The 50,717-nt window shown below is 68.1% G+C and carries 59 protein-coding genes (1 of these 59 only partly in view); 25 read left to right on the top strand and 34 right to left on the bottom strand.

The window, feature by feature from the left end; all coding sequences use genetic code 11:
* Nucleotides 1-32 precede the first annotated feature (32 nt).
* The 6 genes from ACMX37_RS16365 to ACMX37_RS16340 form a co-directional block, all read right to left on the bottom strand.
* Nucleotides 33-995, bottom strand: coding sequence for a ParB/RepB/Spo0J family partition protein (locus ACMX37_RS16365; RefSeq protein ID WP_483146936.1), 963 nt, complete (start codon nucleotides 993-995; stop codon nucleotides 33-35).
* Nucleotides 992-1,768: a ParA family protein gene (locus ACMX37_RS16360; RefSeq protein WP_483146935.1), complete on the bottom strand. Its 777-nt coding sequence runs from the start codon at nucleotides 1,766-1,768 to the stop codon at nucleotides 992-994. The genes ACMX37_RS16365 and ACMX37_RS16360 overlap by 4 nt, the downstream gene beginning before the upstream one ends.
* Before the next feature lie 58 nt (nucleotides 1,769-1,826).
* The gene (gene rsmG, locus ACMX37_RS16355) at nucleotides 1,827-2,453 is read right to left on the bottom strand and encodes a 16S rRNA (guanine(527)-N(7))-methyltransferase RsmG (protein ID WP_483146934.1); all 627 of its coding nucleotides are present in this window, start codon (nucleotides 2,451-2,453) and stop codon (nucleotides 1,827-1,829) included.
* Nucleotides 2,450-4,300, bottom strand: coding sequence for a tRNA uridine-5-carboxymethylaminomethyl(34) synthesis enzyme MnmG (mnmG, locus tag ACMX37_RS16350; protein WP_483146933.1), 1,851 nt, complete (start codon nucleotides 4,298-4,300; stop codon nucleotides 2,450-2,452). Before mnmG ends, rsmG begins: the two co-directional genes overlap by 4 nt.
* Nucleotides 4,301-4,394: 94 nt before the next feature.
* Nucleotides 4,395-5,681, bottom strand: a complete 1,287-nt coding sequence (mnmE, locus tag ACMX37_RS16345; RefSeq protein ID WP_483146932.1) for a tRNA uridine-5-carboxymethylaminomethyl(34) synthesis GTPase MnmE — start codon at nucleotides 5,679-5,681, stop codon at nucleotides 4,395-4,397.
* 4 nt (nucleotides 5,682-5,685) lie between these two features.
* Nucleotides 5,686-5,952, bottom strand: coding sequence for a DUF6489 family protein (locus ACMX37_RS16340; RefSeq protein WP_483146931.1), 267 nt, complete (start codon nucleotides 5,950-5,952; stop codon nucleotides 5,686-5,688).
* A gap of 99 nt (nucleotides 5,953-6,051) precedes the next feature.
* Between ACMX37_RS16340 and ACMX37_RS16335 the strand changes: the two genes are divergently transcribed.
* The gene (locus tag ACMX37_RS16335) at nucleotides 6,052-6,750 is read left to right on the top strand and encodes a dienelactone hydrolase family protein (RefSeq protein ID WP_483146930.1); all 699 of its coding nucleotides are present in this window, start codon (nucleotides 6,052-6,054) and stop codon (nucleotides 6,748-6,750) included.
* The gene (locus ACMX37_RS16330) at nucleotides 6,747-7,154 is read left to right on the top strand and encodes a nuclear transport factor 2 family protein (RefSeq protein ID WP_483146929.1); all 408 of its coding nucleotides are present in this window, start codon (nucleotides 6,747-6,749) and stop codon (nucleotides 7,152-7,154) included. Before ACMX37_RS16335 ends, ACMX37_RS16330 begins: the two co-directional genes overlap by 4 nt.
* On the opposite strand, the gene ACMX37_RS16325 is transcribed toward ACMX37_RS16330, so the two are convergent.
* The 5 genes from ACMX37_RS16325 to hemE form a co-directional block, all read right to left on the bottom strand.
* Nucleotides 7,102-7,563, bottom strand: coding sequence for a BLUF domain-containing protein (locus ACMX37_RS16325; protein ID WP_483146928.1), 462 nt, complete (start codon nucleotides 7,561-7,563; stop codon nucleotides 7,102-7,104). The genes ACMX37_RS16330 and ACMX37_RS16325 overlap by 53 nt on opposite strands.
* Nucleotides 7,564-7,653: 90 nt before the next feature.
* A complete protein-coding gene (locus tag ACMX37_RS16320) occupies nucleotides 7,654-8,046 on the bottom strand; it encodes a BLUF domain-containing protein (protein ID WP_483146927.1) in 393 nt (130 codons plus the stop codon).
* Between the two features lie 67 nt (nucleotides 8,047-8,113).
* Nucleotides 8,114-9,379 (bottom strand): transcription termination factor Rho, encoded by a 1,266-nt coding sequence (rho, locus tag ACMX37_RS16315; protein ID WP_088912869.1) that lies wholly within the window; start codon nucleotides 9,377-9,379, stop codon nucleotides 8,114-8,116.
* A 202-nt stretch (nucleotides 9,380-9,581) separates the two neighbouring features.
* Nucleotides 9,582-10,025, bottom strand: a complete 444-nt coding sequence (locus ACMX37_RS16310) for a CopD family protein (protein WP_483146926.1) — start codon at nucleotides 10,023-10,025, stop codon at nucleotides 9,582-9,584.
* 4 nt (nucleotides 10,026-10,029) lie between these two features.
* Nucleotides 10,030-11,046 carry a uroporphyrinogen decarboxylase gene (gene hemE, locus ACMX37_RS16305; RefSeq protein ID WP_483146925.1) on the bottom strand — a complete coding sequence of 339 codons (1,017 nt, stop codon included), beginning with the start codon at nucleotides 11,044-11,046 and terminating at the stop codon, nucleotides 10,030-10,032.
* A 335-nt stretch (nucleotides 11,047-11,381) separates the two neighbouring features.
* Here hemE and ACMX37_RS16300 point away from each other — a divergent pair, with 335 nt between their 5' ends.
* From ACMX37_RS16300 to ACMX37_RS16255, 10 genes are all read left to right on the top strand, one after another.
* Nucleotides 11,382-12,227: a pyruvate, water dikinase regulatory protein gene (locus tag ACMX37_RS16300; RefSeq protein WP_483146924.1), complete on the top strand. Its 846-nt coding sequence runs from the start codon at nucleotides 11,382-11,384 to the stop codon at nucleotides 12,225-12,227.
* Nucleotides 12,224-12,817: a Maf family nucleotide pyrophosphatase gene (locus tag ACMX37_RS16295; RefSeq protein ID WP_483146923.1), complete on the top strand. Its 594-nt coding sequence runs from the start codon at nucleotides 12,224-12,226 to the stop codon at nucleotides 12,815-12,817. Before ACMX37_RS16300 ends, ACMX37_RS16295 begins: the two co-directional genes overlap by 4 nt.
* The gene (locus ACMX37_RS16290; RefSeq protein ID WP_483146922.1) at nucleotides 12,814-13,674 is read left to right on the top strand and encodes a shikimate dehydrogenase family protein; all 861 of its coding nucleotides are present in this window, start codon (nucleotides 12,814-12,816) and stop codon (nucleotides 13,672-13,674) included. Before ACMX37_RS16295 ends, ACMX37_RS16290 begins: the two co-directional genes overlap by 4 nt.
* Complete coding sequence (gene coaE, locus ACMX37_RS16285) at nucleotides 13,671-14,255, top strand: dephospho-CoA kinase (RefSeq protein WP_483146921.1); 585 nt, start codon at nucleotides 13,671-13,673, stop codon at nucleotides 14,253-14,255. Before ACMX37_RS16290 ends, coaE begins: the two co-directional genes overlap by 4 nt.
* Nucleotides 14,256-14,304: 49 nt before the next feature.
* Nucleotides 14,305-15,009, top strand: coding sequence for a DNA polymerase III subunit epsilon (gene dnaQ, locus ACMX37_RS16280; protein WP_483146920.1), 705 nt, complete (start codon nucleotides 14,305-14,307; stop codon nucleotides 15,007-15,009).
* 75 nt (nucleotides 15,010-15,084) lie between these two features.
* Nucleotides 15,085-15,651: a ribosome hibernation-promoting factor, HPF/YfiA family gene (gene hpf, locus ACMX37_RS16275; RefSeq protein ID WP_483146919.1), complete on the top strand. Its 567-nt coding sequence runs from the start codon at nucleotides 15,085-15,087 to the stop codon at nucleotides 15,649-15,651.
* A 172-nt stretch (nucleotides 15,652-15,823) separates the two neighbouring features.
* Entirely contained in the window at nucleotides 15,824-16,285 is a 462-nt protein-coding gene (locus tag ACMX37_RS16270) for a PTS sugar transporter subunit IIA (protein WP_483146918.1), read from the top strand.
* 18 nt (nucleotides 16,286-16,303) lie between these two features.
* Nucleotides 16,304-16,792: a PaaI family thioesterase gene (locus ACMX37_RS16265; protein WP_483146917.1), complete on the top strand. Its 489-nt coding sequence runs from the start codon at nucleotides 16,304-16,306 to the stop codon at nucleotides 16,790-16,792.
* A gap of 3 nt (nucleotides 16,793-16,795) precedes the next feature.
* On the top strand, nucleotides 16,796-17,137 hold the full coding sequence (locus ACMX37_RS16260) for a DUF1491 family protein (RefSeq protein ID WP_483146916.1): 342 nt from the start codon (nucleotides 16,796-16,798) through the stop codon (nucleotides 17,135-17,137).
* Nucleotides 17,138-17,330: 193 nt separating this feature from the next.
* Entirely contained in the window at nucleotides 17,331-17,978 is a 648-nt protein-coding gene (locus ACMX37_RS16255) for a cell wall hydrolase (RefSeq protein WP_483146915.1), read from the top strand.
* A 122-nt stretch (nucleotides 17,979-18,100) separates the two neighbouring features.
* Here the strand turns inward: ACMX37_RS16255 and xth are convergent, their stop codons facing one another.
* The 3 genes from xth to ACMX37_RS16240 all read right to left on the bottom strand — a co-directional run bounded on the left by xth (nucleotide 18,101) and on the right by ACMX37_RS16240 (nucleotide 19,806).
* Complete coding sequence (gene xth, locus ACMX37_RS16250; protein ID WP_483146914.1) at nucleotides 18,101-18,895, bottom strand: exodeoxyribonuclease III; 795 nt, start codon at nucleotides 18,893-18,895, stop codon at nucleotides 18,101-18,103.
* A 108-nt stretch (nucleotides 18,896-19,003) separates the two neighbouring features.
* Nucleotides 19,004-19,336, bottom strand: a complete 333-nt coding sequence (locus ACMX37_RS16245; RefSeq protein WP_483146913.1) for a HesB/IscA family protein — start codon at nucleotides 19,334-19,336, stop codon at nucleotides 19,004-19,006.
* Nucleotides 19,337-19,374: 38 nt separating this feature from the next.
* Nucleotides 19,375-19,806, bottom strand: a complete 432-nt coding sequence (locus ACMX37_RS16240) for a CBS domain-containing protein (RefSeq protein ID WP_483146912.1) — start codon at nucleotides 19,804-19,806, stop codon at nucleotides 19,375-19,377.
* Between the two features lie 162 nt (nucleotides 19,807-19,968).
* Here ACMX37_RS16240 and ACMX37_RS16235 point away from each other — a divergent pair, with 162 nt between their 5' ends.
* A complete protein-coding gene (locus tag ACMX37_RS16235) occupies nucleotides 19,969-20,280 on the top strand; it encodes a hypothetical protein (protein ID WP_088912885.1) in 312 nt (103 codons plus the stop codon).
* Here the strand turns inward: ACMX37_RS16235 and ACMX37_RS16230 are convergent.
* From ACMX37_RS16230 to ACMX37_RS16210, 5 genes are read right to left on the bottom strand one after another with little or no spacing between them, the layout of a single operon-like run.
* Nucleotides 20,277-20,690, bottom strand: a complete 414-nt coding sequence (locus ACMX37_RS16230) for a (2Fe-2S) ferredoxin domain-containing protein (protein ID WP_483146911.1) — start codon at nucleotides 20,688-20,690, stop codon at nucleotides 20,277-20,279. The genes ACMX37_RS16235 and ACMX37_RS16230 overlap by 4 nt on opposite strands.
* Nucleotides 20,687-22,843 carry a S9 family peptidase gene (locus tag ACMX37_RS16225; protein ID WP_483146910.1) on the bottom strand — a complete coding sequence of 719 codons (2,157 nt, stop codon included), beginning with the start codon at nucleotides 22,841-22,843 and terminating at the stop codon, nucleotides 20,687-20,689. Before ACMX37_RS16225 ends, ACMX37_RS16230 begins: the two co-directional genes overlap by 4 nt.
* A gap of 40 nt (nucleotides 22,844-22,883) precedes the next feature.
* Nucleotides 22,884-23,372 carry a DUF2497 domain-containing protein gene (locus ACMX37_RS16220; RefSeq protein ID WP_483146909.1) on the bottom strand — a complete coding sequence of 163 codons (489 nt, stop codon included), beginning with the start codon at nucleotides 23,370-23,372 and terminating at the stop codon, nucleotides 22,884-22,886.
* 50 nt (nucleotides 23,373-23,422) lie between these two features.
* On the bottom strand, nucleotides 23,423-24,895 hold the full coding sequence (locus ACMX37_RS16215) for a TolC family outer membrane protein (RefSeq protein WP_483148430.1): 1,473 nt from the start codon (nucleotides 24,893-24,895) through the stop codon (nucleotides 23,423-23,425).
* Nucleotides 24,895-25,488, bottom strand: a complete 594-nt coding sequence (locus ACMX37_RS16210) for a protein-L-isoaspartate O-methyltransferase family protein (protein ID WP_483146908.1) — start codon at nucleotides 25,486-25,488, stop codon at nucleotides 24,895-24,897. The genes ACMX37_RS16215 and ACMX37_RS16210 overlap by 1 nt, the downstream gene beginning before the upstream one ends.
* Before the next feature lie 224 nt (nucleotides 25,489-25,712).
* Here ACMX37_RS16210 and fumC point away from each other — a divergent pair, with 224 nt between their 5' ends.
* The 3 genes from fumC to ACMX37_RS16195 all read left to right on the top strand — a co-directional run bounded on the left by fumC (nucleotide 25,713) and on the right by ACMX37_RS16195 (nucleotide 29,273).
* Nucleotides 25,713-27,119, top strand: a complete 1,407-nt coding sequence (gene fumC, locus ACMX37_RS16205; RefSeq protein ID WP_483148429.1) for a class II fumarate hydratase — start codon at nucleotides 25,713-25,715, stop codon at nucleotides 27,117-27,119.
* A gap of 119 nt (nucleotides 27,120-27,238) precedes the next feature.
* Nucleotides 27,239-28,525 (top strand): sensor histidine kinase, encoded by a 1,287-nt coding sequence (locus ACMX37_RS16200; RefSeq protein ID WP_483146907.1) that lies wholly within the window; start codon nucleotides 27,239-27,241, stop codon nucleotides 28,523-28,525.
* On the top strand, nucleotides 28,518-29,273 hold the full coding sequence (locus ACMX37_RS16195; protein ID WP_483146906.1) for a LytR/AlgR family response regulator transcription factor: 756 nt from the start codon (nucleotides 28,518-28,520) through the stop codon (nucleotides 29,271-29,273). Before ACMX37_RS16200 ends, ACMX37_RS16195 begins: the two co-directional genes overlap by 8 nt.
* Nucleotides 29,274-29,413: 140 nt before the next feature.
* Here ACMX37_RS16195 and ACMX37_RS16190 read toward each other — a convergent pair whose 3' ends face one another.
* Both ACMX37_RS16190 and ACMX37_RS16185 read right to left on the bottom strand, forming a co-directional pair.
* Nucleotides 29,414-29,743 (bottom strand): UrcA family protein, encoded by a 330-nt coding sequence (locus tag ACMX37_RS16190; RefSeq protein WP_483146905.1) that lies wholly within the window; start codon nucleotides 29,741-29,743, stop codon nucleotides 29,414-29,416.
* Between the two features lie 265 nt (nucleotides 29,744-30,008).
* Nucleotides 30,009-30,332: a UrcA family protein gene (locus ACMX37_RS16185; protein ID WP_483146904.1), complete on the bottom strand. Its 324-nt coding sequence runs from the start codon at nucleotides 30,330-30,332 to the stop codon at nucleotides 30,009-30,011.
* Nucleotides 30,333-30,560: 228 nt separating this feature from the next.
* Here ACMX37_RS16185 and ACMX37_RS16180 point away from each other — a divergent pair, with 228 nt between their 5' ends.
* The 3 genes from ACMX37_RS16180 (at nucleotide 30,561) to ACMX37_RS16170 (ending at nucleotide 31,973) form a co-directional block, all read left to right on the top strand.
* Nucleotides 30,561-30,833: a hypothetical protein gene (locus tag ACMX37_RS16180; RefSeq protein ID WP_483146903.1), complete on the top strand. Its 273-nt coding sequence runs from the start codon at nucleotides 30,561-30,563 to the stop codon at nucleotides 30,831-30,833.
* Between the two features lie 7 nt (nucleotides 30,834-30,840).
* Nucleotides 30,841-31,608, top strand: coding sequence for a metallophosphoesterase family protein (locus ACMX37_RS16175; protein WP_483146902.1), 768 nt, complete (start codon nucleotides 30,841-30,843; stop codon nucleotides 31,606-31,608).
* 167 nt (nucleotides 31,609-31,775) lie between these two features.
* Nucleotides 31,776-31,973, top strand: a complete 198-nt coding sequence (locus tag ACMX37_RS16170; protein WP_483146901.1) for a hypothetical protein — start codon at nucleotides 31,776-31,778, stop codon at nucleotides 31,971-31,973.
* A gap of 85 nt (nucleotides 31,974-32,058) precedes the next feature.
* On the opposite strand, the gene rpsI is transcribed toward ACMX37_RS16170, so the two are convergent.
* The 4 genes from rpsI to ACMX37_RS16150 all read right to left on the bottom strand — a co-directional run bounded on the left by rpsI (nucleotide 32,059) and on the right by ACMX37_RS16150 (nucleotide 34,602).
* Nucleotides 32,059-32,574: a 30S ribosomal protein S9 gene (gene rpsI, locus ACMX37_RS16165; RefSeq protein ID WP_483146900.1), complete on the bottom strand. Its 516-nt coding sequence runs from the start codon at nucleotides 32,572-32,574 to the stop codon at nucleotides 32,059-32,061.
* On the bottom strand, nucleotides 32,574-33,053 hold the full coding sequence (gene rplM / locus ACMX37_RS16160) for a 50S ribosomal protein L13 (RefSeq protein WP_088912897.1): 480 nt from the start codon (nucleotides 33,051-33,053) through the stop codon (nucleotides 32,574-32,576). Before rplM ends, rpsI begins: the two co-directional genes overlap by 1 nt.
* A gap of 158 nt (nucleotides 33,054-33,211) precedes the next feature.
* Nucleotides 33,212-33,529 (bottom strand): divalent-cation tolerance protein CutA, encoded by a 318-nt coding sequence (cutA, locus tag ACMX37_RS16155; protein ID WP_483146899.1) that lies wholly within the window; start codon nucleotides 33,527-33,529, stop codon nucleotides 33,212-33,214.
* Nucleotides 33,526-34,602: a COX15/CtaA family protein gene (locus ACMX37_RS16150; protein WP_483146898.1), complete on the bottom strand. Its 1,077-nt coding sequence runs from the start codon at nucleotides 34,600-34,602 to the stop codon at nucleotides 33,526-33,528. The genes cutA and ACMX37_RS16150 overlap by 4 nt, the downstream gene beginning before the upstream one ends.
* A gap of 121 nt (nucleotides 34,603-34,723) precedes the next feature.
* Between ACMX37_RS16150 and ACMX37_RS16145 the strand changes: the two genes are divergently transcribed.
* The 4 genes from ACMX37_RS16145 (at nucleotide 34,724) to ACMX37_RS16130 (ending at nucleotide 37,061) form a co-directional block, all read left to right on the top strand.
* A complete protein-coding gene (locus ACMX37_RS16145) occupies nucleotides 34,724-35,113 on the top strand; it encodes a MerC domain-containing protein (RefSeq protein WP_483146897.1) in 390 nt (129 codons plus the stop codon).
* 58 nt (nucleotides 35,114-35,171) lie between these two features.
* On the top strand, nucleotides 35,172-36,152 hold the full coding sequence (gene thiS / locus ACMX37_RS16140; protein ID WP_483146896.1) for a sulfur carrier protein ThiS: 981 nt from the start codon (nucleotides 35,172-35,174) through the stop codon (nucleotides 36,150-36,152).
* A 67-nt stretch (nucleotides 36,153-36,219) separates the two neighbouring features.
* Entirely contained in the window at nucleotides 36,220-36,732 is a 513-nt protein-coding gene (locus ACMX37_RS16135; protein ID WP_483146895.1) for a hypothetical protein, read from the top strand.
* Between the two features lie 80 nt (nucleotides 36,733-36,812).
* Nucleotides 36,813-37,061, top strand: a complete 249-nt coding sequence (locus ACMX37_RS16130) for a ribbon-helix-helix domain-containing protein (RefSeq protein ID WP_483146894.1) — start codon at nucleotides 36,813-36,815, stop codon at nucleotides 37,059-37,061.
* 91 nt (nucleotides 37,062-37,152) lie between these two features.
* On the opposite strand, the gene murA is transcribed toward ACMX37_RS16130, so the two are convergent.
* Nucleotides 37,153-38,433: a UDP-N-acetylglucosamine 1-carboxyvinyltransferase gene (gene murA / locus ACMX37_RS16125; protein ID WP_483146893.1), complete on the bottom strand. Its 1,281-nt coding sequence runs from the start codon at nucleotides 38,431-38,433 to the stop codon at nucleotides 37,153-37,155.
* A gap of 156 nt (nucleotides 38,434-38,589) precedes the next feature.
* Between murA and ACMX37_RS16120 the strand changes: the two genes are divergently transcribed.
* Entirely contained in the window at nucleotides 38,590-39,468 is an 879-nt protein-coding gene (locus ACMX37_RS16120) for a UTP--glucose-1-phosphate uridylyltransferase (RefSeq protein WP_483146892.1), read from the top strand.
* A 41-nt stretch (nucleotides 39,469-39,509) separates the two neighbouring features.
* Here the strand turns inward: ACMX37_RS16120 and ACMX37_RS16115 are convergent, their stop codons facing one another.
* The 8 genes from ACMX37_RS16115 to glnE form a co-directional block, all read right to left on the bottom strand.
* On the bottom strand, nucleotides 39,510-41,318 hold the full coding sequence (locus ACMX37_RS16115) for a flotillin family protein (protein ID WP_483146891.1): 1,809 nt from the start codon (nucleotides 41,316-41,318) through the stop codon (nucleotides 39,510-39,512).
* A gap of 12 nt (nucleotides 41,319-41,330) precedes the next feature.
* Nucleotides 41,331-41,954: an OB-fold-containig protein gene (locus ACMX37_RS16110; protein WP_483146890.1), complete on the bottom strand. Its 624-nt coding sequence runs from the start codon at nucleotides 41,952-41,954 to the stop codon at nucleotides 41,331-41,333.
* A gap of 116 nt (nucleotides 41,955-42,070) precedes the next feature.
* Entirely contained in the window at nucleotides 42,071-43,363 is a 1,293-nt protein-coding gene (locus ACMX37_RS16105; protein WP_483146889.1) for a cytochrome P450, read from the bottom strand.
* Complete coding sequence (locus ACMX37_RS16100; RefSeq protein WP_483148428.1) at nucleotides 43,360-44,901, bottom strand: acyl-CoA synthetase; 1,542 nt, start codon at nucleotides 44,899-44,901, stop codon at nucleotides 43,360-43,362. Before ACMX37_RS16100 ends, ACMX37_RS16105 begins: the two co-directional genes overlap by 4 nt.
* A gap of 317 nt (nucleotides 44,902-45,218) precedes the next feature.
* Nucleotides 45,219-45,938: a M23 family metallopeptidase gene (locus tag ACMX37_RS16095; RefSeq protein WP_483146888.1), complete on the bottom strand. Its 720-nt coding sequence runs from the start codon at nucleotides 45,936-45,938 to the stop codon at nucleotides 45,219-45,221.
* 130 nt (nucleotides 45,939-46,068) lie between these two features.
* On the bottom strand, nucleotides 46,069-46,860 hold the full coding sequence (locus ACMX37_RS16090; RefSeq protein WP_483146887.1) for a ferritin-like domain-containing protein: 792 nt from the start codon (nucleotides 46,858-46,860) through the stop codon (nucleotides 46,069-46,071).
* A gap of 7 nt (nucleotides 46,861-46,867) precedes the next feature.
* Nucleotides 46,868-47,341 carry a peroxiredoxin gene (locus ACMX37_RS16085; RefSeq protein ID WP_483146886.1) on the bottom strand — a complete coding sequence of 158 codons (474 nt, stop codon included), beginning with the start codon at nucleotides 47,339-47,341 and terminating at the stop codon, nucleotides 46,868-46,870.
* Nucleotides 47,338-50,094 carry a bifunctional [glutamate--ammonia ligase]-adenylyl-L-tyrosine phosphorylase/[glutamate--ammonia-ligase] adenylyltransferase gene (glnE, locus tag ACMX37_RS16080; RefSeq protein ID WP_483146885.1) on the bottom strand — a complete coding sequence of 919 codons (2,757 nt, stop codon included), beginning with the start codon at nucleotides 50,092-50,094 and terminating at the stop codon, nucleotides 47,338-47,340. The genes ACMX37_RS16085 and glnE overlap by 4 nt, the downstream gene beginning before the upstream one ends.
* 106 nt (nucleotides 50,095-50,200) lie before the next feature.
* On the opposite strand from glnE, the gene ACMX37_RS16075 reads away from it, so the two are divergent.
* Nucleotides 50,201-50,717, top strand: partial view of a M28 family metallopeptidase gene (locus ACMX37_RS16075; protein WP_483146884.1) — the beginning only. The gene runs 1,187 nt beyond the window's last position; the window shows 517 of its 1,704 coding nt (coding positions 1-517); its start codon is at nucleotides 50,201-50,203; its stop codon lies beyond the right edge, outside the window.

Below are 50,717 nucleotides of genomic sequence, written 5' to 3'. Positions count from 1 at the left end.
AAAAAGCACGGCTCATCCCCACCTGGCCCCGCTCAGATCTCGCCGCCGGTGAGGCGCTGGCAGACCAGATCGAGCTGGTCGAGCGTGGTGTAGCGGATGGTGATCGTCCCCTTGCGCGGATCGACCTCGGGCTTGATCCGCACGCTCAGCCCGAGGAACTCCTCGAGATGCTGCTGGACCGCGAGAATATCCGCGTTTTCAGAGGTTTGATAGGCAGGCTGAGCCGGCTCGGGCCGCGCGCGCGGCTTCTTCGTGAGCGTCTCGATGTCGCGCACCGAAAGCCCTTCGGCAACGGCAAGCTCGGCGAGGTGGAGCGCATCGTCCCGCCCGATCAGCGCGCGGGCGTGGCCAATCGACAGCTTGCCCTCCTGGATCAGGTCGAGCACCGGATCGGGCAGCGTCACCAGCCGCATCATGTTGGCGACATGGCTGCGCGACTTTTCGACCATCTTGGCGATGTCGACCTGGATCATGCCCTCGTCTTCCGAGAGGCGGTGATAGGCGCGCGCTTCCTCGACCGGGTTCAAGTCCTCGCGCTGCAGGTTCTCGATCAGAGCGAGGGCCATGACCTCGCGCTCGGAAAGGTTGCGCACCAGCGCCGGAATCTCGTGCAGCCGCGCCTTCTGCGCCGCGCGCCAGCGGCGTTCGCCGGCGACCAGCTGGAAGCCCTCGCCGCCCGGGTGCGGGCGGACGATGATCGGCTGGATCACGCCCCGCGTCGCAATCGAGGCCGCGAGTTCGTCGAGCGCGCCCTCGTCGAAATGCTTGCGGGGGTTGCCGGGCAGCGGCTTGATGCTCGCGATCGCCAGCATCCGCAGCGGCGAGGATCCTGCGGCAGGTGCCTCGGCCGGCGCATCCTCGCGGCGCACCAGCGGCTCCTCGCGCCGCGTCTCCCCGAGCAGCGCCCCGAGCCCCTTGCCCAGCCGCCGCGGCTTGTCCGCAGACGCACGGAGATTGGCGGCCATTTCAGCGGTTTGCGCGGTATCTTCAGTCATGCGGCCTGTCTTTCTGCGGGAAATCGCCCGATCAGCTCGCGCGCCAGCGACATGTAGGCGCGGCTGCCGGTGCAGTGCTGATCGTAGATCAGCGCCGGGAGCCCGTGGCTCGGTGCCTCGGAAAGGCGGACGTTGCGCGGGATGACCGTCTCGAACACGAGATTGCCGAGGCAGTCGCGCACATCGTCCGACACCTGGTCTGTCAGCCGGTTGCGGCGGTCATACATGGTCAACGCCACGCCGATGATCCCCAGATCGGGATTGAACCGCTGCTGCACCTGGTCGACCGTCTGGAGCAGCTGCGAAAGCCCCTCGAGCGCGAAGAACTCGCATTGCAGCGGCACCAGCAGCGTATCGGCCGCACACAATGCGTTCAGCGTCAGCAGGCCGAGCGACGGCGGGCAATCGATGAAGCAGATGTCGTGGCCGGTATGTGCGGCCAGCGCCTTGTCCAGCCGGTGGGTGCGCCCTTCGACCGCCACAAGCTCGACCTCCGCACCGGACAGGTCGACGGTTGCGGGAATGATGTCGAGGCGCGGGATCGCGGTCGGCAGGATCGCGCTGGCGAGCGGAACCTCGTCGACCAGCAGATCATAGCTGGAAACGTCGCGTGACGCGGAATGCACCCCCAGACCGGTCGAGGCATTGCCCTGCGGATCGAGGTCGATCAGCAGCGTGCGCCACCCCGTCGCGGCCATGGCCGTGGCGATGTTGATCGCGGTGGTGGTCTTGCCCACCCCGCCCTTCTGGTTGGCGATCGCGATGGTCAGCATGGCGTGTCCCGTCCTTCCCGCACGCCGATTCAAGGTGAACTGGCGCGTGTTTCGCGTGTCAGGCCTTCACGATGATCCCGGCCTCGGGATCGGTCAAGGAATGTTTCACGTGAAACATTGCCCGAATCGAAGGCTTCAGTGTCTCCAACTCCTGCGCCGCCGAGCGCCCCTTGGGCAACACGTAGACGGTCCGCCTTGTGGAGAAGGGTGCGGATAGGTCGAGAAGTCTGGTGAGTGGAGCGAAGGCGCGTGCCGAAATGGCGCGGGCCTCAAACGGCGTCACGCGCTCGAGACGCTGGCCTTCGACCCGGCACTTCCGCAGATCGAGCGCAGCGATGGCGCGGTTCAGGAACTCGACCCGCCGCGCGCGGGATTCGACCAGGACCACCGGCATGTTCGGGCACAGCGCGGCAATCACCAGACCAGGGAAGCCCGGCCCGCTCCCGAGGTCGAGCCAGGGCCCGCCCCCATTAGCGCCCAATGTTTCACGTGAAACATTTTCCAGCAGCTGAGCCGAATCCGCCAAATGGCGCTGCCACAGCTGCGGCTCCGTTGCCTTGGCAACGAGGTTCTGCCGCTGGTTCTCCTCCAGCACGAGCGCGGCGAAGGTCTCGAGCCGCGCCATGCCCGCCGCGTCGGTCAGCCCCGCCACATAGGCGCGGGCCTCGGCTTCGTTGGTGATCATGCCGCCAGCCTGCGCCGGGCATGGACGAGCAAGGCGGAGAGCGCCGCCGGCGTCACCCCGGGGACCCGGCCTGCCGCCGCCAGCGTGCCGGGGGCGGCCCGGGTGAGTCGTTCGACCATCTCGGTCGAAAGCCCCGGCACCTCGCCATAGGGGAAGTCCGCCGGGAGCGGCAGCGCCTCGCTCGCCCGCAGGTCCCGCAGTTCGGCATCCTGCCGGGCGAGATAGGGTGCATAGGCGGCATCCTCCGCCATCTCCTCGGCGAGCAGCGGATCGAGCGCGGTCGTATCGGCGAGCCACGGTGCGAGTGCCTCGGGCGTGACACCATCGTAACGCAGCCACTCGGCAATGGTCTTCTCCCCATGATCGCGCCGCACCGGAAGGCCCAGATCGGCAAGCGCGCGGGCGTGGATGCGCTCGGAATGTTTCACGTGAAACACTGCCCGCAGCTCCTCGCGCCGTTCCCACCAGGTGCGGCGCTCCGCACCGACACAGCCGGCCTCGATTCCCAGGCCCGTGAGGCGGGTCGCCGCATTGTTCGCCCGCAGCCGGAGGCGGTATTCGGCGCGCGCCGTGAGCATCCGGTAGGGCTCGGTCACGCCCTGCAAGGTCAGGTCGTCGACCATCACCGCGATATAGGAATTGGCCCGGTCGAGCCGGGGTGCCTGCTTGCCGAGCGCCGCCGCGGCCGCCTCGAGCCCCGCGACAAGGCCCTGCGCTGCGGCTTCCTCGTAACCGGTCGTCCCGTTGATCTGACCGGCGCAATAGAGCCCTGGGATCGCGCGGACTTGCAAGTCGGGCGTGAGCGCGCGCGGATCGATGTGGTCATACTCGACCGCGTAGCCCGGCTGCACGATCACCGCGCGGCCGCAGCCCGGCATGGTGCGGACCACCTCCTCCTGCACATCGACCGGCAGGGAGGTGCTGATCCCGTTGGGATAGACGAGGTGCGTGTCCAGCCCCTCGGGTTCGAGGAACACCTGATGTCCCTCGCGATCGCCGAAGCGGTGGATCTTGTCCTCGATCGAAGGGCAATAGCGCGGCCCGGCCGCCGCAATCGCGCCCGAGAACAGCGGCGAGCGGTGGAGATTGGCGCGGATCGCGTCGTGCCCTGCCTGCGTGGTGCGGGTGATGGCGCAGAACACCTGCGGGTTGATGCGGGACGGGGTGAGCGGGGACATGGTCCACGCCTCGCCGTCCGAGGGCTGCTCCTCTAGCACCGCCCAGTCGATGGTTCGCCCGTCGAGCCGCGGCGGCGTCCCGGTCTTGAGCCGCGCCATCGGCAGCTCGGCGCCGCGCAGCTGCTGCGCCAAACGGTGCGCGGCGTTCTCGCCGATGCGCCCGCCCTCGAACCGCTCCTCGCCCCGGAACAGGATTCCGCCGAGGAAGGTGCCGGTGCAGAGCACCACGCGCTGCGCTTCAAGAGTGGTGCCGTCGGCGAGTTCGAGTCCGGCGACTGCCCCGCTCTTCAGCACCAGCGCCGCGGCCTCCCCCTGGACCAACGTGAGCCCCGCCTGCGCCGTTACCGTCGCCTGCACCGCCGCCTTGAAGCGCACCCTGTCGGCCTGAACCCGCGGACCCCAAACCGCGCTGCCCTTGGAGCGGTTGAGCATCCGGTAATGGATCGCCCCCGCATCCGCCGCCCGGCCGATCACGCCGTCGAGCGCATCGACCTCGCGCACCAGATGTCCCTTGCCGAGGCCCCCGATCGCAGGATTGCAGCTCATTGCGCCGATGGCCGAGAGATCGAAGCTCACCAGCGCCGTGCGCGCGCCCATGCGAGCCGCCGCGCAGGCAGCCTCCACCCCGGCGTGACCGCCGCCGATGACAAGGACGTCGAAGCTTTGCATGGGGCGCAGATAGGGCGCGGGGCGCGGATCGTCAAAGCGGATTTGGTGAGCGGAGGTGCCCGCAATGTTTCACGTGAAACATTGGACTGCGGGCTCACTTCCCGATGCAGAAACGTCCGAACAGCGTGTCGAGCATGTCCTCGGTCGTCGCCTGCCCTATCAGGCGGTCGAACGCGAGGCGGGCGCGGCGCAGTTCCTCCGCCACGAGCAGGGGGTCCGACAGGCGCGCCGCGGCTTCCAGCGCCTCGGCGGCTTCGGCGAGCCGCGCGTGCTGGCGGGCGTTGAGGGCCGCCTCACCGGGCTTGGGCAAGGCATCTCGTGCCGCTTCCACCAATGCCGTCTTGAGCGCCGCCACGCCCTCGCCCGTTCTGGCCGAGAGAGTGAAGCGGCCGCCCTGCTTGCTGGAAAAGCCCTCGCGGTCGGACTGCGCCGCAATCTCCCATGCGTCCTGCGGTCCCGCACCTTCGGGGCCCAGCCACAGGACCGTATCGGCGCGCGCCAGCTCGGCCTCGGCGCGGGCGATGCCGATGGCTTCGATCGCGTCCGCCTCGGCCCCATCACGCAGGCCCGCCGTGTCGACGAAAGTGAAGGGCACCCCGGCAATCGCCACGCTCCGCTCGATCACGTCGCGCGTGGTGCCGGCGATCGGCGAGGTGATCGCCGCCTCGCTCTCGACCAGTGCATTGAACAGCGTGGACTTGCCTGCATTGGGAGGCCCGGCGAGCACCACGCGGTAGCCCTCCCCCAACCGCTCGGAACGCGGGCGGGCGAGCCATGCGGCCAGCTCCCCGGCCAGCGCGGCAATGTTCCACGTGAAACATTCGGGAAGATCGGCGGCATCCTCCTCGTCGGAGAAATCGAGCACGCCCTCGACCTCGGCAGACAGGTCGAGCACCTTCTCACGCCAGCTTTCGACCTGACGCGAGAGCGCCCCGCCCGCATTGGCCAGTGCGGCCGCGCGCTGAAGTTCGGTTTCGGCGGAAAGCAGATCGCCCAATCCCTCTGCCTCGGCGAGATCGATCCGGCCATTGGCGAAGGCGCGCCGGGTGAACTCCCCCGGCTCCGCACGACGCACCCCGCGAAGCGAAGCGAGCGCCCGCTCCACCGCTGCAATGACGGCGCGGCCCCCATGGCAGTGGAACTCGGCCAGATCCTCGCCGGTCGCGGTCGCCGGACCGGGAAACCACAGCACCAGCGCCTCGTCGAGCGGCGCGCCCTCGGCATCACGCAAACGGGCGAGAGAGGCGCGGCGCGGCGTTGGCACCCGCCCGGCAAGCACCTCCAGCGCTGTCCGCGCCTGGGGACCGGAGACGCGGATCACCCCCACGCCCGCCGGCGGCGCGCCGCTCGAAAGCGCGAAGATCGTCGGCGCGTCGCTCACGGTGTCAGTCGGAGGAGGAGGTCTTCGATCCCGAGGAACCCGAGGCGGCTTTCATCCCGCTTTCGACGAAGCTCTGGAACAGCTTAAGCCCCACCTGCCCCATCGGCGCCAGCGCGCTGGCATATTGCTGGAGCTGGTCGGGGTTGGAGACGCCCTGCATCGCCTTGGCGAGGTTCTCGACATAGACATTGTTAGCCGGGCTCACATCGGGCAGGCCCATGAAGCTGCGCGCCTCTTCCGGGGTGCAGTCGATTTCGATGGTGATCTTCATGGGGCATCCCCTCCTCTCGTCGTGCGTCCTTCATTTGGGCTTGGCACGCGCGCAAGGCAAGAGATAGACCTTCGGGACACCCTGCAGGAGAGAGACCCCATGAGCCTCAACGAAACCATCCCGACCCTCGAAGGGGACGCCAGCTTTGGCGCCTATGTGGCGCGGCCCGAAGGCACGCCGCGGGGCGCGATCATCGTCATCCAGGAGATCTTCGGGGTGAACCCCGGCATCCGCCAGAAGTGCGACAAGCTTGCCGCCGAAGGCTACCTCGCGGTGGCGCCCGACCTGTTCTGGCGCCTCGAGCCGGGGATCGAGCTCGATCCGGACGTTGAACCGGAATTCCAGCGCGCGCTCGGCCTGTTCGGGGAGTTCGACCAGGATGCGGGCATCCGCGACATCGAAGCGACCATCCACCACATCCGCCGCACGCTCGGTGTCGCGAAGGTCGGCTGCGTCGGCTACTGCCTCGGCGGGCGGCTCGCTTACATGACCGCGGCACGCACCGACATCGACGCGAGCGTGGGCTACTACGGCGTCGGGATCGACGGACTGCTGCACGAGAAGCACGCCCTCGCCCACCCGCTGATGCTCCACATCCCCACGGCCGACGGCTTTGTTCCACGTGAAACACAGGAGGCGATGCACGCGGGCCTCGACGATCACCCCAAGGTGACGCTCCACGACTACGAGGGCCTCGACCACGGCTTTGCCACCGAACACGGCAAGCGCCGCAACGAGGAAGCCGCGAACCTCGCCGACAGCCGCACCGCCGCCTTCTTCGCGGAACACCTCGGATGAGCGGCGGGGCAGCGCACCAGGGCCTCGCCCGCTGGCACGCCTATATGGAGGGCGGGAGCGATCCCGCCGTCCTCGCCGATCTGCTTGCCGAGGATGCGGTGTTCCATTCCCCTGTCGTCCACACGCCGCAGGCCGGCAAGCCGGTGGTCATGGCCTATCTCGTCGCTGCCAGCCACGTGCTGGGGAATGACGCCTTCCGCTATGTCCGCGAGCTCGTCGACGGGGACGAGATGATGCTCGAATTCGTCACCGAACTCGACGGGATCACCATCAACGGGGTCGATATCATCCGCTTCAACGAGGATGGAAAGATCAGAGATTTCAAAGTGATGGTGAGGCCGTTGAAGGCCATCAACAAGGTCTGGGAGATGATGGGGGCACAGCTCGCGGCCGCGAAGGGATGACTTGCGCGGCGCTGGCGGCGAAGGCCTCCAAGAAGAAGTCGCGCACCACCTCCTCCACCTCTGCCGACACCGCGCCCTCGCCGCGCGCTTCGAAGAAGGCCATGGCATCCCCGATCTTCCGATCGTCGAAATATCGCATCGGCCAGCCGGGAAAGGTCGGCTCGGCAATCGAGCGTTCCTCGATCACCGCGACATCGCTGTGGCGCACATCCCGGCGGATGCTTTCGAACACGGCAAGCAGCTTCCATGTCGGCCCTTCGAGAACCTGGAGCAGCCTCCGGTCTGCACGCAGCAGCACGCCGGTAAGCCGGCGCGCCTGATTGGCACCCCGCGCCTGATGCAGCAGGTGGAACATCGCAGCCCGATCGAGGTCGGGCGCCGCGATGCTGGTGTAGATGATGCGCCGCATGACGCGATCTCCCGTGATGTTCGGGATAGGCGTCTATCTCATCGCGCCTGCCAGCGGATTGTCGCGACCTAAGGGATTACCCCTGAGGGGCTAGTTCAGCACCGCGAAATTGACGATCATCTTGTGCACCTCAGGGTCGAGCCCTTCGGGCAGATCGCGCTCGAGCATGTCGCGCCGGGCATCGATGCTCTCGGCGATCATCACCCGCTTCATCGCCCAGTCCGGGCACGCGCGCTCGCCGATCCCGCGGCGGTCGAGCACCGAGACGCCGCTGTGCCGCGGATCGGCGGTGATCGTCTCCATCAGCGCCGCGACCTCGCTGTCCTCGCCCTCGAGCAGCTGGAGGAAGTTGCGGCCGTTGAACAGCAGCAGCCCGGTGATGCCCCGCGCCGGATTGTTGCGCGCGCTCGCGGCGAGGATCGCGTCGACTTCCTCGCGCGGCAGGGTCGGCGCGGTGCTGATGTAGAGATACTGGCTGAGCACGAACGTCTTTCCCCGTCCCTGAAGATCCGTCCGCCGGGCCGACCCCTTGGCCCGGGCAGCGGACAAACTATTGATTCATCGTAGCGAAGAAATCCTCGTTGGTCTTGGAATCCTTCATCTTGTCGAGCAGGAATTCCATCGCATCTACGGTGCCCATCTGCATCAGGATGCGGCGCAGGACCCACATCTTGGAGAGGTTGTCCTTCTGGACAAGCAGCTCCTCCTTGCGGGTGCCGGACTTGCCGACATCGAGCGCCGGGAAGATGCGCTTGTCGGAAACCTTGCGGTCGAGCACGATTTCCGAGTTGCCGGTGCCCTTGAACTCCTCGAAGATGACTTCGTCCATGCGGCTGCCGGTGTCGATCAGCGCGGTGGCGATGATCGAAAGCGAACCGCCTTCCTCGATGTTGCGCGCCGCGCCGAAGAAGCGCTTGGGGCGCTGGAGGGCGTTGGCGTCGACACCGCCGGTCAGCACCTTGCCGGAGGAGGGCACCACGGTGTTGTAGGCGCGGCCGAGGCGGGTGATCGAGTCGAGCAGGATGACCACGTCATGCTTGTGCTCGACGAGGCGCTTGGCCTTCTCGATCACCATTTCGGCGACCTGGACGTGGCGGTTGGCAGGCTCGTCAAAGGTCGAGGAGATCACCTCGCCCTTCACGCTGCGCTGCATGTCGGTGACTTCCTCGGGGCGTTCATCGACCAGCAGGACGATCAGGAACACCTCGGGGTGATTGTCGGTGATCGCCTTGGCGATGTTCTGGAGCAGCACCGTCTTACCCGTGCGCGGCGGGGCGACGATCAGCGCGCGCTGGCCCTTGCCCTGCGGCGCGATGATGTCGATCACCCGCGCGCTCTTGTCCTTCACGGTCGGATCGAGCGTGTCGAGATTGAGCTTCTGGTCCGGATAGAGCGGGGTCAGGTTGTCGAAATTGGTGCGCAGGCGCACCGCATCGGGATCGTCGAAGTTCACCTTGGCAAGGCTGGTCAGCGCAAAGTAACGCTCGCCATCGCGCGGCGCGCGGATCTCGCCTTCCACCGTGTCCCCGGTGCGCAGGCCCCAGCGGCGGACCTGGTTGGGCGAGACATAGATGTCGTCCGGCCCGGCGAGATAGTTCGCCTCGGGGCTGCGCAGGAAGCCGAAGCCGTCCTGCAGCACCTCGATGGTGCCGATGCCCATGATCTTCTCTTCGTATTCCTCGTCCTCGGCGAGTTCGCGCAGGATCGAGAAGAGCAGATCCTGCCGGCGCATGGTCGAGGCGCCCTCGACGCCGAGTTCTTCCGCCATCGCGACCAGTTCGGCCGGGGTCTTTCGCTTGAGGTCCTTCAAATGCATTTTGTCTGTATTCCGAAAGTCTTGGGGTGGCCGGCTGGTCAGTACCGCCGGTGGAAGGCGGCGCCCCGGACTGGAAAGGGGCTGGGCTTGGAGAAAGCAGACCTTGGCGGAGCGGATTGGCGCTCCGGTTACCGGATGGGTGATCGGGAAATAGGAGCGCGCGCCTCCGAGGTCAATCGGCGATTGCGCCGCGGTGGCGGGCTCAGAAGGGCTTGAGGTAGACTAGCACCACGATCAGCACCAGCAGCAGGCCGGGCACCTCGCCGATCATGCGGAGCTGCTTTTCCGAAAGCGGCCGCTCGCCCCGTGCCATCTTCTTCGTCTGGGCCACAAGCCAGCCGTGATAGCCGGTCATCGCCAGCACCAGCGTCAGCTTGGCGTGGAGCCAGCCCTCGCTGAACCAGCCGCCCGACCATGCCATGCTCAGCCCCAGCACCCAGACGATGATGAGGCTCGGCGTCAGGATGATGCTGCGCAGCTTGCCCATCCGGGTCGCCCACTTGGCCTCGCCCGGCGAGCCCGGCGCGTGATCGAGCATGTAGATGCACTGGCGCGGCAGCATGAACAGGCCCGCCAGCCAGAACACCATGAAGATCACGTGCCCCGACTTGAGGAACAGGTAGATCGAAGAGAGCAGTTCCTGCATCGGCTCAGCCCCTCAGCGCCGCGAGAAGATCCTCGACATGCTGGATCGGCGTGAACTGGCCGATCCCGTGGCCGAGATTGAAGACATGCGGACGATCCTCGAAGGCGGCGATGATCGTGCGCACACGCTCGGGCAGCGCCGGACCGCCGGCCTCGACCAGCAGCGGGTCGAGATTGCCCTGCACCGGCATCCCGGCAGGAAGGCTGGCATGGGCCCAGGCGGGATCGAGCGTCTCGTCGAGACCCACGGCGTCGACCCCCGTCTCGCGCGCATAGGCGGGCAGTTTCGCGCCCGCACCCTTGGGAAAGCCGATCACGGGGGTATCCGGATGGCTCTCCTTGAGCTTCGCGGTGATCGCCGCGTTGGGCGCGATCACCCACTTCTCGAACTGGTCGGGGGCGAGGCTTCCGGCCCAGCTGTCGAACAGCTGCACGGCTTCCGCGCCCGCATCGATCTGGCCGCGCAGATAGGTGACGGACACGTCCACGATCGCATCGATGATCGCCTGGAGATGCGCCGGATCGCGATAGGCGAGGAGGCGCGCCGGCCCCTGGTCTTTGGAGCCCTCGCCCGCGATCATGTAGGTCGCGACCGTCCAGGGGCTCCCCGCAAAGCCCAGCATGGTCACCGCCGGCCCGATCTGTTGGCGGGTCAGGCGCACGGTCTCGTAGACCGGCTCGAACCGCTCGAAGGCGGGGGTAAAGGACTCCAGCCCGACCTCGAGCAGCGTCGGCGAAAGGTGCGGGCCTTCACCGGCGGCGAAGGTCAGCCCCTGCCCCATCGCATGCGGCACGATCAGGATGTCGGAGAACAGGATCGCCCCGTCGAACCCGAAGCGCCGGATCGGTTGCACCGTGATCTCGGCCGCGGCTTCGCTGTCGTAGACCAGTTCGAGGAAGCCGCCCTTCTCCGCCCGCAGCTCACGATATTCGGGAAGATAGCGCCCCGCCTGGCGCATGAGCCACACGGGGGCGACAGGCTGGCGGACACCTTTGAGTGTATCGAGAAGCGGACCGGGCATGGCGTTCCTTAGAGCAAATCAATTCAAGTTATAAAAGGAATGATGGAGTCTGTTGGCCCTGTGGAAAGCGGGAATTACCGGCCTCTGCCCGGTTTGCCCGAAATGCCCCAGTGGATTCAGCCCCCATCGAATCCGCACGGATTGGACGTCAAGCGAGCTTTATCCCCACTCTTCCCAGCCTGTCGACAAAACTTGTCCCGTGTGCGCAAATCGCCGCGCGAAAAAGCCGAGAGCGGGCAGGAAAATCCCTCCCCCGCTTGTCCGCCAGCCCCTCCCGTGGTTTATGCGGCGATCTGTCCACAGGCGCCGCCAGCGGCGCAAGCCAGCGGCGAATCATGAACCGATTGAACCTGCATCTTGTATCGGATTCGACCGGCGAGACGCTGGAGATGATCGCCAAGGCGGCGCTCGCGCAGTTCGACAATCCGACGGTGAACCGCCATTTCTGGCCAATGGTGCGCTCGCTCCAGCATCTCGACCGGATCGTCCCCGATCTCGCCGCGCATCCCGGGCTGGTGCTCTACACGCTGGTGAACCCCGAAACGAGAAAGCGGCTCGAGGAGCATTGCCGCCACCTCGGCCTGCCCGCGGTGCCGGTGCTCGACCAGGTGACCGCTGCGCTCGAGGCGCAATTGGGGCAGGAGGCGCATGGCCGCCCGGGCCGCCAGCACATGATGGACGAGACCTATTTCAAGCGCGTCGACGCCATCCAGTACACCATCGCCCATGACGATGGCCTCGCCCACGAGGAATGGGAGCAGGCCGATATCGTGCTGGTCGGGGTCTCGCGCTCGTCCAAGACGCCGACCTCGATCTATCTCGCCAACCGCGGCTACAAGGTGGCGAACATCCCGCTGGTGGTCGAGAGCCCGCCGCCCAAGGCGCTGTTCGGCCTCAGGCATCCGCTGGTGGTGGGGCTGACGACGAGCCCCGAGCGACTGATTCAAATCAGGCGCAACCGGTTGTTATCGCTCAATGAAGCAACCGAGACCGCCTATGTCGACAACGACCGCGTCAAGGCCGAACTGCAATTCGCGCGGCGGATGTTCGGGGACAATGGCTGGCCGGTGATCGACGTCACCCGCCGCTCGATCGAGGAGACCGCGGCGGCGATCATCCGGCTCGCGCAGGAGCGCGACCGGCGGCCGGCGGGCGAGAGCGGCGAAGGCAAGCCGATATGACTAACCCCCTGATTCTCGCCAGCAAATCCGCCTCGCGCCGGGCGATGCTTGATGCTGCCGGCGTGGCTTACGAAAGCATTCCCGCCGATATCGACGAGCGGGCGGTGGAGGCGGACCTCGCGGGTGCCTCCCCTGCCGAAGTGGCCGAGGCGCTGAGCGTGGCCAAGGCCGCGGCGGTGGCGGCTCTGCACCCGCAAGCCCTTGTTATCGGCTCGGATTCCCTCGTGGTCTGCGCCGGTCGCCGCTTCGACAAGCCGCGCAGCCGCGAGGAGGCGGGGGAGCACCTGCGGTTCTTCTCGGGCAAGGTGATGGAGCTCCACTCCGCCGCCGCGCTGGTGCAGGATGGGGGGTGCCTGTGGAGCCATGCCAGCTGCGCACGCCTGCATGTCCGCGCGCTGTCCGAGGAATTCATCGAACATTATCTGAGACTTGAATGGCCCGCCATCGGCCATACCGTAGGGGCTTTCCGGATCGAGGGGCCGGGAGTGCAGCTGTTCGAGAGCATCGAGGGTGACCAGTTCACCGTCCTCGGGATGCCGCTGCTGCCCTTGCTTGGAGCCCTGCGCGAGGAAGGGGTGTTGCTCGCGTGACCAAGCCCTATGCCGAGGTGATCGGCGATCCCATCGCCCAGTCCAAGTCCCCGAAAATCCACAATTTCTGGCTCGGAAAGCTCGGGATCGAGGCCGACTACCGCGCCTGCCACGTCATCCCCGACCAGCTCCCCGCCTACCTCGCCGCTCGCCGGGAAGATCCCGACTGGCGCGGGTGCAATGTCACCATGCCGCACAAGCAGGCGATCATGCCGCTGCTCGACCGCATCGACCCGCCTGCGGACTCCATCGGGGCGGTGAACACCGTGGTACGACATGGCAACGACATCGCGATGACCGGCACCAATACCGACGCGGCGGGCTTCCTCGAGCCGCTGGCGGGCGAACTCGCCAAGACCCACTATTTCCGCATGGCCCGCATCATCGGCACCGGCGGCGCGGCCCGCGCGATCATCGCCGCGTTGGCGGGGCACGGCTTCACGCTGGTGGTCGCGGCGCGCGATCCGGGCAAGGCGCGCGCCCTGCTCGACGAGCTCGCACCCGGCGGCGAGCACCACACGCCTCCCCTCGCCCACTTCGCCGGCCCGACCGACTTCGCCTTCGACGACCGCGAGGGCTGCCTCGATCTCGTGGTCAACGCCTCTAGCCTCGGCATGGCCGGGCAGCCGCCCCTGCCCTTCGACTGGAGCCATGCCCCGCCGAGGAGCATCGCCTACGACATCGTCACGGCCCCGCTCGACACGCCCTTCCTGCAAGGCGCCCGCGCGCGGGGGCATCGCACCATCGACGGGCTCGCCATGCTGATCGGCCAGGCGGCGGTCGCCTTCGAGAGATTCTTCGGCCAGCCCGCTCCGCGGGAACATGACGCCGAACTGCGCGAGTTGCTCACCACATGACCCGCCCCAAGATCATCGGCCTCACCGGTTCCATCGGCATGGGCAAATCGACCGTCGCCGCCATGTTCGCCGAGGCCGGAATCCCGGTGTTCGACGCCGACGCCGAGGTGCGCGCGATGCAGGGGCCGGCCGGCGAGCTCGTCCCGGCGATCGAACAGGCCTTCCCGGGATCGACCGGCCCCGAGGGCGTCGACCGCGACCGGCTGGGGCATCAGGTCTTTGCCGACAAGGCCGCGCTCGCGCGGCTCGAGGCGATCGTCCACCCTGCCGTCGCCGCGAAGCGCGCCGCCTTCCTCGAACAGCACGCCGACAAGCGCGCGGTGGTGTTCGACATCCCGCTGCTGTTCGAGCGCGGCGGGCATTCTACGGTCGACACGATCGTGGTCGTCTCCGCCCCCGAGGCCGTCCAGCGCGCCCGTGTTCTCGCCCGCCCGGGCATGACGGAGCAGAAATTCGAGCACATCTTCGGCCTCCAGCTCCACGATTCCGAGAAGCGCGAACGCGCCGATCACGTCATCGACACCGGCACCAGCCTCGCGGAAACCCGCGCCCAGGTGGCCGCGCTGATTGCGTCACTTTGATTGCAGCGAGCGCTTGCATGTCGCCCGGGATGGGAGGATAGTCCTGCAAATGCGTGAGGTCATCTTCGACACCGAAACCACCGGGCTCGACCCCAAGACCGGGGACCGCATGGTGGAAATCGGCTGCATCGAGATGATCGACCGGGTCGAGACCGGCCGCACCTTCCACGCCTATTTCAACCCTGATCGCGACATGCCGGTGGAAGCCGAGCGGGTCCACGGCCTCAGCGCCGCGTTCCTCGCCACCAAACCGCGCTTTGCCGAACTGGCGGACGAACTGCTGGAATTCCTCGGCGATGCCCCGCTGGTGGCGCACAATGCCGGGTTCGACTTCGGCTTTCTCAACAACGAGCTGGAACTGGCGGGCCGCGCGGCCATCGGCATGGAGCGGATGGTCGACACCGTCGCCATCGCCCGCAGGAAGCACCCCGGCGCCAAGCTCAGCCTCGATGCGCTGTGCACCCGCTACGGGATCGACCGGAGCCACCGCGTCAAGCACGGCGCGCTGCTCGATGCCGAACTGCTCGCGCAGGTCTATGTCGAGCTGACCGGCGGGCGGCAGATCGGCCTCGGCCTCGCCCCCGGGGACGCCGCCCCCGCCCATGTCGCGACAAGCGTCACCAACGTGCCCTGGTACCGTCCGTCCACGGACCGGCCCCGGCGCGAACCCCGCCCCCATGTTGCCAGCCCGGAGGAGCTGGAACGACACCGTGCATTCATTGCCGGGATCACGGATGCGATCTGGGCCAGCTGAAGTCCGCTCAAGCGCAACGATCGCACCGTCACACCACCACTGGGATCCTCATCACCGACGGGAGGAACACGCTTCATGGATATTCGGATTTCCGGCCACCAGATGGACACCGGCGCCGCCTTGCAGGAACATGCGAGCGAGCGGCTCGGCGCGATCGTCGACAAGTATTTCGACCGCGCGCTTTCCAGCCAGGTGACCTTCGGCAAGGCGCCCGCGGGGGCCTTCACCTGCGACATCGTCACCCACGTGATGCAGGGCCTGATCCTCAAGGCGCAGGGGACCGCGCATGATGCGCACGTCGCCTTCGACGACGCGGTCGGCAAGATCGAGAAGCAGCTCCGCCGCTACAAGCGCCGCCTGACCGACCGCCACGAGCAGGCCGATCACGCCCGCGGCGAGGAGGAGGCCGCCTACACCATCTTCGCCGTCGAGGAGGACGAGGAGGAGGAAGTCGTCGCCGATGCCCCGCTGGTGATCGCCGAGACCCGCGTCGACATCCCCACCGCCAGCGTCGCCGACGCGGTGATGATGCTCGACCTCAGGAACACCGGCGCCCTGTTTTTCAAAAACGCTGGCACCGGACGGCATAATATGGTCTACAGGCGCGCCGATGGCTCGATCGGTTGGGTCGAGCCGAGATAGGGCTTGAAGAGCCGCCTGCCGTTACGGCAAGGCCCCTCTTCGCAAAGGCCCAGGCGGCGGCAGCAGGAGGGGCTCCGCCCCGGCCCGGCGGTGCCTTTCGGGGGCGCGACCGGTCCGGACTTTCGCCACCGTGCCGATGGGGGGCGCGTTTTCTTCCGGGATTGTTGGGACAATGGACGTCAACCTCGCTCTTTCACCTCAGGCCATCGCCTTCGCCCGGCTCGATTCGAAGCCGAAGGTGCTGGCGCGCACGGCGCAGCTGCTCGCCCACGCCTACGGGCTGGACGAGAACGAGGTGCTCGAGAATCTCGAGGCGCGCGAAGCGCTGGGGAGCACGGGCTTCGGGCGCGGGGTGGCGATTCCGCACTGCCGCTCGAAGGACATCCGCCGCCCCTCGATGGCGCTGATCCGGCTCGAGACGCCGATCGATTTCGCCGCCGCCGATGCGCGGCCCGTGACGCTGGTGTGCGGGCTGGTCTCGCCCGAGAACGCCGGGGCGACGCACCTCCACGCCCTCGCCGCGATCTCGCGCCTGACGCGTGACGAGACGATGCTCCAGATGCTCGCCGACGCGCCCGATACCGAGGCGGCCTATGCGCTGCTGACCAACCAGTTCCTGCGCGACGCAGCCTGATCCTTCCGACGCGTGACGATGGCCCACGGTGACGGACTTCCTCCGGCAAGCGGTGCCGAGCAGCATTACCGGGCTCTGGAGCGGCTCTATGCCTCGGCGCCGGTCAACACCAAGTTCGCGAGCGCGCTGCACATCCCGTGCGAGGGCCGCTCGCGGCTGACCTTCACCGTCACACCCGAGGATTACCACGCCGCCGGCGCGGCGCACGGGACGATCTATTTCAAGATGCTCGACGATGCGGCCTTCTATGCCGCCAACACGCTGGCGACCGACCGCTTCCTTCTGACCACCAGCTTCAACCTTCACTTCACCAAGCCGGTTCGCGCCGGGCAGGTGACCGCCGAGGGGCGCTGGGTCAGCGGGCGCCGCCGCGTCTTCGTCGCCGAGGCGCGGCTGGTGGACGAGGAGGGCGAGGAGATCGGGCGCGGCACCGGCACCTTCATGCGCAGCCGCATCGCGCTCTCCAGCCTGCCCGGGTATGCCGCGGCGGGCCCTTCGGGGCTCTAGCGGATGCAGGACCGCCTGCCCGCGCACCTCGAGGCAAGCGCGATTCTCCGCCTCGCCGAGGCGCAGGGCGGCTTCGCCACGGTGCTTGCCAAGGGCGAGCGGGATGCGGGGACAATCCTCCTGGTAACCCTCTATCGCGGTGCGGGCGCGGTGCTTTACGAAAGGATGCCGCAGCTCGACGGATCGCGCAAGTTTCTTGCTGCGAAGCGGGAGAACCCTGATAACCCGCAGGAATTCCCCGAATATCTGGCCCGCCGCCGCCATCAGGACAGCGATATGTGGCTGATCGAGGTTGATATCGCGGATGCGGAACGGTTCGTCGCAGGGCTCGACGAATTGCGTTGACGTAAACGGCAGGTGCCGCCAGAGGCCCGCTCCAATTCCTCGCGCAGGCTGGCAGGACGGCAATCCGGCCGTATCGACCAGCACGCAGACGGGGAGCGGCCGGCAGGCTTCTTCGAACCCCCCTATCCCGTAACGGTCCGGATCAGGTTCCCGCCTGCGCCTGTGCGCGCTCACCGCCCGATTTGTAGTATTGATGCGTCGCAAGACCACCACCTTCGTCGCGATCGCCGCTGTGGCTGTCGCAACCACGTTGTTCCCGGGCGGCCGCAATGCCGCCGCCCTCGCCGAGGCCGCCACCGGAGTGCCTGTCGCTCCCGCAGAGGCCCTCGAACTGGTCCCCGAGCCGGTCATCTTCGTCTCCGAGGAAGTGGTGCAGCCGCTGCCCTCCGAAGCGCCCGCCGAGACCCCTGTCCTCACCGAAGCCGGATCGCTCCACGAGCTGGTCGGCATGATCGACACCGACGCGCCGATGGACAGCGAGATGCGCTGTCTCGCGGGTGCGGTCTATTTCGAGGCGCGCGGTGAGCCGCTGGCGGGCCAGCTGGCGGTGGCGCAGGTCATCATCAACCGCACCGAGGATGGCCGCTTCCCGCGCTCCTATTGCGGGGTCGTCGCCCAGCCGGGTCAGTTCTCCTTCATGCGCGGAAGCCGGATGCCGGCCGTGCGCGAAGGCTCGCCCGCATGGGAGCGCGCCGTCGCGGTCGCGCAGATCGCGCACCGGGGTCTGTGGGAGTCCGGGGCGGAAGGTGCCGTGTTCTTCCACGCCCGCTACGTGAAGCCGGGCTGGAGCCGCACCAAGACGCGGCTGGCGCAGATCGACACGCATATCTTTTACAGATAATCCTCGCGGCGCCTTTGTTGCCCTACCGCGTCGCTACTTGAGGGCGGGGTACGGCGCGTAGCGCCGCAAGCCCGAACGGGCGCCCGCAGCCGATCGCCCGCAAGGGCGAGACTCGGCGAGGATCAAGCCTTCAGGCGCACCCAGACCGGCGTGTGGTCGCTCGCCTTCTCGCGGCCGCGATAGCTCTTGTCGATGCCGCAGGCCTCGAGCCGGTCGGCGCATTCGGGCGAGAGCAGGATGTGGTCGATCCTGAAGCCGTGATCGCGCTGCCACGCGCCCGCCTGATAGTCCCAGTAGGTCCACACCCCTCCGCGCGGGTTGTGGGTGCGGATCGCATCGACCCACCCGTCCGCCAGCAGCCGCGCATAGGAGGCGCGGCTTTCGGGCTGCATCAGCGCGTCGCTTGCCATCGCCTTCACCGACCACACATCGTCGTCATGCGGGATGACGTTGAAATCCCCGAGCACCACCGCCGGAATCTCCGCCGCCCAAATCTCCGCCATCCGTTCCCGCAGCCGCGCCATCCACGCGAGCTTGTAGGTGAACTTCGGCCCCGGATGGGGGTTGCCGTTGGGCAGGTAGAGACAGGCGATGCGGATGCCCGATACATCCGCCTCCAGATAACGCGCCTGCTCCTCGTCTCCCTCGTTGGGGCCGGGAATGCCGAGCCCGCGCTGCAGCTCGGTCAGCGTGTGGCCCGCGCGGCTATCGGCCAGGATCGCGACCCCGTTGAAGGCCTTCTGCCCGTGGGTGAGGACCGCATAGCCCAGCGCCTCGATCTCGGCCGCGGGGAAGCCTTCGTCCTGCGACTTGATCTCCTGCAGGCAGGCGACCGCCGGGCGGGTTTCCTCGAGCCACTCGAGAAGGCGCGGCAGGCGCGCCTTGATGCCGTTGATGTTGTAGGTGGCGATTTTCATCTTTTTTCCGTTCGGGCTGAGCTTGTCGAAGCCCTGCCCTTCTTCTTCGGGCCAACGCTAGAAGAAAGGACGGCCCTTCGACAAGCTCAGGGCGAACGGAGGTTCGCGTTAGATCCCGAAGCTCGCCCCGCAGCCGCAGCCTGCGGCGGCCTGCGGATTTTCGACCTTGAAGGCCGCGCCGCCCAGCGATTCCACGAAATCCACCGTGCTCCCGGCGATGAGATCGAGGCTGACCGGATCGACCACCAGCCTCACTCCGTCGGTCTCCGAGACGCTGTCGTCGGCTTCCGGCCCCTCGGCGAGGTCGAACTTGTACTGGAAGCCCGAACAGCCCCCGCCCTCGACCGCAAGGCGCAGGATCGCGGGGCGCGACTGCTTCTGCGCGATCAGGGCGACCCGCCTGGCGGCGGCAGGGGTGAGGATCAGGGGTTCGGCGCTCATGCCTGCAATCTAGGGTGCGCGCCGCCCCGACTCAAGGGTCACACCGCCTGGATGTAGTTGCGCAGCGCCTCGGCCTCGTGCTGCACCTCGTCCATCTTGTGCTTCACGAGATCGCCGATCGAGATGAAGGCGACCAGCGCGCCATTGTCGACCACCGGGAAGTGGCGGAAACGGCGGCGTGTCATCATGCCCAGCGCCTCGTCGATGGTGGTCGAGGGTTCGACCGTCACCGCGGGCGAGGTCATGATCTCCTCCACCGGCACATCGAGGCATTCCCTGCCCCGGTCCGCGAGGCGGTAGATCACGTCGCGTTCGGAGACGATCCCGACCACGCGGCCATCGCGCATCACCGGCAGGGCGCCGATGCGGCGGGTGGCGAGGGTCTCTACGACCTCGGATACCGGGGTGTGGCAATCGCAGGCGATGATGTCGGATGCGGCGCGGCGGGCGATGATCTGGGCAATGTTCATGACGACTCCCTCACTCTCCACTTGTGGAGGTGACACGTTTGCGGCGGAAAGGCGAATCTGCCCGTCGCAACATGCGTTTCGGCGGCGGCGTGCGCCGCACGCAGCGTCCCTTGCGGCTTTCGCGCGTTGCAATGCGGCCACGCGCGCGCCATGTCGGGAGGCATGACCCGCAAATCCCCGCTCGAGGATCCCGTGAACGCCGCCCATGCCTGGGCGCGCTATCGCCAGATCATGAAATGGCTGCTCGCCGCGACGGTGCTGACCGTGGGCATCGCGATGGGCCTGCTGTTCGCCTTCAACGGGGCGATCTCGGTCCACTTCTACATCGCGGTGGCGCTGGGCATCAGCCTGACGATGCTGCTCGGTGGCGGGCTGATGGGGCTGGTGTTCCTCTCAAACGGCACCGGCCACGACGAATCCGTCGACAACCAGATGCCGGGCCGCGACGAGTTCTGGAGCCCGAAGGAGGACTAGTCCTTCGGCATGAGCCGGTAATCCTCCACCGGCACCCCCCCGATCAGGTGTTCCTGGATGATCCGTTCGAGCACCTTCGGGCTGCACGAGTGGTACCAAATCCCGTCAGGCCACACGACCGCGACCGGCCCTGCGGCGCAGATCTGGAGACAATCGGCCTTGGTGCGCTGCACCCCGCCGCCGGGTCCGCGCTTGCTCTCCGCGCCGCGCTGCGGGCCGACCAGCCCCAGTTCCTTGAGCCGCCCCTTGAGGTAGCTCCACGCCTCCTCGCCCTCCTTCCTCGAACAGCACTTCTGCTTTTCCGAGAGGGCGCAGAGCATGATGTGGCGGGTGATCGCGGTGCCCTGCGCCGGATCGCCGAAATGCTTGCCGAGCGAATGGCGCGCGGATTCGAGTTCCTGCCGGCTCAATTTCCGCCGTCCCGCTTCAGCCAGCGATCGAGCCAGGCGAACACCGTCTGGTGCCACTGCAGCGAGTTCTTCGCGCCCAGCACCCAGTGGTTTTCGTCGGGGAAGACCAGCAATTGCGACGGGATGCCGCGCTCCTGAAGGGCGGTGAAGCTCATCAGCCCCTGCGTGTAGGGCACGCGGAAATCCTGCTGGCCAGTGACGACCAGCATCGGCGTCTTCCACTTGGCGACGTGGTTCGCCGGGTTCCACTTCTCGTAGGTATCGCGCGCCTCTTCGTAGGAGCCGCCGAAATCCCAGCGCGGGAACCACAGTTCCTCGGTCGAATAATACATCGAGCGCATGTCGAAGATGCCGTCGTGCTGGACGATACACTTGAAGCGCTCGGGCCAGTTGCCGGCGATCCAGTTGACCATGTAGCCGCCGTAGCTCGCCCCCATCGCGCAGGCGCGGCTGCCGTCGATCTGGGTGTCGAGCTTCAATGCGGCCTCGAGGCCCTTCTGGAGATCCTCCAGCGGCCCCCCGCCCCAGTCCTTGTTGATCGCGTCGGTGAAGGCCTGCCCGTATCCGGTGCTGCCGTGGAAATCGACCGAGATCACGGCATAGCCCTGGCTGGCGGTGACGCGCGGGTTCCAGCGGTTCGACCAGGCGTCGTTGAAGCTCCCCTGCGGCCCGCCGTGAATGTAGAGGATCGCCGGGATCGGCCCGGTCTGGTCGGCAAGGCGGGTGATCTGGCCCCACACCGTGTCCCCGTTCGCGCCGGTGAAGCTGAAGCGGCGGGTGACGATGTTGGCCATCTGCCCCATGCGGGTGGTGGCGACATCGGTGAGCGGGCGGGCCTGCCCCATGCCGTCCGACAGGAACAGCTCCGCCGGCGCGCCGAGCGAATCGCGGGTGAACAGCGCCCCGCCCTTCGGCAGCGGCACGAGATTGGCGATATGCGCCTCGTTCCCCGCCATCAGATTGAGTTCGGTGACCTTGCCCGTGGCGATGTCGATGCGGAAGGCGGGGGTGTCGAGCACCTTCTGCGCCGTGGCGATCAGGTGCTTGCCGTCGGGCGCCCAGGCGAGGCTGGCGAAGGAGAGGTCGGTGTCCTTCGTCAGGTTGCGGGTTTCGCCGGTATGGAAGTCTATCAAACGGATCGAGAGCCGGTCGGCTTCGTAGGTCGGCCGGTCCATCGCCAGCCAGGCGAGATAGCGGCCATCGGGCGAGATTGCCGGGGTGGTGTCGGTCGCGGTGTTGTCGGCCGTCAGATTGCGCGGGGGTGCGCCGAGCAGGTCCGAGACATAGATGTCGAGATTCGTGGATCCCGGCTCCGCGCCGTCGGCCTTGCGCGCGGTGAAGTAGAGCTGCTCGGCATCGGGCGAGAAGGCGATCTCCTCGCCGCCGCCGAAAGGCATCGTCGGGGTGTCGGCTACGAGGCCGGTGGCGGGGTCATCGCCGTCGACCGGCACGCCGTCGCCCACCACTCTGCCGTCCGCGAGGCCGAAAACGAAGATGCGGTTGTGGAGCCCCGGGGTGGCCCAGCGGTCCCAGTGGCGCACGAAGCCGTCCGAACCGTCATAGAGCCGGCCGCTGCCGGGGCCGGGGAGATAGCGTGCCGTGGCATCGGCGCAGCCGAAGGTCCGGCATTCGCGCGGGACTTCGCCCCACACGGCGATGGCATCGCCGGTCGACGCGAGTTTGAACCCGGCTATGTCGGCATGGGGGAAACCGGCGACCAGTTGCGGTGCACCGGCGGCGCCGTCCTTGCCGAGCGTGACGCGCCACACCCGCCCGCGCGCCTCCGCGCCCGCGCCGTCAGGGTGCTCGCTGCTGAGGAAATAGAGCGCCCCGTCGGCGCCGAAGGCAAGGCCCGAAGCACGGATCGCGATCGCGAGCGGCACCGGCGCCGCGCCGGGCCTGGCGAGGTCGATCAGGTAATGGGCCGGGCTGCGCTTCAGCGTCTCCGCGTCGGTGACGGTCACGGAATAGACCGCCAGCGTCCCCTCGGCATTGACCGCGGGCGCACCGAGGCGGGGCAGGGTGACGAGATCCTCGGCGCTCATCGGCGCGGCGGTCACGCCGGGAATGGCGGAAGGGGCTTGCGCCGACAGCGGTGCGGCGGCGAGCAGGGCGGCGGCGATCACGGCGCCGGAAACGGGAAGAATGCGCATGACGGCGGGATTACTCCCCCCGTCCCGCCATTGCCAGACCTTAGCGGCGCTTGCCGACGATCCGCGCGATTTCGGCCTGCACGAGGTTTTCGACCATCGCCGGCAGGTTCGCCTCCAGCCATTCGGCCAGCATCGGGCGCAGCAGCTCGCGGGTCAGGCCCTCGAGCGAGGTTTCGCCCTGGCGCACGATCTGCGGACGCGCGGGCGGTTCGGCCAGCATCGCGAGCGCGGCGAGGTTCTCCTGCATCGCATCGCGCACCTGCGCGGCGATCAGCGGGGTTTCATCGGCGGCGGCGAGCGGCACGGCAGAGGGTTCCTCGGCCACTTCGAGATCGGCGAGGTCGAGCACCTCTTCCTCGTCGCGGACCTTGTGGGTGCGGGCGAGCGGGGCGGGCGGGGCGTTGTCGTCCTCCGACACGAGCATCCGCCGGCGCCGCGCTTCGAGCGCGCCGGCGCGGTTGTCGCGCGCGATCACCTTCTTGATCGATTCGAGGATTTCCTCGACCGAAGCTTCGCCGTCCTGCGCCATAACCTGCCTCGTACCCTCTACCCCGGCCTCGTCCCGAATCGGGACCGGATTCACTCGCCGGGGAGCAATTGCGGGCCGATCATTGCGTCGGCGGGGGGAATGTCAACGGTTCGGGTCGATTTCGGTTCGGGTTCGGGATCGCGGTCCCAGTCCCACATCTTGCTGCTGACCCGGTCGGCATTGACCTGCGGATCGTAGAGCGGCCCGCCGGTGTCGAGATTGAGATCGCGCGCTTCGGCCCGGCCCATCAGCGCCAGCAGGTTGAAGCCGGCGACATAGGCATTGCGCCGCGCGGTCACCAGCTGGGCGCGGGCGTTGAGCAGTTCCTGCTCGCCATTGAGCACGTCGAGCACCTGGCGGTTGCCGATCGAGTTCTCGGCCCGCAGCCCCTCGAGGCTGAGCTCGGCAGCTTCGACCGCCGCCTGCGCGCTCTTGATCACGGCATTGGCGGCCTGCCAGTTCGACCAGGTCGAACGGGTCTCGGCGATGATCTGGCGTTCGGCGGCGATCACGTCCTCGAGCGCGGCGCTCTCGCGCGCGCCGGCCTGGCGCTGGCGGGCAGCGGGAAGGCCGCCCTGGAACAGCGGAATCGTGACGCGCACGCCGGCATTGGCGGTCTTTTCGCTCTGGGCGAAATTGGCCGAGATCGGGCCGCCGAGCGTGCCGAAGAAGTCGCTGTAGTCGCCGTTGACGAAGACGCCCACGGTCGGCAGCCGTCCGGCGCCTGCGGCCTTGGTGTCGAACCCGGCGGCCTCGGCGCGCTGCTTGGCGGCATCGAGGTTGGGGTTGTTCTCCAGCGCGCTGACGATCGCCTCGCCCACGGTCGCCGGAAGCCCGGGGAGCGGCGGCGGCGCGTCGAGCTCGCCCGGGGCCTGGCCGACGAGGCGGATATAGGTCTCGCGCGCGGCGATGAGGTTCGCCTGTGCCGTCTGAAGGTCGCCCTCCGCCACCGCGAGGCGCGAGCGCGACTGGGCGACATCAGTGATGGTCAGGTCGCCGATCTGGAAGCGGTCGCTGGTCGCCTCGAGATTGGTGCGCAGCACCGCGACGTTGTTGGTCGCGAGCGCCACCAGCGCCTCGGTGCGCAGCACGTCCATGTAGGCCGCGACCACGTTGGCGAAGAGCGTGCTTTCGGTGTTGCGCAGGTCGGCCTGCCCCGCCTCGACCCGCTCCTTGGCGGCGGCGATGGCGTTGCGCACCGCACCGCCCGAGTAGACCGGCACCAGCATCTGCACGTTGACGCCGAGGTTACGCTCTGGCGCGGTGAAGGCGTTGGCCGATTGCTGGATGAACTCGATATGGGTGGCCTGCACCGCGAGCGAGGGAAGGCCCTGCGCGCGCTGGATCGGCACGTTCTCGTCCGTGGCGCGCTGGTTGGCGCGCGCGGCCTCGAGCGTGGGGTTGGTGTTGTAGGCACCCACGAGCGCCTCGCGCAGGTTGTCGGCCGCGGCGGGCGCGGCCGGCGCCAGCAGCGCGAGCAGGCTCGCCGTGCCGGCCAGCCGCAGCGAGGCGGTGTTGAAGATCACGCGAAGGTCCAGCCCTTCGGCGCGTCGAAGGCGTGGAGCACGGGGATGCCGAGATCCTCGACCGGCTGGAGATTGACCGTTCCGGCGATCTTGCGACCGCTCGCGAGGCGGGTGACCTGGCGCAGGAGCAGACCGGTGACGATGTCGCCGCCCTCGGCAAGCTGTGCGGCGAGGTTGTCGGGCAGACGTTCGATCGCCCCGTCGATCACGATCAGCGAATAGGAGCCCGACCCGGTGCCGGCAACGGCCTCGGCGGCGTCGATCTCGGTCAGTTCGGCGACGAGCGGGCGCAGCAGGGCGGCGAGATAGCCGGTGCCGCCGCTCACCACGAGAACCCGCGAATCCGGGGACGGGGCGGCCTCGGCCAGCAGCTTGCCGTAGAACAGCGGCGCGGCGAGGTGGCCCTGGGCGCCGAGCGACACGGCGCGGTCGATATAGGCCAGCGCGGCCTTGTCGGCGGGCAGGAAGTCCTCGCGCGGGACGGCGAGCATGCGGGCCAGCACATATTCCTCGTTGACGCCGCTGGTGCGCAGCTGGCTGTCGATCATCGCGCGGCGGGCGACATGGGTGTCGGGAAGGGTCGTCGTCATGGTGGTCATGTTCTCTTGGTGATACTGTATTAGGAACGCAATACAGTCCGTCAACCCTCTCCTTAAACGCGTGGGGCACCGGTTCCAAGGCCTTTGGGCGAGTGTGCGCGACCGGAGCCGCCGCGATTTTACGCCTTTGACCAAACCGCGCGCCGGTGCTTAGGGGAGCGCCAAACCCTGTGGGGCTGAATTCGACTTAGAGAGGGATGGCTTCGATGAGTGACATGGCGACGAATGGCGGTGACGTGCGGATCGAGACCGATTCGCTGGGCGAGGTGGCGGTTCCCGCCCATGTCCACTGGGGCGCGCAGACGCAGCGCAGCATCGTCAACTTCCCGATCGGCGGGGAGAAGATGCCTCCGGCGCTGGTCCGCGCGCTGGGCGTGCAGAAGCTTTCGGCGGCGAAGGCCAACATGAAGTTGGGCGTGCTCGATGCCGGGATCGGCGAGGCGATCGTCAAGGCCGCGCGCGAGGTGATCGACGGGACGCTCGCCGACCAGTTCCCGCTGGTGGTGTGGCAGACCGGGAGCGGCACCCAGTCGAACATGAACGCCAACGAGGTGATCGCGAGCCGCGCGAACGAGATCCTCACCGGCAAGAAGGGCGGCAAGTCGCCCGTCCACCCCAACGACCACTGCAACATGGGCCAGTCGTCGAACGACACCTTCCCGACCGCGATGCACATCGCCGCGGCGGTCGAGGCGCTCGACAACCTGCTGCCTGCCCTGAAGAAGCTCCACGGCGCGCTGGATGCGAAGGCGAAGGAGTTCGCCGACATCGTCAAGATCGGCCGCACCCACCTGCAGGACGCGACCCCGATGACGCTGGGGCAGGAGTTCTCGGGCTATGCCGCGCAGGTCGCCTACGGGATCAAGCGCGTCGAGGCCGCGCTGCCCCGCGTGCTCGAACTGGCACAGGGCGGAACCGCCGTGGGTACGGGGATCAACGCCAAGGTCGGGTTCGATGTCGCCTTCGCGGCGGAAGTCGCCGCCGAGACCGGCCATGCCTTCGTGACCGCACCCAACAAGTTCGAGGCGCTCGCCGCGCATGATGCGATGGTGGAGATTTCGGGCGCGCTGAACGTGCTCGCCGTCAGCCTGATGAAGATCGCCAACGACATCCGCCTGCTCGGCTCCGGCCCTCGTAGCGGCCTCGGCGAATTGTCGCTGCCCGCCAACGAGCCGGGCTCCTCGATCATGCCGGGCAAAGTCAACCCGACCCAGTGCGAGGCGATGACCATGGTCTGCGCGCAGGTGATGGGCAACCACATGGCGGTGACCGTCGCCGGATCGCACGGGCATCTCGAACTGAACGTGTTCAAGCCGGTGATCATCTACAACGTGCTGCAGTCGATGAAGCTGATCGGCGATGCCTCCCACGCTTTCACCGACAATTGCGTCGTCGGGATCGAGGCCAACACCACCCGCATCACCCAGCTTCTCAACGAGAGCCTGATGCTGGTGACGGCACTGAACCCCCACATCGGCTACGACAATGCGGCGAAGATCGCCAAGAAGGCCCATGCGGAGGGCACCACGCTCAAGGCTGCCGCACTCGAACTGGGCCTGCTCACCGAGGAGCAGTTCGCGGCCTGGGTCGTGCCCTCGGACATGATCCGCCCGCGGGATTAAGTGCCGTTGGTCGAGCCTGAATATCCGTTCAGCATTCGACCAAGACCCGTTACCGCCCGACGACATGCGCCCCGCCCGGTAGCCATTGCCGCGGCGGGGCGTTATCGCTTGCCGGCATAATGACGACAACCCTGACAAGCGAAGACGCCCTCGGCGAGCCTGCCGCCACCGTGTCATTCCGCACCGTGCTGTTCTCGATGGTGGTGCTGTGGGCGACCTATTACGTCCTCACCACGGTGCGCAGCCTGGTGATGGATCTGGGCATGCAGTTCGAGCTCGGCTGGCGGCGCCTGCTGGTGACGGCGATCGGCGTGCTGCTGACGCTGGTGCTCTGGCTGCTGCTGCGCCTGTTCGACAACCGCCCGCTGTGGCTCAAGATTTCCGCCGCGATCGCGCTCGCCATGCCGATTGCGCTGGCCATCGGGCAGGTCAATTACCTCGTCTTCAAGGAAACCGAGTTCGCCCAGCGCCAGGCCTACGCCGAGCGTTACAACCTCAACCTGCGGCGAGACGAGAGCGGCAACCTGCTGATCGACGTGCCGGTGCGCCGCCCTGCGCCCGCCCAGCCGGGTGCCGGAGCGCAGGCACCTGCCGACGGCGAGGTGGTCGATTCGCAGAGCGTGCTGATCGAGGAGGCCGAGACCTATTCCGATTTCTGGCGCAAGCTGCTCGACATCGCGCTCGGACGCTACTTCCTGCTGCTCGCCTGGGCCTCGACCTATTTCGCCCTGCTCGCCGGGGTGCAAGCGCGCGCGGCGCAGCGGCGCGAGGAACAGTTCCGCTCCGCCGCCAAGGCCGCCGAGCTGCGCTCGCTGCGCTATCAGGTGAACCCGCATTTCCTGTTCAACACCCTGAATTCGCTTTCGGCGCTGGTGATGACGGGCAAGGCCGCGACCGCCGAGAAGATGATCCAGACGATCAGCCGCTTCTACCGCCACTCGCTCGCCACCGAGCCGACCGCCGACGTCAGCTTGCGCGACGAGTTCGACCTCCAGAAGCTCTATCTCGATATCGAGGCGGTGCGCTTTCCCACGCGGCTGGTCTGCGTCTTCGACCTGCCGGCCGACCTCGAGGAGGCGCGCGTGCCGGGGATGATCCTGCAGCCGCTGGTCGAGAATTCGGTCAAATATGCCGTCTCCCCCGTCTCGCGCCCCGTGACGATCACGTTGGCGGCGCGCGAGGAATTCGATAGGCTGGTGATCACCGTCGGTGACGATGGTCCGGGCGTCCCGCAGGGCACAACCCACGGCTTCGGCATCGGCCTCGCCAATGTCCGCGACCGGCTGGAGGCGCGCTTCGGCCCCGACATCGGCTTTTCCTCTGCCCCCGTTCCGGGGGGCTATTGCACCGAGATCCGCATCCCCTTGTCGCGACCCCTGAGCCAGCAGACGAGCCGCCATGACTGACACGCACACCGAAACCTCCGAACTGCGCACCCTGATCGTCGACGACGAACCGCTCGCGGTCGAGCGTGTGCAGGTGATCTGCGCCGAGATCCCCGCCGTGCGCGTGGTCGGCACCGCCAGCGACGGCGCCGCCGCGCTGCGCCTCGCCGAAAAGCTCCAGCCCGATCTGGTGCTGCTCGACATGACCATGCCCGAACTCGACGGCCTCGGCGTGGCGCGCCACTTCGCCGAACAGCCGCAGTCCCCGGTGGTGATCTTCGTCACCGCGCATGACCACTTCGCGGTCGAGGCCTTCGATCTGGAAGCGGTCGATTACGTGCTGAAGCCCGTCTCCGCCGACCGGCTGGAGCGCGCTATCGAGCGCGCCGTGGCCCGCCGTGGCCAGCGCCGCAACAAGGCGAGCCGGTATCTCGACGAATTGTGGGTCCCGCATCGCTCGGAGCTGCTGCGCATCGCGGTGAGCGAGGTCCACCAGATCGATGCCGAGCGCGACTATGTGCGCCTCCATGTCGGCGGGGCCGACAGCGGGCGCTCCTACCTCCTGCTCCAGACCATCGCGGGGCTGGAGGAACGGCTCGATCCTGAACAGTTCATCCGCATCCACCGCTCGACGATCCTGCGCCGCGACCACATCCGCGGTCTGCGCCACGACGGCCTCGGCGTGTGGTCGGCGGAGCTGGTGAACGGCGAGGCCCTGCGCATCGGTCGTACCTACCTCGCCCGCGTCAAGGCGATGGCAGGACGGTAAATTTCCCTCCGTGCCACCGGCGCTGGCGCAGCCGCCAGCGCGGCACAGCAAAAAGGCCCGAACCCCGGGCAACCGGTGGGGTTCGGGCCGAGGCACCTGCGCCGGCGCGGGGTTGCCGGCGCGAGGATGCGCGCGCGACCTTAGCCGCCGCGCTGCGCGTCGCTCAGCAAGGCGGCGACCTGCCGGTCGGCGCTGGCACGGGCCTTGGCGAGACAGGCGCGGGCATCGCGGGTCATGCCGCGGTGACCGGTCTCTGTCTCGCTGGCGCGGCAGACCTCCCGCACGGCCTTGGCCACGCGCGCGCGCATCTTGCGTTCGCCTTCGGGCGTGCCGAGGTCGAGATCGGCCGTCGTCACGGACGCCGAACTGACCGCGATCCGCTTGACCCGGCCCGTCTCGGCCTGGGCCGGCATGGCGGCCATCGCCGACAATCCGGCAGCGAGGATGAGTGTCGCAAGGGGTTTCTTCATCTCTCCGTTTCCTCTGCTTTTTGAATGTCTTCGACCGGTCGGGGAACACGATCGAAGGTGCAGTCGGTCTGCCAAGCCCAACCTTGACCCAGCCTTAATTGCGAATGACTCGCAATAAGTGCATAGCTGCATAGCTTTGGAGATGAGGAGTGCGGATGGGGTGTGGTCGAACCCCACGCAAAAAACGGCCCGAACCCCAGGGACTGGAAGGGTTCGGGCCGTAACGCCTGCGCCGCGAGGTTGGCGCAGGAAAGAAGCGCGCGGTTCAGCCGCCGCGTTGCTCGTTCGAGATCAGGGTGGCGACCTGCCGCGCGGCGTCGGAGCGCGCCTTGGCGAGGCACGCCTTCGCATCCTGCGTCATGACGCGGGAGCCGGTGGCGAGGCTGGTCGTCCGGCACACCGTGCGCACCGCCTTGGCGATACGGTTGTCGAGCGTGCGCTGGCCGGCGGCGGTGCCGAGGTTGAGGTCCTCGGTCGGGACCGCAATCGTCATGCGCTGGACCTCGCCGGCAAAGGCGGGGCTGACGGCGGTGCCTGCCAGGCCGAGCGCGGCCAGCCCGAGGGTGACATTCTTCGCAAGGGTTTTCATCACGTTATCCTCCATCTCGCAGGGTCTTGAGATCGGCGGGGGTCCGATCCGGGGGGGAGCCAAGCGCCCTGCTGAAACCCCTGATACGCCCCTGCCCAGGCCCCCGCATCCGGCCTTCGATCAACCCGCGGCTGCGCTTCGACCGGTGGGGGGGCTTCAGGACCAATGGCGCGAAAGGGGCGACAAATGGCGGTTTCCAATCGACCGGCGCAGCGCCATACTGCGCTCATGGGTCTCGCCACCGCGATCATCTTCCTGCTGGGAATCGCTAACTTCGCCATCAACCGAGCGGTGTTCGAGCGCGGACACCCGATGTTCGCCCGCCTGCCGAGCGCAAGCCAGACGCTCGGCCGCCGCGCCGCCCTGATCAGCGAGTTCGCGGTGCTGTTCTTCGCGCTGCTGCTCTCCACGCAAGGGTGGCCGGGCTATGCCTGGGCCTACGGGGTCTACACCTTCGTCAACGGCGCTGCGGCGTGGCTTATCCTGACCGGGCGGGTATAGGGGCTCCATGCCGACCCGCCTGTTCCACATCAGCGATGTCCACTTCGGCGTCGAGGACCGCGCCGCGCTCGACAGCGTGGTCGCGGCGATCGCCGCCGAGCGCCCCGATGCGATCGTCTGCACCGGCGACCTGACCCAGCGCGCGAAGCATTCCGAATATGCCGCCGCGCGCGAATGGTTCGCCTCCCTCGGGGTGCCGGTGGTGCTCGAACCGGGCAATCACGACATGCCCTATTACAACCCGTGGGAGCGTTTCACCGATCCGTTCCGCCGCTTCGAGGCCCTGCGCGCGGCGGTGAGCGGCGGGTTCGAATCGCCCGATGTCGTGCTGGTCCCGCTGCGCACGACGGTGCGGGCGCAGACGCGCTTTCCGTGGTCTGACGGCGTGGTGAAGCCGGTCGCGCTGCGCCAGACCGTGGATGCGATTGCGGCGCTGAAGGAAGCCGGCGATCCGCGCACGATCATCGTCATCGCGCACCACCCGCTGCTCGGTGACGAGGGCAAGCCCGGCAATCCCACCATCGGCGGCGATGCCGCCTTCGCGCAGATCGCGGCGGCGGGGGCCGATGCGGTGATCTCGGGCCATGTGCATGTCCCCTTCGACCAGCTGCGCACCAGCGGCGGACACGCGATGCGGATGATCGGCACGGGGACGCTCTCGACCCGGCTCAGGCACGAGGCTCCGGCGAGCTGGCGGGTGATCGACTGCGCGCCCGGCGGGTCGATCGAAACCGCGCTGCGCCTGGCCGGGACAGGCGCGCTCCCGGTAACCTGACGGGGGCGGTGCTTAACCTTTCCTCTATCGTCCGGATTAAGGTTTTGTTGGTGAAATCACCCGCGGGGCGCGGACCCGGAAAGGCGCGGCACAGCGGGCCTTCCCTGCCCTGCCCCGCTCAACCGCTCGCCGCCGGCAAGGCGGCCGACCCTCATGGGGACATGGCAATGGACTTGATCAAGGCCCTGACGTTCGGCGCGATCCTTTCCGCCGCCATCGCGCTGGTGATCGGCTCGCAGGGGACCAGCGCGGGGCCGCTGGCGATCCATCTTGTCGATGTGGCCGATGTCCGGTTCTACTGGTCGTGGCCCGTGTTCTTCTCGGGCACCGGCCTGTCCTTCGGAATGCTGCTGCTGCAACGCTGAGCTCCTGCGGCGTTGCCCAACAAGAAGGGCGGCTCCCTTGCGGGGGCCGCCCTCGATGTTTCCGGGTACCGAAACCGGAGAGTGCTTAGCGCTTCGAGAACTGGAAGCTGCGGCGGGCCTTGGCCTTGCCGTACTTCTTGCGCTCGACCACGCGGCTGTCACGGGTGAGGAAGCCTTCGGCCTTCACCGCGCTGCGCAGTTCGGGCTCATACTTGCTGAGCGCCTGTGCGATGCCGTGCTTCACGGCGCCCGCCTGACCCGACAGGCCGCCGCCGCGCACGGTGGCGACGACATCGTACTGGCCGGTGCGGTCGGTGACGGTGAAGGGCTGGTTGATCACCAGACGCAGGGTCGGACGCGCGAAATAGGTTTCCTGATCGCGGCCGTTGATGGTGATCTTGCCGGTGCCGGGCTTGACCCACACGCGGGCGACCGCGTCCTTGCGGCGGCCGGTGGCGTAGGCGCGGCCCTGGGCATCGATCTCGCGTTCGCGCAGCGGGGCGGCGACACGGGCGATTTCGGCAGCGTCGCCCTGGGGCACGCCGGCGGCGATGTCCTTGAGATCGGCGAGATCCGAGACGGTCGTGGTTTCGTCAGCCATTATGCGGCCACCTTGTTCTTGCGGTTCATGGAAGCGACGTCGAGCACCTGCGGCTGCTGGCCGTTGTGCGGATGCTCGGTGCCGGCATAGAGGTGCAGCGCCTTCATCTGCTGGCGGCCGAGGGGGCCGCGCGGGATCATGCGCTCGACAGCCTTCTCGAGCACGCGCTCGGGGAAACGCCCGCCCAGCACCTTGGCCGGGGTGGTTTCCTTGATGCCGCCGGGGTGGCCGGTGTGCTTGTAATAGACCTTGTCGCCCATCTTGTTGCCGGTGAACTTCACCTTCTCGACGTTGATGACGATAACGTGATCGCCGCAGTCGACGTGCGGGGTGTAGCTCGGCTTGTGCTTGCCGCGCAGGATGTTGGCGACGATCGCGGCGAGGCGGCCGACGACGAGGCCGTCGGCGTCGATGATGTGCCAGTTCTTTTCGACCTCGGCCGGTTTGATCGACCGGGTCTGCTTGCTGAGCGCCTTCATGGCATGTGTCCTTGGTTCGAAACTGTGCTTCGCGGAGAATGTCCGGAAGAATCACCCGCCCTGGCCGTGGCCGGGGGAGCGAAGTGGGGCGCAAATGTCGTCAGGGGGTGTGAAAGTCAAGCAAAAGCGCCGTTCTGCGATACGGTAAAATAATACCGCTACCCCGGAACGCTCCCCGCCAGCCATGCCAGCGTCGCCGGATGCGCGGCGTCGGCGCGCCAGCCGATGATCGCCGGTGTATCGTAGGGGTGCAGCTCGCCGAGACGCTCGACGACGTCATCGAGCCGTTCGGCGGTGGTCTTGAACAGCACACCGACCTCGCTGCCGGTGGCGCGGGCGCCCTCCCAGACGAAGCGGCTCTCGATGGCAGGCAGGATGTTGGCGCAGGCGATCAGGCTTTCGTCGAGCAGCGCGTCGGCGGCGGCGCGGGCGCTCTCCGCGTCGGGGAAAGGGCACCACACCAGCGCGGCGGTCATGCCGCAGCCCTGCGCGCGAGGCCGTCCGAATGCATCGCCCACACCGTCGCCGCGACGGTCAGCGCGCCGACCAGCTGGTGCGCGGCAGCGACCCAGAGGGAGACCTCGCTCATCACCGTGGCGATGCCGAGCAGCACCATCGTGCCGAAGGCCGAATGCACCGCAAGGCTGGCGAAGCGGTCGGCCTTGCGCACGCGCCGCGCCAGCCACACCAGCGCCGCGACCGCGACCCAGGCCCACCAGCGGTGCATGAACTGGATCAGGAAGGGGTCGTGCGTCAGCGTCCACAGTACCCCGCCCGACCAGTCCACCTGCGGCACCAGCCGCCCGTTCATCAGCGGCCAGTCATAGGCGGCATGGCCCGCATTGAGCCCCGCGACCCAGGCGCCCAGCAGCAGCTGGACGAACAGCACCCCGCCCGCCAGCGCCGCACCCGCCGTCAGCGGCGCGGGCCGCGCGGCGGGGTTGCGGGCGAGCAGCCTGAGATCGCGCGCGGTCCAGACAAGGCCCGCCAGCAGGAACAGCGCCGTCAGCAGGTGGGCCGCGAGGCGGAAATGGCTCACGTCGGTGAGATCGGTCTCGCCGACGCCCGAGGACACCATGTACCACCCGAGCGCCCCCTGCCCGCAGATCAGCGCGAACATCGCCGCCAGCCGCCAGCCGTAACCGGCGGGAATCGCGCGGCGCACCGCGAAGACGATCAGCGGCAGCAGGAAGGCCAGCCCGATCAGCCGCCCGAGGATGCGGTGGAACCACTCCCAGAAGAAGATGAACTTGAAGGCGGCAAGGTCCATGCCCGCCGGGCCGCTCTCGATGCGGTATTCGGCGGTGAGGCGGTATTTGGCGAACTCTGCCTCCCATGCCGCTTCCGTAAGCGGGGGGAGGATGCCGCTGACGACGTTCCACTCGGTGATCGAAAGCCCGCTCTCGGTCAGCCGGGTGATCCCGCCGACGAGGACGATCAGCACCACCAGCCCCGCCACGACTTCGAGCCAGCGCGCGATCGCCAGCGGCCGGGTGCGGCTGCCGGGCGCGGGCCGGAACAGGTTCGACACGGAGGCGGAGGTGGCCATGACGGCCCGCTCTTTGTCCCTCCGCCGCCCGCTGCGCAAGTCCGTTTGCCGCAAACCGCCGTGCCATTGGCGCAAGTGTGCCTTGCACTATGTAACAACATTACATATGTGCGGAGGCGACATGACCCCCGATGCCCTGCCCCCCGCGAGTCGGAGCTCGCTGCGCCGCCGACTCGATACGCTCGGGATCGCGCTTGCGGGGCTGTGCGCGCTGCACTGTCTGGCGACGCTGCTGCTGATCTCCGCACTCGGGTTCGGTGGGCATTTCCTGTTCGATGAGAACATCCACCGCATCGGCCTCGGGCTGGCCTTCGGGGTGGCGGCGGTGGCGATCGGCTGGGGCCTGCTGCGCCACGGCCGCAAGCGGCCCTTCGTGCTGGCGTTCGCCGGTCTGCTGCTGATGGGCGCCGCGCTGCTCATGCCCCACGGCACCAACGAGTTCCTGCTCACCCTCATCGGGGTGGCGCTGGTCGGTGTCGGGCACCTTCTGAACCTGCGCGCGGCGCACTGAGGCGCTCCCCCTCAAACTCGTGGTTGCACGCCGCTTGCGAGGGCCTATGTCACCGCGCATGACCAAGAGCATCACCCTGAACGGCGCCCCCCACCGCTCGGCGGCCGCCACCATCGCCGATCTGGTGCGCGAGCTGGAATTGGCGCCCGAGAAGGTCGCGGTCGAGCGCAACGGGGAAATCGTGCCCCGTTCGACGCTGGCCGAGGCGCCGCTGGCCGAGGGCGACAGGCTGGAGATCGTGCACTTTGTGGGCGGGGGCGACCATGCGGGCGAGGACACCTGGACCGTCGCGGGCCGCACCTTCCGCAGCCGCCTGATCGTCGGCACGGGCAAGTACAAGAGCTTCGAGCAGAACGCCGCCGCCGTTGCGGCTTCGGGCGCGGAGATCGTCACCGTTGCGGTGCGGCGCGTGAACGTCTCCGATCCCAAGGCGCCGATGCTGACCGATTTCATCGACCCCAGAAAGATCACCTACCTCCCGAACACCGCCGGCTGCTTCACCGGCGAGGAAGCCGTGCGCACCCTCAGGCTGGCGCGCGAGGCGGGGGGCTGGGACCTCGTCAAGCTCGAGGTGCTGGGCGAGGCGCGCACGCTCTATCCCGACATGCGCGAGACGCTGAAGGCGACCGAGGTGCTGGCCAAGGAAGGCTTCCTCCCGATGGTCTACTGCGCCGACGATCCGATCGCGGCGAAGCAGCTGGAGGATGCGGGCGCGGTCGCGATCATGCCGCTGGGCGCGCCGATCGGCTCGGGCCTCGGCATCCAGAACCGCGTGACGATCCGCCTGATCGTCGAGGGCGCGAAGGTGCCGGTGCTGGTCGATGCGGGCGTGGGCACGGCGTCCGACGCGGCGGTCGGCATGGAACTGGGCTGCGACGGCATCCTGATGAACACCGCGATCGCCGAAGCGAAGGACCCGATCCGCATGGCCCGGGCGATGAAGCTCGCGGTCGAGGCGGGGCGCGAGGCCTATCTCGCCGGGCGCATGGCGCGGCGGATGTATGCCGATCCGTCCAGCCCGCTCGCCGGACTGATCTGAGGGAAAAGCACCTAACGCTAAATTAACCATGTGATGCGACGTTCTCCCTGTCCGAAGGAGACGCGCCATGATGATGCCGATTGCCGAGATGCGAGAATTCGCCGGGTTCGCACCCTGCGAGCAGCGTTACATCAAGCGCAGCCTCGACATCGGTCTTGCCCGCACCGACGCCTTCCGGCGCTGGGGCCGCAGCGAGGCGGAGAACATCGCGATCCGCCGGCAATATGTCGCTTACCAGGATTTGAAGGCGCTGCGGGGCCTGATCCCCGACGAGGGCACGCCCTACGAGGTCGAACGCTTCCTCGGCAAGCTGGTGCGCCTCGCCGCCTTCGATCTCGAACAGGAGCGGCTGGCGAGCTTTTCGGCCTTCCGTTTCCTCTACGAACGCCTGCTCGGCGCGCGGGTGCGGCCCTGGCTGCCGGCCGCCTTCTGCGCCGCGAGCGCCCTGCCGCTTATCCGGCCCGAGCGCCGCAAGCTGCTGCTCCAGTCGCTGAGCGAAGCCGCCGCCACCGCTCCCGGCTGGTCGGAACGCGAGCCGGTGTTCCTCCCCGAATATGTGGACGACTTCGAAGCAGCCTGACCCGAGCATCGCGCAGAAAAGTGGGAACCGGCTTTCTGCAAACAGCGATGCGACAACAAAGACGTGGTAACGGGGGGGCTATGGAGCCCTCTCCCTACCACCCCCCGGTCAAACGCTCGTTGAGCATCGCGGGACATCAGACCTCGATCAGCCTCGAACCGCTGTTCTGGGAAATGCTCAAAGCCGCAGCGGCGCGCGAGGGGCTGGCGGTTGCAGCCTTGGTGGCGCGCATCGATGCCGAGCGGATCAAGTCCCCCACGCCCCCCGGGCTGGCGAGCGCCATCAGGGTGTGGCTGGTCAAAAACCAACCACAATTCCGTCCGCCCTGAGCTTGTCGAAGGGCTGTCCTTCTCTTTCAGTCGGGCGTGGGACAAGAGCAAGACAGTGCTTCGACAAGCTCAGCACGAACGGGGTTAGGCCCTAGTCGTCCACCCGCTCGATGTCCGCGCCGACCAGCTGGAGCTTTTCCTCCAGCCGCTCGTAGCCGCGGTCAAGGTGGTAAAGGCGGCGAACCGTGGTTTCGCCTTCCGCCGCAAGGCCCGCGATCACGAGGCTCATCGAGGCGCGCAGGTCGGTTGCCATGACCTCCGCGCCGGTCAGCCGCTCGACACCCTTGACGATCGCGGTGCGCCCTTCGGTGGTGATGTTCGCGCCCATCCGCGCGAGTTCGGGGACATGCATGAAGCGGTTCTCGAAGATCGTCTCCTTGAGCACGCTTGCACCTTCCGCCTTGCACAGCAGGGCCATCAGCTGGGCCTGCATGTCAGTGGCGAGGCCCGGATAGGGGGCGGTGGTGAGGTTGGTCGCCTTCAGCGCGCCGTTCGCCTTGACCGTAACGCTCTTGGCGTCCCACTCGACCTGGACCCCGATCGCCTGGAGCGCGTGGATGGTCGCCATCATGTCCTCGGCCTTGGCGCCCTCGAGCCGCACCTCGCCGCCGGTGATCGCCGCCGCGCAGGCATAGGAGCCCGCCTCGATCCGGTCCGGCATCACGCGGTAGGTCGCCCCGTGCAGGCGCTTGACCCCGTGGATGGTGAGGTTCGAGCGGCCGATCCCCTCGATCTCCGCGCCCATCGCCACCAGCAAGTTGCACAGGTCGACGATTTCCGGCTCGCGCGCGGCGTTGAAGAGGCGGCTGGTGCCGTTCGCCAGCACTGCCGCCATCAGTGCGTTCTCGGTCGCGCCGACCGACACCACGGGGAAGTCGAAATCCCCGCCCGGCATCCCGCCGTCGGGCTGGTATGCCTTCACATAGCCCGCGGCGAGCTCGATATGCGCGCCGAAGGCCTCGAGCGCCTTCAAGTGCAGGTCGATCGGCCGGTTGCCGATCGCGCAGCCGCCCGGCATCGACACGGTCGCCTCGCCCGCGCGGGCCAGCATCGGGCCGAGCACGAGGATCGAGGCGCGCATCTTGCGGACGAGATCATAGGGCGCGACGGTGGAGGTGATGCGGGTCGCCTCCATGCTCATCACCCGCCCGAAATCCTCGGGCCGCGTGCCCTGGATCACGGTGGTGACGCCGAACTGGTTCATCAGGTGCTGGAACCCGTCGATGTCGGCAAGCCGCGGCAGGTTGCGCAGCGTCAGCGGCTCTTCGGTCAGCAGAGCGCAGGGAATGAGCGTCAGCGCCGCATTCTTCGCGCCGGAAATCGGGATCGTGCCCTGAAGGCGGTTGCCGCCCTTGATGATCAGCTTGTCCATCGCGCCAGCCTTAGCGAAAAGCGCCTCTCGTGCAACTCGGTCCCGTGAGGCGGGGCGGGCGATGATGAACAATCATTGACCTGCGTTATGGCGCAAGGCACGGGAGACCGCGACGGGCGCAAGAACTTTCGCGAATTCATCAGCTCAAGGTGCCAGATGCCTCAAAAGCCGATCCGTAAAGCCGTGTTTCCCGTCGCCGGTCTCGGCACGCGCTTCCTGCCCGCGACCAAGGTCGTGCCCAAGGAGCTGCTGCCGGTGGTCGATCGCCCGCTGATCCAGTACGCCGTCGACGAGGCGCGCGAGGCGGGCATCGAGCAGATGATCTTCGTCACGGGGCGCGGCAAGACCGGGATCGTCGAGCATTTCGACATCGCCTTCGAACTCGAACAGACCATGTCCGAGCGCGGCAAGGACCTCTCGGTGCTCGATTGCGCGAGGGCCACCCCGGGCGACGTGATCGCGGTGCGCCAGCAGGTGCCGCTCGGCCTCGGCCATGCGATCTGGTGCGCCCGCGCGATCGTGGGGGATGATCCCTTCGCGATCTTCCTGCCCGACGAGCTGATGGTGGCGAAGGAAGGTGGCACCGGCTGCATGAAGCAGATGGTCGAAGCCTACGAACAGGTCGGCGGCAATCTCATCTCGGTGCTGGAAGTGCCGATGGAGCAGGTCTCCTCTTACGGCGTGATCGACCCGGGCGAGGCCAAGGGCGCGCTGACCGAGGTCCGCGGGCTGGTCGAGAAGCCGCCGGTGGCCGAGGCGCCCTCGAACAAGATCGTCTCGGGCCGCTACATTCTCCAGCCCGAGGTCATGCGCGTGCTCGAGAACCAAGGCAAGGGCGCCGGGGGCGAGATCCAGCTGACCGACGCGATGGCGAAGATGATCGGCACGCAGCCGTTCCACGCCGTCACCTTCGACGGCAACCGCTACGACTGCGGGAGCAAGGTCGGCTTCGTCGAGGCGACGCTGGCGATTGCTCTGGCGCGGGCGGATATGGGCGCCGAGGTGCGCGCGATCGCGATGGATCTGCTGAAGTAGGCGGCGAGGGGCAGCGCCGCCGCCCCTCGCACGATGTCCTCCTATTCCGCCGCCTCGCCCGCCGGTGCGTCATCCGCGTCGTTGTCGCGGGTGATCGCCTTCGGGGCGGCGGCTTTGGCGGGGGCAGGCGAGGGAGCCGTCTCGCCCTCGGCTTCGGCGGCTGATTTGACCAGACCCGAGAGCGAGGAACCGTCGAGTCCCAGTTCCTTCATCAGCCCGTCGAGCACCGGCGCCTGCGCGCGGTAGGCGAGCGCCGCGGCGACGGCATCGCTGGCGAGATTGCCCGAGCCGCCGCCCGAACCATTGCCTGCACCGCCGCCGTCGTTCGCCGCGCGCCCGCCGTTTGTGAGCCCGTCGACCTGCACGATCTTGATCGAATCGATCGCCTCCATCGGCTTGGCGCTCTCGCGGATGACTTCGGGCAGCACCTTGAGCAGCGCCAGCTTGGTCTGGAGCGAGATCTGCTCCATCGAGAGGATGTTCGCCGCCTCGTTGATCGCGCGCTGGCCCGCCGCCTCGACCTCGAAGCGGACCCGCGCCGCCTCGGCACGGAGCTTCTCGGCCTCGGCCTCGCCCTGGGCCTCGAAGCGGATCGCCTCGGCGCGGTTGGTGGCGGCGTCCTTTTCCGCCTCGGCCTGCACCTTGACCCCGATCGCGTCGCGCTCGGCCTGCTTGGCGGCCTCGATCAGCTCGATGGTCTTCTGGCGCTCGGCGATCTCGCGCTCGCGCGCGGTGGCGACGCGTTCCTCGGCCTCGACCGCCTTGGCGCGGGCTTCATCGGCCTCGGCCTTGGCCTGGCTTTCCTCGCGGCTCTTGTTCTGCACCGCGATCTGCTGTTCCTGCCGCGCGATCTCGAGCGCGCGCTGCTGGATGATGCGCGCTTCCTCGACGAGCCGGTCGGCCTCGATCTGCTGGGCATCGACCTGCTTCTTGGCCTCGATCCGGGCGATCTCGGCCTCGCGGTTGCGCTCCGCCTGTTCGCGGGCGATTTCCGCCGCCTGGGCCGCGCGCCGCACCTCGACCTCGCGCTCCTGTTCGAGCCGCGCATATTCCTGGTCGCGCGCGATCTCGAAGCTGCGCTTGTCGGCTTCGAGGTTCTTGCTCTCGATCTGGACGCGGGTTTCCTGCTCGATGTCGTTGCGCAGTTTCTTGCGCGCCTCGATCTGCTCGGTGAGCTTGGTCAGACCCTCGGCGTCGAAGGCGTTGTTGGCGTTGAAGTGCTCGATCGAGGTCTGGTCGAGCCCGGTGAGCGAAACCGATTCGAGCTCCAGACCGTTCATCGCGAGGTCGTTCGAGGAGACCTGCTGCACCTTCTGCACGAAATCCGCGCGCTGTTCGTGCAGCTCGTTCATGGTCATGCCGGCCGCCACGGAACGCAGCGCGTCGACGAACTTGCCCTCCACGAGGTCCTTCAGCAGCTCGGGCTGCATCGTGCGCTGGCCGAGGGTCTGCGCCGCCATCGCGATCGCCGCGGCATCGGGGCGGACGCGGACGTAGAACTCGGCCTTTACGTCGATCCGCAGCCGGTCAAGCGTGATCAGCGCCTCGGCATCGCGCCGCACAACGCTCAATACGAGGGTGTTCATGTTCACGGGCATCGCCTCGTGGAACACCGGGAAGACCAGCGCACCGCCGTTCATCACCACCTTCTCGCCGCCGAAACCGGTGCGCACGAAGGCGGTCTCCTTGGTCGCGCGGCGATAGAGCCGGATCAGGAAGACGAAGAAGACGATGAAGAACAGCACGGCGCTGACGCCGACCACGCCGTAAGTCACGAGATCGCCGGTGGAGGAGGCGAGATCGCCGGTCGGGACCAGCTCCCCGTTCGAGGTTGTCGTCGGCAAAGACATGTGCGTTCCCCTTTAAGATTCGAGCCCGAGCAGCGGGCTTTCGTATTGCACGCCGAAGAAGGTTTGCCCCTCGCGGCGCACCAGCAGGACGGTGTCGCCTGCGTTGAAGGCAAGTGTCTGGTCGTGCGGTTCGACCATGACGAAATGCGCCTGTCCGTGGCGGTCGATCACCTTGGCACGCGCGGGCGATCCGGCGCGCGCCGTGCCGATCTGGATCTCGGCGTCGCGCCGCACCAGCTCGTCGAGCGCGATCGCGGTGGTCTCGTCGCGCGGCATGATCGCGGCGATCGGGCGCATGGCGAGGCTGTTGAGCGGCAGGGCCGCTGCGCCCGCCGCCAGCGTCGCCCATCCGGCAGACAGCGGCGCGCCCAGCAGGCCTGCGATCCACGATTGCCCGATCAGTCCCAGGCCGCCGAAGATCAGCAGCAGGCTGGCGAGCCAGATCAGGAGCGGCACCCTGCCGAGGCCGAGCAGCGCCGTCAGCGCCTCGCCGAAGCCGCCCGCCTCGAGCCCGCCGCCGGCATCGACATCGCCCTCGAGCACATCGCCGAGCCCCGTGACCTGCGCGAGCGCGATCAGCGCCAGAGCGCCCAGCGCGATCACGAAGGGCAGATTGTGGCCGGCGAGCAGGCTCACGCGGCGCCAGCCCCGGCTGCAAGGCGAACGGAAGATCCCATGCCCCGGAAGCTAGGACAAACGGGGGCAAATCCCTAGCGGAATCGGACGGGTGATGTCCGATTTTGCCCGCCTTTTCAGGCGGGCGTCACGCGCAGCGGCAAGGTCTTCAATCCGCCCACGAATGTGCTGCTGGCGCGCTTCGCTTCGCCCGCCGGTTCGACCGCCGCCACCCGGTCGAGGATCGCCTCGAACAGGATCTTCATCTCCAGCCTTGCGAGGTGCAGCCCGAGGCACTGGTGCGCCCCCGCGCCGAAGGCGAGGTGGCGGTTGGGCGAGCGCGCGGCGTCGAAGCGGCGCGGGTCGGGGAACTGGGCGGGGTCGTGATTGGCGGCGACGTAGTTGATCATCAGCCAGTCGCCCGCCTTGATCTGCTGCCCGCCGATCTCGCAGTCCTCCGCCGCCGTGCGCATGAAGTGCTGGACGGGGCTGGTCCAGCGGATCGCCTCCTCGACGATGCCGGGAAGCAGCGAGCGGTCGGCGCGCACGCGGGCATATTGTTCGGGATCGTTCGCCAGCGCCTGCATCGCCCCTGCGGTGCTGGCCGAGGTGGTGTCGTGCCCGGCGGTGGCGACGATGATGTAGTAGCCCGCCATGTCGCGCGGCGGGAGCGGCTGGCCGTCGACGGTGGCGTTGGCGATGACGCTGGCGACATCGTCGGTCGGGTTGCGGCGGCGGTCTTCGGCGAGCGCGGCGAAATAGTCCTCGAAGGTCTTCACCGCCCCCGCGACGATCTGCACCACCTGTTCGGGCGTCATCTTGTCCATGCCGCTGCCCGACAGGTCCTTGTCCTGCCCGCCGAACAGCTGCTGGGTGAGCATCTGCATCCGGAATTCGTCCTCGGGCGGCACCCCGAGGATCTGCATCACCACGCGCAAGGGGTAAGGGCCGGAGACCTCCTTGACGAAGTCCACCTCCCCGCCCTGCTCCAGCATCCGGTCGACCGTGCGTGCGGCGAGAGCGCGCAGTTCATCCTCGAGGCGGGCGAGGCTCCTCGGCATGAACCATTCCTGGGTCAGCTTGCGATACTTGGGGTGGATCGGCGCATCGAACACCACCAGCGAATCGACCAGCATGTTCGAGCCCGTCGCCGCGCGGCTGAACTCGATCGCCTGGTTGAAGCTGAACACCACGGGGCGCGGGTTGTTGAGGAAGGCGGCGTTGTCCTTCGAGATGCGCATGACATCGTCATAGGCGGTGACGAGCCAGAAGGGCTCGAACAGCCCGGGCGTGTCGGGCTGGACCTTTGCGACCGGGGTGCTCGCCCGGATCGCGTCGAAGGTGTCGAGCAGCCCGTCCCACTCGGCATAGGCGTGCGGGTCGATGACCAGCCGCGCGACGTCGCCCGGCAGCACCGCCTCCCGGCTCACTCCGCCGGCTCCTTGGCCTTGGCCGCGTATTCGTCGCGCAGCTCGCGCTTGTAGAGCTTGCCGTTGGCCTCGCGCGGCAGGTCGGGGCGGAAGTCGAACAGCTTGGGCATCTTGATCTTGGAGAGGCTGGGGGCGAGGAACTCCCGCAATTCCGCCTCGAGCGCCGGTCCGGCGTGGGCCATGTCCTTGGGCTGCACCACCGCAACGACCTTCTCGCCCAGATCCGGGCAGGGCGCGCCGATCACCGCAGCGTCCATCACCTTGGGATGGGTGACGAGCAGGTTCTCGATCTCCTGCGGGTAGATGTTCACGCCCCCGGAAATGATCATGTGGCTCTTGCGGTCGGTGAGGTAGAGGAACCCGTCGGCATCGAGGTGACCGATGTCGCCCAGCGTCATCCAGCCCTTCGGGTGCATAGCCTCGCGGGTCTTGTCGGGATCGTTGTGATAGGTGGGCAGGAGGGCGTTCTCGAAATAGATCAGCCCGTCCTCGCCCGGACCCACTTCCTCGCCGTCCGGCCCGCAGATGTGGAGCGTGCCGTAGATCGCCCGTCCGACGCTGCCCGGGTGGGTGAGCCAGTCGGCGGAACGGATCATCGTCATCCCGATGCTCTCGCTGCCGGCATAGTATTCGTTCACGATGGGGCCCCACCATTCGATCATCTCGCGCTTGATGGGCACCGGGCAGGGTGCGGCGGCGTGGAGCGCGCGCTGGTGGCTGGAAAGGTCGTATTTCGTGCGCACCGCCGGATCGAGCTTGAGGAAGCGCACGAAGTGGGTCGGCACCCACTGGCTGTCGGTGACCTTGTAGGTTTCGATCGCCTTCAGCGCCTCTTCGGGATCGAACTTCTCCATCATCACCACCGTCCCGCCGAGCCGGTGGACGACGGAGCACCAGCCGATCGGCGCGGCGTGGTAGAGCGGCGCGGGGGAGAGGTAGATCATCGAGCCGTCGGTCGGCATCCCGGCGCCCATCACCGCAAGGCCGACGAGCGGGACGGCGGCCTGGGGATCGGGGTCCGCAGGCGGGGCGGGGCGGATGCCCTTGGGCCGGCCGGTGGTGCCCGAGGAATAGAGCATCACCATCCCGGCGCTCTGGTCGGGGATCGGGGTCGGCGCCTCCGCGGCGAGGGCGGAGGCGAAATCCTCGCCGTCGCCCGAATCCATCACCAGCACCGCAAGGCCCGGGCACTCGGCGCGGATCGCGTCCAGCATCCCGGTGAAATATCCGCTGGTAATCAGCAACTTCGCCTCGGCATCGCGGATGATGTAGGCGGCCTCGGGAGCGGTCAGGCGGGAGGAGATCGGCACCAGCATGGTCCCTGCGCGCTGCGAACCCCAGATCAGGGTGAAATACTCGATGCGGTTTTCCAGCAGCACCGCGAAGGCATCGCCCGCCCCGATCCCGTGGGCGCGCAGGAGATGGGCGAAGCGGTTCGATTCCGCCTCCATCTCTCCGTAGGTGATCTGCTGGCCGGAGCCGGTCATGATGACCGCCGGGTGATCGGGCCGGGTCGCGGCGTGCGCGATCGGGTGCATCGACATGATTTCTCTCCCAAGCAGCAGCGCCCACGGGGACTGCCGACATTCTCTCTCTGGAGAGAAAATCTAGCGGGCGCGGGAACGCTCGCAAGCGAAAAGAGTATGGGAATTGCTACTCATCGGCGGCAACCGCCCGCCGACGACCCCGCAACGACCTCGCGATGCACCCGCAACGCGAGGGACATGTGGCGCGCGCAAGAAAAAAGGCGGCGGGATAACCCGCCGCCCATGTTCGGACACCCTCTCCAATGTCCGGCCCGTTTACACGGGCAATCTCGTGAAGCTTGCTCGTCGGAGCCTTGGCTGAGAGTGGCTTATTCGCCGCCCTGGCCGGTGAGACGAGCGTCGCGGGCGTAGGCCAGCTGTGCTTCGCTCTCCACCATATACGGAATCGGATTGACTGCAAGACCCTCGACGCGAACTTCGTAATGAAGGTGCGGGCCGGTCGAACGGCCGGTCGAGCCGACATAGCCGATGAGGTCGCCCTTCTTCACGTTGTCGCCCGCGGCGACCGCGAGGCGCGAGAGGTGGGCGTAGCGGGTCTGCATCGAGGCGCCATGCTCAAGGCTGATGTAGAGGCCGTAGCTCGAATACCAATCGGCGCGGCTGACGATGCCATCGGCGGTGGCGTAGACCGGGGTGCCGGTCGGCGCGGCGAGATCGATCCCGGCGTGCTGGCGGCGGCCGCCGAGCACCGGATGGTTGCGCATCCCGAAGCCGCTGGTCAGCTGCGCCCCTTCGAGCGGCATGCGCGACGGAATCGAAACGCCCGTCACCGGGACGGGCGAGGAATAGGCGGTCACGGTCTGGCCGGTGCCGGCGGTCGGGGCGGTGCGCTCGATCGCCGTCCAGCTGGCGAAGAGCGACTTGAAGCGCGCGTCGCCGTTGTCGACCACGTCGCCCTGCGCTTCGCGCACCGGCGCGACGACATCGGCGCTGGTCGCGGAATTGGCGGAATTGGCGGTGTTGGCGAAGGCCGGCGCAGCGGCTGAAACCAGAACGGCGGAGCAGGCTGCGGCAGCCAGCTTCAGCACTCGGCGCAAGGCAAACTTCATAACTGACCCGGTCCCGATTGCGGCGCCATTTTTCTGGTCCGGCGCCGTAGGAATGTTCCGGCACGTCTGATGCGCGCCTTGGCTGGAGAGTGGTTATCCGGGTGAGTCGTTAATAGGCAATCGTCGCGTAGAAACCGCGCGACAAACCGGCAGCAAGACGCGCCGAGTCGTTGAACGGCGGCTTAACCTGCCCCCGAAAGTGCCGTTTTACGAGGTCCTGCCACAGGGATTCGGGTTCCATCTGCGCCATTTCGGCACAGCGCAAAAAATGCTTTGTGCCTGCCGCGACGTGGCGGATTTCGTCGTCAAGTATCCGTTCGAGAATCCTCGCGCCGTTCTCGTCCCCCGCCGCGCGCACCCGCTCGAGCGTCGCCGGGGTGACATCCAGACCGCGCGCCTCGAGCACCATCGGCACCACCGCCAGCCGGGCGGCGACATCGCCGCGGGTCGCATGGGCGGCTTCCCACAGCCCCGCATGGGCGGGGAGCGCGCCGTAATGGCTGCCGAGGTTCTGGAGCTTCCGTGCCAGCAGCGCGAAGTGCATCGCCTCGTCGGCGGCGACGGCGAGGAAATCGCCGACGAATTCCTCGCCCATCTCACCGCCGAATCGCCCCGCCATGTCGAGTGCGAGGTCGATCGCGACGAACTCGATATGGGCGAGGCTGTGCCACAGGGCGATTCGCGCCCGCTCGCTCCCGCCCTTGCCGCGCTTAGGCATCCGATTCGGCGGGAGCAGTTCGGGCGTGTCGGGCCAGGCGGGCCGGTCGGGCATGGCCACGTCGAAGTCCCACGCCAGCCGCCCGCTGCGCCATGCCCGCGCCACTTCGCGGGTGGCGAAGCACTTGGCGCGCGGCTCGGGCGTGAGCAGCGCGGCGCGGATGGCGCGGGCGACGGTGGTCATGCGGGGATCAGAGGGCCTTGGCGGCCGCCAGCACTTCCTCGGCGTGGCCGGCGACCTTCACCTTGTCCCAGATGCGGGCGATCTTGCCCGACGCATCCACCAGATAGGTGGCGCGCACCATCCCCATGTATGTCTTGCCGTACATCTGCTTTTCCGCCCACACGCCGAGCGCGTCGGACAGCCCGCCCTCCTCGGCATCACTCGCGAGCGGGGCGGTGAGGCCGTGCTTGGCGATGAACTTGGCGTGCTTCTTGGCCGGGTCCTTGCTGACACCGAGCAGCTTCGTGCCCGCCGCCTCGAACTGGTCCTTGAGGGCGGAGAAATCCTTGTTCTCGGTGGTGCAGCCCGGGGTGTCGTCCTTGGGATAGAAGAAGATCACCAGCTTCGATCCGGCGAAGTCGGAGGGCTTCACGCTGCCGCCCTCGGGGGTTTCCATGGCGATATCGGGGATGGCGTCGCCGACGCCGGGGAAGTTGCTCATGCGGGGTTCTCCTGTTCGCTTGCGAGAATGTCCGTGCCCAGAATTTGTTTCCACACTTCCGCCACCCTGAGCCGCGCCGCGGCAAAGGCTTGCTCGAGGTCGGCATAGGAATCGAACCCGCAGGCCCGCGCCAGCGCCCGCGCGCCCGAAGGCGGGGGCTCGCGACCGTCGGGGGCGAGCAGGCGTCCGGCCACGAGCATCCGGCTCATCAGCGCATGGGGCCCGGCAAGGTCCGCGGGCACCAGCCCCGCCGCCGCGAGGCCCCCGAGGGCCTGTTCGAGATCGGGAGACAGCGCCTGCGCGGCAGCTTCGGCGAGTGGGCGGCCGTCGGCGGTCTCGCCCTTCAATTGCAGGTAGTGGACGAGGAACTCGATATCGACGAGGCCCCCGCGCGTCAGCTTCGCGTCCACCGGGCCGCCGGGCTGCTTGTGCTTCGCCATCTCGGCGCGCATTCCCAGCACCGCCTCGCGCAGCGCCACCATGTCGCGCGGGGCGTGGAGCACCTCGGCGAGCACCGCCTCGAGCTCGGCCCGCGCGGCGTCGGACCCGTAGAGCACCCGGGCGCGGGCGAGGGCCATGTGCTCCCACGTCCATGCCGCCTCGCGCTGGTACTTGCCGAAAGCCTCGCAGGACACCGCCAGCGGACCCTGGTTGCCCTGCGGCCTCAGGCGCGTGTCGACCTCGTAGAGCGCCCCCTGCGCGGTCGGCACCGAAAGCGCGGCGCTGACCCGGCTGGCGAGGCGGTTGTAGTAGATCGTCCCGCCAAGGGGGCGTGGCCCGTCGGACTGGGCGGAAAAGTCGCCGGTGAAGAGGTAGACGATGTCGAGGTCCGAGGCGTGGGTCAGCGCCCCGCCGCCCAGCCGCCCGAGGCCGAGGATCAGCAGCTCGCTTCCCGCGATGCGCCCGTGCTTGACGCCGAACTCCACGACGGTTGCCGATGTCGCCAGCCGCAGCGCCGCCTCCGCCGTGCGCGACAGGGCGCGGGCGATGGCGAGCGGATCGGCCAGCCCCTCGATCAGCTGGATGCCGAGCGCGAAGCGGATCTCGCCCGTCACCACCCGGATCGCATCGAGCAGCGCCTCGTAATCGTCGCGCACCGCCGCGCCCTTCATGCGCGCCATGATCGCGGCTACCTCGCCCGGCAGGTCGAGCGCGTCCTTGTCGATCAGGGTGTCGAGCAGTTCGGGCTTCCGTGCCAGCTCGTCCGACAGGACGGGCGCGAGGGTGAGGGCGGCGACCAGCCGGCGGGTCAGGTCGGGCCGCGCGTCGAGCAGCCGGAAGGTGGTGATGGCGGACGGCACGCTCTCGATGATCCGCTCCCAGCGGGTGATCGCGCGCATCGGATCGTCGCTTTTGGCGATCGCTTCGAGCAGCGTGGGGGCGAGCCGGTCCCAGGCTTCCACCGCCTGCGGGGATCGGATCGCGGCGTGGCGTCCGTCGCGCCAGGTCTCGATCCGCTCGGCGAGGGTGTCCGGCTCGGGGAAGCCCCATTCGGCGAGGTTGTGCGCGAGCGCGCTGACCGGCATGGCGACCGGGGCGGGGGCGGGGTCGCTCCGGCCGATCAATTCCTCGTAGATGCGCCCCGTGCGCTCGGTGATCGCGGTCAGCTCGGCGACCAGCGCCGCGCCGTCGGCCAGACCGTCGAGCCGCGCAACGTTATCCAGCGCCTCCCCTTCGGGCAGGGCATGGGTCTGGCGGTCGTTCACCATCTGCAAGCGGTGCTCGATCTGGCGCAGGCGGTCATAGGCCTCGCCCAGCGTGACCGCGTTCTCGGGAGCGATCCATCCCGCGCGGGCCAGCGCGTCGAGCGCGGCGCGGGTGCCGCGCACCCGCAGCGAGGCGTCGCGCCCGCCGTGGATCAGCTGGTGGGTCTGGGCGTAGAACTCGATCTCGCGGATCCCGCCCCGCCCGCGCTTGACGTCGAAGCCGGGCCCGGGGGCGGGCGGGCCTTCGTGGCTGTGGCGGATGCGGTGGGTGAGGGCGCGGATCTCCTCGATCGCGCCGAAATCGAGTTGGCCGCGCCAAACGAAGGGGCGGATCTCGTCGAGGAAGGCCTCGCCCGCCGGAATATCCCCTGCCGCCGCGCGGGCGCGGGTGAAGGCGGCGCGCTCCCACGCCAGCGCCGCGCCCTGGTAATGGGTGAGCGCCGCGCCCACCGGGACCGCGAGCGGGCTGACCTCGCTCGCTGGTCTGAGGCGCAGGTCGACGCGCAGGGCATAGCCCTCGGGCGTATTGGCCGAAAGCAGCGCCACCACGCGGCGCGCGTATCGCTGCGCCGCCTCGCCCGGATCGTCGCTCGCGCGGCGCGGCAGGCGGGCGCGGTCGAACAGCAGGATCGGGTCGATGTCGGAGGAATAGTTGAGCTCGCCCGCCCCCTGCTTGCCGAGCGCGAGGGCGATGAAGCCCTCGGCAGAGTCGGCATCGCAGCGTTCGGCGATGGCGGTGCGGATCGCGCGGTCGAGGGCGCGGTCGGCGAAGGCGGTGAGCTCGCCCACCACCTGCGCCAGCGGGAAGGCGCCTGCGAGATCGCCCACCGCCAGCGCGGCGGCGAGCGCCAGCCGCTCGCGGCGCAGGGCGACCTCGGCGTCGGAGGCCTCGCCCTGCGCCCGCGCCCATGCGAGCGCCCCGGAGCCGTCCCCCGCCGCCAGCAGCGCGGCCAGCTCCGGCTGTCGGTCGAGCGCGCGCGCCAGGAAGGGCGCGTGGGCGCGGGCGCGGGCAAGCGCGCTTTCCCAATCAGGCCGGTTCTCTCCCATCGCCCGCCTCTCTGGCCGCGCCGCCGCCGTGCTGCAAGAGCGGTGTGCTTGCGCCACCCGCGAGGCTCTGCAACAGGGGGCGCGGATGGATGAGAGGAATCTGGCAATGACGATCCGGCAATTCGCAATCGGCACCCTGCTCGCCGGCGCGCTCGCGCTGGGGGCGTGCGAGGGCCTGCCCGTGCCCGGCGGCGCGGGCGCGGCGCTCGACATCCCCGAGGTCGAGCCCGGCCAGCTCTCCGAAGCGACGATGAAGGACGTCACCCGCATCCTCTCGAGCGACGCCTTCGAGGGCCGCGCCCCCGGCACGCCGGGCGAGGAAAAGACCATCGCGCTGATGATCGAACGCTTCAAGGCGGCCGGATTGCAGCCGGGCAACGGGGATTCCTGGGTGCAGGAAGTCCCGCTGGTCGAGATCACCGGCAAGGACTACGCCCCGCTGACGATCACCGGCAAGGGCGCCCCCCTCTCCTTCGATTTCCGCAAGGACTGGGTCGGCGTCACCTACCGCGAGGAAGCCGCGACCAGCCTGGCTGACAGCGAGCTGGTCTTCGTCGGCTACGGCATCAACGCCCCCGAAAAGGGCTGGAACGACTACGCGGGCCTCGACGTGAAGGGCAAGA

The sequence above is a fragment of the Porphyrobacter sp. THAI-01a genome, assembly GCF_056868655.1.
The sequence above is the reverse complement of the archived record's forward strand: the minus strand, read 5'-3'. Positions and strand labels throughout refer to the sequence as shown.

Excerpts from the sequence above, each read along its gene's own strand:
- ACMX37_RS16150 (WP_483146898.1), bottom strand. The coding sequence starts at position 34,602 with ATGGCCACCTCCGCCTCCGTGTCGAACCTGTTCCGGCCCGCGCCCGGC.
- ACMX37_RS16240 (WP_483146912.1), bottom strand. The coding sequence starts at position 19,806 with ATGAACATTGCCCAGATCATCGCCCGCCGCGCCGCATCCGACATCATC.
- ACMX37_RS16235 (WP_088912885.1), top strand. The coding sequence starts at position 19,969 with ATGACCCGCAAATCCCCGCTCGAGGATCCCGTGAACGCCGCCCATGCC.
- murA (WP_483146893.1), bottom strand. The coding sequence starts at position 38,433 with ATGGACAAGCTGATCATCAAGGGCGGCAACCGCCTTCAGGGCACGATC.
- rsmG (WP_483146934.1), bottom strand. The coding sequence starts at position 2,453 with ATGATCACCAACGAAGCCGAGGCCCGCGCCTATGTGGCGGGGCTGACC.
- coaE (WP_483146921.1), top strand. The coding sequence starts at position 13,671 with ATGACCCGCCCCAAGATCATCGGCCTCACCGGTTCCATCGGCATGGGC.
- ACMX37_RS16200 (WP_483146907.1), top strand. The coding sequence starts at position 27,239 with ATGACGACAACCCTGACAAGCGAAGACGCCCTCGGCGAGCCTGCCGCC.
- fumC (WP_483148429.1), top strand. The coding sequence starts at position 25,713 with ATGGCGACGAATGGCGGTGACGTGCGGATCGAGACCGATTCGCTGGGC.
- ACMX37_RS16325 (WP_483146928.1), bottom strand. The coding sequence starts at position 7,563 with ATGCGGCGCATCATCTACACCAGCATCGCGGCGCCCGACCTCGATCGG.
- rplM (WP_088912897.1), bottom strand. The coding sequence starts at position 33,053 with ATGAAGGCGCTCAGCAAGCAGACCCGGTCGATCAAACCGGCCGAGGTC.
- ACMX37_RS16330 (WP_483146929.1), top strand. The coding sequence starts at position 6,747 with ATGAGCGGCGGGGCAGCGCACCAGGGCCTCGCCCGCTGGCACGCCTAT.
- ACMX37_RS16225 (WP_483146910.1), bottom strand. The coding sequence starts at position 22,843 with ATGCGCATTCTTCCCGTTTCCGGCGCCGTGATCGCCGCCGCCCTGCTC.
- cutA (WP_483146899.1), bottom strand. The coding sequence starts at position 33,529 with ATGACCGCCGCGCTGGTGTGGTGCCCTTTCCCCGACGCGGAGAGCGCC.
- ACMX37_RS16265 (WP_483146917.1), top strand. The coding sequence starts at position 16,304 with ATGGCCCACGGTGACGGACTTCCTCCGGCAAGCGGTGCCGAGCAGCAT.
- ACMX37_RS16360 (WP_483146935.1), bottom strand. The coding sequence starts at position 1,768 with ATGCTGACCATCGCGATCGCCAACCAGAAGGGCGGGGTGGGCAAGACC.
- thiS (WP_483146896.1), top strand. The coding sequence starts at position 35,172 with ATGACCAAGAGCATCACCCTGAACGGCGCCCCCCACCGCTCGGCGGCC.
- ACMX37_RS16135 (WP_483146895.1), top strand. The coding sequence starts at position 36,220 with ATGATGATGCCGATTGCCGAGATGCGAGAATTCGCCGGGTTCGCACCC.
- ACMX37_RS16100 (WP_483148428.1), bottom strand. The coding sequence starts at position 44,901 with ATGCACCCGATCGCGCACGCCGCGACCCGGCCCGATCACCCGGCGGTC.
- xth (WP_483146914.1), bottom strand. The coding sequence starts at position 18,895 with ATGAAAATCGCCACCTACAACATCAACGGCATCAAGGCGCGCCTGCCG.
- ACMX37_RS16145 (WP_483146897.1), top strand. The coding sequence starts at position 34,724 with ATGACCCCCGATGCCCTGCCCCCCGCGAGTCGGAGCTCGCTGCGCCGC.
- hpf (WP_483146919.1), top strand. The coding sequence starts at position 15,085 with ATGGATATTCGGATTTCCGGCCACCAGATGGACACCGGCGCCGCCTTG.
- ACMX37_RS16310 (WP_483146926.1), bottom strand. The coding sequence starts at position 10,025 with ATGCAGGAACTGCTCTCTTCGATCTACCTGTTCCTCAAGTCGGGGCAC.
- ACMX37_RS16365 (WP_483146936.1), bottom strand. The coding sequence starts at position 995 with ATGACTGAAGATACCGCGCAAACCGCTGAAATGGCCGCCAATCTCCGT.
- ACMX37_RS16255 (WP_483146915.1), top strand. The coding sequence starts at position 17,331 with ATGCGTCGCAAGACCACCACCTTCGTCGCGATCGCCGCTGTGGCTGTC.
- ACMX37_RS16210 (WP_483146908.1), bottom strand. The coding sequence starts at position 25,488 with ATGACGACGACCCTTCCCGACACCCATGTCGCCCGCCGCGCGATGATC.
- dnaQ (WP_483146920.1), top strand. The coding sequence starts at position 14,305 with ATGCGTGAGGTCATCTTCGACACCGAAACCACCGGGCTCGACCCCAAG.
- ACMX37_RS16245 (WP_483146913.1), bottom strand. The coding sequence starts at position 19,336 with ATGAGCGCCGAACCCCTGATCCTCACCCCTGCCGCCGCCAGGCGGGTC.
- ACMX37_RS16190 (WP_483146905.1), bottom strand. The coding sequence starts at position 29,743 with ATGAAGAAACCCCTTGCGACACTCATCCTCGCTGCCGGATTGTCGGCG.
- ACMX37_RS16120 (WP_483146892.1), top strand. The coding sequence starts at position 38,590 with ATGCCTCAAAAGCCGATCCGTAAAGCCGTGTTTCCCGTCGCCGGTCTC.
- hemE (WP_483146925.1), bottom strand. The coding sequence starts at position 11,046 with ATGCCCGGTCCGCTTCTCGATACACTCAAAGGTGTCCGCCAGCCTGTC.
- ACMX37_RS16090 (WP_483146887.1), bottom strand. The coding sequence starts at position 46,860 with ATGACCACCGTCGCCCGCGCCATCCGCGCCGCGCTGCTCACGCCCGAG.
- ACMX37_RS16115 (WP_483146891.1), bottom strand. The coding sequence starts at position 41,318 with ATGTCTTTGCCGACGACAACCTCGAACGGGGAGCTGGTCCCGACCGGC.
- ACMX37_RS16335 (WP_483146930.1), top strand. The coding sequence starts at position 6,052 with ATGAGCCTCAACGAAACCATCCCGACCCTCGAAGGGGACGCCAGCTTT.
- ACMX37_RS16170 (WP_483146901.1), top strand. The coding sequence starts at position 31,776 with ATGGACTTGATCAAGGCCCTGACGTTCGGCGCGATCCTTTCCGCCGCC.
- ACMX37_RS16300 (WP_483146924.1), top strand. The coding sequence starts at position 11,382 with ATGAACCGATTGAACCTGCATCTTGTATCGGATTCGACCGGCGAGACG.
- ACMX37_RS16185 (WP_483146904.1), bottom strand. The coding sequence starts at position 30,332 with ATGAAAACCCTTGCGAAGAATGTCACCCTCGGGCTGGCCGCGCTCGGC.
- ACMX37_RS16175 (WP_483146902.1), top strand. The coding sequence starts at position 30,841 with ATGCCGACCCGCCTGTTCCACATCAGCGATGTCCACTTCGGCGTCGAG.
- ACMX37_RS16260 (WP_483146916.1), top strand. The coding sequence starts at position 16,796 with ATGCAGGACCGCCTGCCCGCGCACCTCGAGGCAAGCGCGATTCTCCGC.
- mnmG (WP_483146933.1), bottom strand. The coding sequence starts at position 4,300 with ATGCAAAGCTTCGACGTCCTTGTCATCGGCGGCGGTCACGCCGGGGTG.
- rpsI (WP_483146900.1), bottom strand. The coding sequence starts at position 32,574 with ATGGCTGACGAAACCACGACCGTCTCGGATCTCGCCGATCTCAAGGAC.
- ACMX37_RS16220 (WP_483146909.1), bottom strand. The coding sequence starts at position 23,372 with ATGGCGCAGGACGGCGAAGCTTCGGTCGAGGAAATCCTCGAATCGATC.
- glnE (WP_483146885.1), bottom strand. The coding sequence starts at position 50,094 with ATGGGAGAGAACCGGCCTGATTGGGAAAGCGCGCTTGCCCGCGCCCGC.
- ACMX37_RS16085 (WP_483146886.1), bottom strand. The coding sequence starts at position 47,341 with ATGAGCAACTTCCCCGGCGTCGGCGACGCCATCCCCGATATCGCCATG.
- ACMX37_RS16180 (WP_483146903.1), top strand. The coding sequence starts at position 30,561 with ATGGGTCTCGCCACCGCGATCATCTTCCTGCTGGGAATCGCTAACTTC.
- ACMX37_RS16340 (WP_483146931.1), bottom strand. The coding sequence starts at position 5,952 with ATGAAGATCACCATCGAAATCGACTGCACCCCGGAAGAGGCGCGCAGC.
- ACMX37_RS16195 (WP_483146906.1), top strand. The coding sequence starts at position 28,518 with ATGACTGACACGCACACCGAAACCTCCGAACTGCGCACCCTGATCGTC.
- ACMX37_RS16295 (WP_483146923.1), top strand. The coding sequence starts at position 12,224 with ATGACTAACCCCCTGATTCTCGCCAGCAAATCCGCCTCGCGCCGGGCG.
- rho (WP_088912869.1), bottom strand. The coding sequence starts at position 9,379 with ATGCATTTGAAGGACCTCAAGCGAAAGACCCCGGCCGAACTGGTCGCG.
- ACMX37_RS16270 (WP_483146918.1), top strand. The coding sequence starts at position 15,824 with ATGGACGTCAACCTCGCTCTTTCACCTCAGGCCATCGCCTTCGCCCGG.
- ACMX37_RS16130 (WP_483146894.1), top strand. The coding sequence starts at position 36,813 with ATGGAGCCCTCTCCCTACCACCCCCCGGTCAAACGCTCGTTGAGCATC.